This is a genomic window from Bacillus sp. LH1, from assembly GCF_057924895.1.
In genome coordinates, this window is the sequence record NZ_CM175007.1 from 1,552,348 (window position 1) to 1,610,018 (window position 57,671).

At 34.7% G+C, this 57,671-nt stretch carries 64 protein-coding genes, 3 other RNA genes, 1 pseudogene and 2 riboswitches (2 of these 70 only partly in view); of the genes and pseudogenes, 61 read left to right on the top strand and 7 right to left on the bottom strand.

Annotation, left to right across the window (positions count from 1 at the left end; all coding sequences use genetic code 11):
* Positions 1-507: the 3' end of a DUF2515 domain-containing protein gene (locus ACX9TM_RS08195; RefSeq protein WP_000495658.1), read on the top strand. Its footprint begins 519 nt before the window's first position; 507 of the gene's 1,026 nt are visible here — the last part of the coding sequence; its start codon lies beyond the left edge, outside the window; its stop codon occupies positions 505-507.
* A gap of 151 nt (positions 508-658) precedes the next feature.
* On the opposite strand, the gene ACX9TM_RS08200 is transcribed toward ACX9TM_RS08195, so the two are convergent.
* Positions 659-838 (bottom strand): hypothetical protein, encoded by a 180-nt coding sequence (locus tag ACX9TM_RS08200; protein WP_001987054.1) that lies wholly within the window; start codon positions 836-838, stop codon positions 659-661.
* A gap of 85 nt (positions 839-923) precedes the next feature.
* Between ACX9TM_RS08200 and ACX9TM_RS08205 the strand changes: the two genes are divergently transcribed.
* Together ACX9TM_RS08205 and ACX9TM_RS08210 are read left to right on the top strand one after the other, a co-directional pair.
* Positions 924-1,166, top strand: coding sequence for a hypothetical protein (locus ACX9TM_RS08205; protein ID WP_001252036.1), 243 nt, complete (start codon positions 924-926; stop codon positions 1,164-1,166).
* Between the two features lie 15 nt (positions 1,167-1,181).
* Positions 1,182-1,526 (top strand): YppE family protein, encoded by a 345-nt coding sequence (locus ACX9TM_RS08210; protein ID WP_000786939.1) that lies wholly within the window; start codon positions 1,182-1,184, stop codon positions 1,524-1,526.
* A 26-nt stretch (positions 1,527-1,552) separates the two neighbouring features.
* On the opposite strand, the gene ACX9TM_RS08215 is transcribed toward ACX9TM_RS08210, so the two are convergent.
* The gene (locus ACX9TM_RS08215; protein WP_000242652.1) at positions 1,553-1,744 is read right to left on the bottom strand and encodes a YppF family protein; all 192 of its coding nucleotides are present in this window, start codon (positions 1,742-1,744) and stop codon (positions 1,553-1,555) included.
* Between the two features lie 177 nt (positions 1,745-1,921).
* On the opposite strand from ACX9TM_RS08215, the gene ACX9TM_RS08220 reads away from it, so the two are divergent.
* The 13 genes from ACX9TM_RS08220 to pbuX all read left to right on the top strand — a co-directional run bounded on the left by ACX9TM_RS08220 (position 1,922) and on the right by pbuX (position 13,506).
* A complete protein-coding gene (locus ACX9TM_RS08220) occupies positions 1,922-2,488 on the top strand; it encodes a YppG family protein (RefSeq protein WP_000487610.1) in 567 nt (188 codons plus the stop codon).
* A 155-nt stretch (positions 2,489-2,643) separates the two neighbouring features.
* Positions 2,644-3,072, top strand: coding sequence for a CotD family spore coat protein (locus tag ACX9TM_RS08225; protein ID WP_000546270.1), 429 nt, complete (start codon positions 2,644-2,646; stop codon positions 3,070-3,072).
* 56 nt (positions 3,073-3,128) lie between these two features.
* Positions 3,129-3,683 carry an SLOG family protein gene (locus tag ACX9TM_RS08230; RefSeq protein ID WP_000862908.1) on the top strand — a complete coding sequence of 185 codons (555 nt, stop codon included), beginning with the start codon at positions 3,129-3,131 and terminating at the stop codon, positions 3,681-3,683.
* A 97-nt stretch (positions 3,684-3,780) separates the two neighbouring features.
* Positions 3,781-4,116: a cell division regulator GpsB gene (gpsB, locus tag ACX9TM_RS08235; protein WP_000622431.1), complete on the top strand. Its 336-nt coding sequence runs from the start codon at positions 3,781-3,783 to the stop codon at positions 4,114-4,116.
* Positions 4,117-4,202: 86 nt separating this feature from the next.
* An RNA gene (gene rnpB, locus ACX9TM_RS08240) (RNase P RNA component class B) lies at positions 4,203-4,593 on the top strand.
* 180 nt (positions 4,594-4,773) lie between these two features.
* Positions 4,774-5,913 (top strand): THUMP domain-containing class I SAM-dependent RNA methyltransferase, encoded by a 1,140-nt coding sequence (locus tag ACX9TM_RS08245; RefSeq protein ID WP_000521224.1) that lies wholly within the window; start codon positions 4,774-4,776, stop codon positions 5,911-5,913.
* 61 nt (positions 5,914-5,974) lie between these two features.
* Complete coding sequence (locus ACX9TM_RS08250) at positions 5,975-6,157, top strand: DUF3921 domain-containing protein (RefSeq protein WP_000368570.1); 183 nt, start codon at positions 5,975-5,977, stop codon at positions 6,155-6,157.
* Positions 6,158-6,296: 139 nt separating this feature from the next.
* Positions 6,297-8,234 (top strand): ATP-dependent DNA helicase, encoded by a 1,938-nt coding sequence (locus tag ACX9TM_RS08255; protein WP_000493709.1) that lies wholly within the window; start codon positions 6,297-6,299, stop codon positions 8,232-8,234.
* A 101-nt stretch (positions 8,235-8,335) separates the two neighbouring features.
* Positions 8,336-9,853, top strand: coding sequence for a carboxypeptidase (gene ypwA, locus ACX9TM_RS08260; protein WP_000215077.1), 1,518 nt, complete (start codon positions 8,336-8,338; stop codon positions 9,851-9,853).
* 48 nt (positions 9,854-9,901) lie between these two features.
* Positions 9,902-10,375, top strand: a complete 474-nt coding sequence (locus tag ACX9TM_RS08265; RefSeq protein ID WP_000386779.1) for a GNAT family N-acetyltransferase — start codon at positions 9,902-9,904, stop codon at positions 10,373-10,375.
* A 138-nt stretch (positions 10,376-10,513) separates the two neighbouring features.
* A complete protein-coding gene (locus ACX9TM_RS08270) occupies positions 10,514-11,260 on the top strand; it encodes a type I methionyl aminopeptidase (RefSeq protein ID WP_000022487.1) in 747 nt (248 codons plus the stop codon).
* Between the two features lie 116 nt (positions 11,261-11,376).
* Positions 11,377-11,478: riboswitch (purine riboswitch) on the top strand.
* 108 nt (positions 11,479-11,586) lie between these two features.
* Entirely contained in the window at positions 11,587-12,180 is a 594-nt protein-coding gene (locus tag ACX9TM_RS08275) for a xanthine phosphoribosyltransferase (RefSeq protein WP_000866483.1), read from the top strand.
* A 3-nt stretch (positions 12,181-12,183) separates the two neighbouring features.
* Positions 12,184-13,506: a xanthine permease PbuX gene (pbuX, locus tag ACX9TM_RS08280; RefSeq protein ID WP_065212118.1), complete on the top strand. Its 1,323-nt coding sequence runs from the start codon at positions 12,184-12,186 to the stop codon at positions 13,504-13,506.
* A gap of 15 nt (positions 13,507-13,521) precedes the next feature.
* Here pbuX and ACX9TM_RS08285 read toward each other — a convergent pair whose 3' ends face one another.
* Positions 13,522-14,685 carry a DUF418 domain-containing protein gene (locus ACX9TM_RS08285; protein ID WP_000193191.1) on the bottom strand — a complete coding sequence of 388 codons (1,164 nt, stop codon included), beginning with the start codon at positions 14,683-14,685 and terminating at the stop codon, positions 13,522-13,524.
* Between the two features lie 550 nt (positions 14,686-15,235).
* Between ACX9TM_RS08285 and ACX9TM_RS08290 the strand changes: the two genes are divergently transcribed.
* Positions 15,236-18,895 (top strand): dynamin family protein, encoded by a 3,660-nt coding sequence (locus tag ACX9TM_RS08290; RefSeq protein ID WP_048538185.1) that lies wholly within the window; start codon positions 15,236-15,238, stop codon positions 18,893-18,895.
* Positions 18,896-18,898: 3 nt separating this feature from the next.
* On the opposite strand, the gene ACX9TM_RS08295 is transcribed toward ACX9TM_RS08290, so the two are convergent.
* The gene (locus ACX9TM_RS08295; protein WP_000369740.1) at positions 18,899-19,153 is read right to left on the bottom strand and encodes a DUF3931 domain-containing protein; all 255 of its coding nucleotides are present in this window, start codon (positions 19,151-19,153) and stop codon (positions 18,899-18,901) included.
* Positions 19,154-19,225: 72 nt separating this feature from the next.
* Between ACX9TM_RS08295 and ACX9TM_RS08300 the strand changes: the two genes are divergently transcribed.
* From ACX9TM_RS08300 to ssrS (ACX9TM_RS08320), 5 genes are all read left to right on the top strand, one after another.
* Complete coding sequence (locus tag ACX9TM_RS08300) at positions 19,226-19,693, top strand: GNAT family N-acetyltransferase (protein WP_000117689.1); 468 nt, start codon at positions 19,226-19,228, stop codon at positions 19,691-19,693.
* A gap of 20 nt (positions 19,694-19,713) precedes the next feature.
* Positions 19,714-19,986: a YpbS family protein gene (locus ACX9TM_RS08305; protein ID WP_000451818.1), complete on the top strand. Its 273-nt coding sequence runs from the start codon at positions 19,714-19,716 to the stop codon at positions 19,984-19,986.
* A 2-nt stretch (positions 19,987-19,988) separates the two neighbouring features.
* Positions 19,989-20,822, top strand: coding sequence for a sulfurtransferase (locus ACX9TM_RS08310; protein ID WP_000637556.1), 834 nt, complete (start codon positions 19,989-19,991; stop codon positions 20,820-20,822).
* Positions 20,823-20,938: 116 nt separating this feature from the next.
* A non-coding RNA gene (ssrS, locus tag ACX9TM_RS08315) (6S RNA) lies at positions 20,939-21,122 on the top strand.
* Between the two features lie 20 nt (positions 21,123-21,142).
* Positions 21,143-21,326, top strand: a non-coding RNA gene (gene ssrS / locus ACX9TM_RS08320) — 6S RNA.
* Positions 21,327-21,380: 54 nt separating this feature from the next.
* Here the strand turns inward: ssrS (ACX9TM_RS08320) and ACX9TM_RS08325 are convergent.
* Entirely contained in the window at positions 21,381-21,830 is a 450-nt protein-coding gene (locus tag ACX9TM_RS08325) for a hypothetical protein (protein WP_001235523.1), read from the bottom strand.
* A gap of 83 nt (positions 21,831-21,913) precedes the next feature.
* Between ACX9TM_RS08325 and ACX9TM_RS08330 the strand changes: the two genes are divergently transcribed.
* The 15 genes from ACX9TM_RS08330 (at position 21,914) to ACX9TM_RS08400 (ending at position 36,478) form a co-directional block, all read left to right on the top strand.
* Positions 21,914-22,225, top strand: a complete 312-nt coding sequence (locus tag ACX9TM_RS08330) for a hypothetical protein (protein WP_000169030.1) — start codon at positions 21,914-21,916, stop codon at positions 22,223-22,225.
* Between the two features lie 3 nt (positions 22,226-22,228).
* The gene (locus tag ACX9TM_RS08335; protein WP_000084933.1) at positions 22,229-23,467 is read left to right on the top strand and encodes a glutathionylspermidine synthase family protein; all 1,239 of its coding nucleotides are present in this window, start codon (positions 22,229-22,231) and stop codon (positions 23,465-23,467) included.
* Positions 23,460-23,846, top strand: a complete 387-nt coding sequence (locus ACX9TM_RS08340; protein ID WP_000606868.1) for a DUF350 domain-containing protein — start codon at positions 23,460-23,462, stop codon at positions 23,844-23,846. Before ACX9TM_RS08335 ends, ACX9TM_RS08340 begins: the two co-directional genes overlap by 8 nt.
* A gap of 204 nt (positions 23,847-24,050) precedes the next feature.
* Positions 24,051-24,216, top strand: a riboswitch (M-box (ykoK) riboswitch).
* A gap of 335 nt (positions 24,217-24,551) precedes the next feature.
* Positions 24,552-25,277: a P-type ATPase actuator domain-containing protein gene (locus tag ACX9TM_RS08345; protein WP_065212117.1), complete on the top strand. Its 726-nt coding sequence runs from the start codon at positions 24,552-24,554 to the stop codon at positions 25,275-25,277.
* Positions 25,278-25,409: 132 nt separating this feature from the next.
* Positions 25,410-26,276 carry a 5'-3' exonuclease gene (locus ACX9TM_RS08350; RefSeq protein ID WP_000757069.1) on the top strand — a complete coding sequence of 289 codons (867 nt, stop codon included), beginning with the start codon at positions 25,410-25,412 and terminating at the stop codon, positions 26,274-26,276.
* Positions 26,277-26,631: 355 nt separating this feature from the next.
* Positions 26,632-26,772, top strand: coding sequence for an FbpB family small basic protein (locus tag ACX9TM_RS08355; RefSeq protein ID WP_001228048.1), 141 nt, complete (start codon positions 26,632-26,634; stop codon positions 26,770-26,772).
* A gap of 329 nt (positions 26,773-27,101) precedes the next feature.
* Complete coding sequence (locus ACX9TM_RS08360; protein WP_049108366.1) at positions 27,102-28,295, top strand: acyltransferase family protein; 1,194 nt, start codon at positions 27,102-27,104, stop codon at positions 28,293-28,295.
* A complete protein-coding gene (locus tag ACX9TM_RS08365; RefSeq protein WP_065382081.1) occupies positions 28,296-29,039 on the top strand; it encodes a YveK family protein in 744 nt (247 codons plus the stop codon). It begins immediately after the preceding gene.
* A complete protein-coding gene (locus ACX9TM_RS08370; RefSeq protein ID WP_049108365.1) occupies positions 29,026-29,646 on the top strand; it encodes a CpsD/CapB family tyrosine-protein kinase in 621 nt (206 codons plus the stop codon). The genes ACX9TM_RS08365 and ACX9TM_RS08370 overlap by 14 nt, the downstream gene beginning before the upstream one ends.
* Positions 29,647-29,664: 18 nt before the next feature.
* A complete protein-coding gene (locus tag ACX9TM_RS08375) occupies positions 29,665-30,303 on the top strand; it encodes a sugar transferase (RefSeq protein WP_000617645.1) in 639 nt (212 codons plus the stop codon).
* 56 nt (positions 30,304-30,359) lie between these two features.
* Positions 30,360-31,796: an oligosaccharide flippase family protein gene (locus tag ACX9TM_RS08380; RefSeq protein ID WP_049108364.1), complete on the top strand. Its 1,437-nt coding sequence runs from the start codon at positions 30,360-30,362 to the stop codon at positions 31,794-31,796.
* 3 nt (positions 31,797-31,799) lie between these two features.
* The gene (locus tag ACX9TM_RS08385; protein WP_065212116.1) at positions 31,800-33,014 is read left to right on the top strand and encodes an O-antigen ligase family protein; all 1,215 of its coding nucleotides are present in this window, start codon (positions 31,800-31,802) and stop codon (positions 33,012-33,014) included.
* Positions 32,989-33,789, top strand: a complete 801-nt coding sequence (locus ACX9TM_RS08390; RefSeq protein ID WP_030024743.1) for a glycosyltransferase family 2 protein — start codon at positions 32,989-32,991, stop codon at positions 33,787-33,789. Before ACX9TM_RS08385 ends, ACX9TM_RS08390 begins: the two co-directional genes overlap by 26 nt.
* The gene (locus ACX9TM_RS08395) at positions 33,786-34,838 is read left to right on the top strand and encodes a glycosyltransferase family 4 protein (protein WP_065212115.1); all 1,053 of its coding nucleotides are present in this window, start codon (positions 33,786-33,788) and stop codon (positions 34,836-34,838) included. The genes ACX9TM_RS08390 and ACX9TM_RS08395 overlap by 4 nt, the downstream gene beginning before the upstream one ends.
* Positions 34,839-34,930: 92 nt before the next feature.
* Positions 34,931-36,478 carry a glycoside hydrolase family protein gene (locus ACX9TM_RS08400; RefSeq protein ID WP_065212114.1) on the top strand — a complete coding sequence of 516 codons (1,548 nt, stop codon included), beginning with the start codon at positions 34,931-34,933 and terminating at the stop codon, positions 36,476-36,478.
* Positions 36,479-36,590: 112 nt separating this feature from the next.
* On the opposite strand, the pseudogene ACX9TM_RS08405 reads toward ACX9TM_RS08400, so the two are convergent.
* Positions 36,591-46,658 (bottom strand): annotated as a pseudogene (locus ACX9TM_RS08405) (cell surface protein); the annotation flags it as partial.
* Between the two features lie 179 nt (positions 46,659-46,837).
* Between ACX9TM_RS08405 and ACX9TM_RS08410 the strand changes: the two are divergent.
* Both ACX9TM_RS08410 and ACX9TM_RS08415 read left to right on the top strand, forming a co-directional pair.
* The gene (locus ACX9TM_RS08410; protein WP_224742151.1) at positions 46,838-48,097 is read left to right on the top strand and encodes an AimR family lysis-lysogeny pheromone receptor; all 1,260 of its coding nucleotides are present in this window, start codon (positions 46,838-46,840) and stop codon (positions 48,095-48,097) included.
* Positions 48,098-48,278: 181 nt separating this feature from the next.
* On the top strand, positions 48,279-48,410 hold the full coding sequence (locus ACX9TM_RS08415) for a hypothetical protein (protein WP_263479927.1): 132 nt from the start codon (positions 48,279-48,281) through the stop codon (positions 48,408-48,410).
* Positions 48,411-48,420: 10 nt separating this feature from the next.
* Here ACX9TM_RS08415 and ACX9TM_RS08420 read toward each other — a convergent pair whose 3' ends face one another.
* A complete protein-coding gene (locus ACX9TM_RS08420) occupies positions 48,421-48,768 on the bottom strand; it encodes a helix-turn-helix domain-containing protein (RefSeq protein ID WP_023521535.1) in 348 nt (115 codons plus the stop codon).
* 169 nt (positions 48,769-48,937) lie between these two features.
* Between ACX9TM_RS08420 and ACX9TM_RS08425 the strand changes: the two genes are divergently transcribed.
* From ACX9TM_RS08425 to ACX9TM_RS08530, 22 genes are all read left to right on the top strand, one after another.
* Positions 48,938-49,165: a helix-turn-helix domain-containing protein gene (locus ACX9TM_RS08425; RefSeq protein ID WP_150475932.1), complete on the top strand. Its 228-nt coding sequence runs from the start codon at positions 48,938-48,940 to the stop codon at positions 49,163-49,165.
* 38 nt (positions 49,166-49,203) lie between these two features.
* On the top strand, positions 49,204-49,362 hold the full coding sequence (locus ACX9TM_RS08430) for a hypothetical protein (RefSeq protein ID WP_191092987.1): 159 nt from the start codon (positions 49,204-49,206) through the stop codon (positions 49,360-49,362).
* A gap of 72 nt (positions 49,363-49,434) precedes the next feature.
* Complete coding sequence (locus ACX9TM_RS08435) at positions 49,435-49,590, top strand: DUF6906 family protein (protein WP_023521538.1); 156 nt, start codon at positions 49,435-49,437, stop codon at positions 49,588-49,590.
* Positions 49,591-49,645: 55 nt separating this feature from the next.
* Positions 49,646-49,966, top strand: a complete 321-nt coding sequence (locus ACX9TM_RS08440; RefSeq protein ID WP_150475930.1) for an RNA-binding protein — start codon at positions 49,646-49,648, stop codon at positions 49,964-49,966.
* Positions 49,967-50,093: 127 nt separating this feature from the next.
* Positions 50,094-51,065, top strand: a complete 972-nt coding sequence (locus ACX9TM_RS08445) for a DnaD domain-containing protein (RefSeq protein ID WP_150475927.1) — start codon at positions 50,094-50,096, stop codon at positions 51,063-51,065.
* A gap of 3 nt (positions 51,066-51,068) precedes the next feature.
* Positions 51,069-51,347, top strand: a complete 279-nt coding sequence (locus ACX9TM_RS08450) for an AbrB/MazE/SpoVT family DNA-binding domain-containing protein (RefSeq protein WP_150475925.1) — start codon at positions 51,069-51,071, stop codon at positions 51,345-51,347.
* Positions 51,340-51,699, top strand: a complete 360-nt coding sequence (locus ACX9TM_RS08455; protein WP_150475922.1) for a cell division protein SepF — start codon at positions 51,340-51,342, stop codon at positions 51,697-51,699. The genes ACX9TM_RS08450 and ACX9TM_RS08455 overlap by 8 nt, the downstream gene beginning before the upstream one ends.
* 18 nt (positions 51,700-51,717) lie before the next feature.
* Positions 51,718-51,882 (top strand): DUF3954 domain-containing protein, encoded by a 165-nt coding sequence (locus ACX9TM_RS08460; protein WP_150475921.1) that lies wholly within the window; start codon positions 51,718-51,720, stop codon positions 51,880-51,882.
* A 25-nt stretch (positions 51,883-51,907) separates the two neighbouring features.
* Positions 51,908-52,381 (top strand): sugar ABC transporter substrate-binding protein, encoded by a 474-nt coding sequence (locus tag ACX9TM_RS08465; protein WP_150475910.1) that lies wholly within the window; start codon positions 51,908-51,910, stop codon positions 52,379-52,381.
* A gap of 25 nt (positions 52,382-52,406) precedes the next feature.
* Complete coding sequence (locus ACX9TM_RS08470; protein ID WP_150475908.1) at positions 52,407-52,916, top strand: dUTP diphosphatase; 510 nt, start codon at positions 52,407-52,409, stop codon at positions 52,914-52,916.
* Positions 52,917-52,919: 3 nt separating this feature from the next.
* Positions 52,920-53,393, top strand: a complete 474-nt coding sequence (locus tag ACX9TM_RS08475; RefSeq protein WP_150475906.1) for a hypothetical protein — start codon at positions 52,920-52,922, stop codon at positions 53,391-53,393.
* A gap of 79 nt (positions 53,394-53,472) precedes the next feature.
* A complete protein-coding gene (locus ACX9TM_RS08480) occupies positions 53,473-53,658 on the top strand; it encodes a hypothetical protein (protein ID WP_150475904.1) in 186 nt (61 codons plus the stop codon).
* 374 nt (positions 53,659-54,032) lie between these two features.
* Positions 54,033-54,752 carry a hypothetical protein gene (locus ACX9TM_RS08485; RefSeq protein WP_002066828.1) on the top strand — a complete coding sequence of 240 codons (720 nt, stop codon included), beginning with the start codon at positions 54,033-54,035 and terminating at the stop codon, positions 54,750-54,752.
* A gap of 84 nt (positions 54,753-54,836) precedes the next feature.
* Complete coding sequence (locus ACX9TM_RS08490) at positions 54,837-55,013, top strand: hypothetical protein (RefSeq protein WP_191092989.1); 177 nt, start codon at positions 54,837-54,839, stop codon at positions 55,011-55,013.
* A gap of 16 nt (positions 55,014-55,029) precedes the next feature.
* Complete coding sequence (locus ACX9TM_RS08495) at positions 55,030-55,200, top strand: hypothetical protein (RefSeq protein WP_191092986.1); 171 nt, start codon at positions 55,030-55,032, stop codon at positions 55,198-55,200.
* A 190-nt stretch (positions 55,201-55,390) separates the two neighbouring features.
* Positions 55,391-55,600: a hypothetical protein gene (locus ACX9TM_RS08500; RefSeq protein ID WP_345742617.1), complete on the top strand. Its 210-nt coding sequence runs from the start codon at positions 55,391-55,393 to the stop codon at positions 55,598-55,600.
* Between the two features lie 31 nt (positions 55,601-55,631).
* On the top strand, positions 55,632-55,916 hold the full coding sequence (locus ACX9TM_RS08505; protein WP_150475897.1) for a hypothetical protein: 285 nt from the start codon (positions 55,632-55,634) through the stop codon (positions 55,914-55,916).
* A gap of 119 nt (positions 55,917-56,035) precedes the next feature.
* Positions 56,036-56,422: a YopX family protein gene (locus ACX9TM_RS08510; RefSeq protein WP_098782223.1), complete on the top strand. Its 387-nt coding sequence runs from the start codon at positions 56,036-56,038 to the stop codon at positions 56,420-56,422.
* A 29-nt stretch (positions 56,423-56,451) separates the two neighbouring features.
* Positions 56,452-56,733: a PadR family transcriptional regulator gene (locus ACX9TM_RS08515; RefSeq protein ID WP_150475895.1), complete on the top strand. Its 282-nt coding sequence runs from the start codon at positions 56,452-56,454 to the stop codon at positions 56,731-56,733.
* A 115-nt stretch (positions 56,734-56,848) separates the two neighbouring features.
* Positions 56,849-57,019 carry a hypothetical protein gene (locus tag ACX9TM_RS08520; RefSeq protein WP_098949026.1) on the top strand — a complete coding sequence of 57 codons (171 nt, stop codon included), beginning with the start codon at positions 56,849-56,851 and terminating at the stop codon, positions 57,017-57,019.
* 27 nt (positions 57,020-57,046) lie between these two features.
* Positions 57,047-57,529: an ArpU family phage packaging/lysis transcriptional regulator gene (locus ACX9TM_RS08525; protein WP_088065331.1), complete on the top strand. Its 483-nt coding sequence runs from the start codon at positions 57,047-57,049 to the stop codon at positions 57,527-57,529.
* Positions 57,529-57,671: the 5' end (the start) of a site-specific integrase gene (locus tag ACX9TM_RS08530; protein ID WP_098949027.1), read on the top strand. 400 nt of this gene lie beyond the right edge of the window; only the first 143 of its 543 coding nucleotides appear in the window; its start codon is at positions 57,529-57,531; its stop codon lies beyond the right edge, outside the window. Before ACX9TM_RS08525 ends, ACX9TM_RS08530 begins: the two co-directional genes overlap by 1 nt.

Genomic DNA, 57,671 nt, shown 5'->3' on the forward strand with positions numbered 1-57,671 from the left:
GAGAACACATATTTTAAAAAACATGTATTCCATACTGCACTTTTTAAAGTACAAGAAAGACTTCATATTAGTGCAGTTATCTTCCCAACAATTGAAGGGAGAATGTATGGATTTTCGGTTTATCAATTTGAAACGTTACAACAGCGCATAGAACTAGGAAAAAAATTAGCATGGTTATTGTTTCATCCAATTTATAATGGTTCGTTTTATAAGTTTGCATTGCAAACTACACATACTGGGTCTAGAGAAGATTATGAAGTTTACGCAAAGGAAACTCGAAAGTCTTATACGCCAACACTTAGAGATATTTATCCTGTTATTTTACATGAAGAAATAAAAATGAGAGATTGGTTTTGTGCAAATATGAAAATGAATGTGCTATTTGTACCTGAAGAACCTAAAGGGGAAGTTAATATAACAGAATGGTATAGAAGAAAGAGAGAACAAATCTATAGGCTATCTATCGCAAATCGTTTTGCTAAAAGGATGGATGAGTTCATGATATAATAAAAAAGAAGTCCCGTCTTCCATTTTGAAGACGGGACTTCTTAATTTGAAACAATCCTGCTATGTGTGCTACAACTTTAATCTCAAAACGTAATGCTAGTAGGAGATTAAGGGTGACTTGAAATTTAACTGTTCGTAATAAAGTCTCGCTTTATGTAGCAGGGAAGTTTGGACCATCTAGCTTTGGATTGCCAGTCTCGGGTTTATTTTGTTGTTTGTTTTGGTTTTTCTTTTTTTCATTTTTGTTCTTTGCCATTGTAATACACCTCCTTTTTGTATTGTTACCATTTCTATAAATGACATACGAAATGATTTCTTTGACGAATAACAACTAGTTTTGTCATGTGGGCAGGAGTGGTGAATCATTCGGCGAAATTACATGACAAAGGAAAAGCAAAGAAGGAGGCGTTTTGTATATGGCGATGGTTCAGAAGGAAGATGTAATGAAAAAAATGGATCAAATGTTAAGTTCTCTCGATTTGCTGGAAATGAATATAGGGATTAGAATGAATCATGCATTAAAGGATGCGAGTGAAAAAATATGCAATAAGATAGAAATAACAGAAATGCATATTGAACATATGGAAAATAAATTAGTGCATCACGAAGAGAAAGGGAATTGGGTAAAGACATTTCAAAACGTCGTAGTGAGTGCATAATAAGGTGGGAAAGAAATGAAGAATGAAGCATTAATACAGTCTTCAGAAAAACTCATGCAGTATAATAATGAAGCGAATGTAAAAAAGAGAGAACTAACCGAATACGACTTTTATAAGGATATGAAACCGTTTGTAGATATGGTAGATGAGGAATTAAAGAAGTGGAAAGAATTAGCTTATAAGTGGATTAAAGAAGAAAAGCCAAAATATATACATGTACAGCAAATTGATCAAGTATATGATAATTTACAAACGAATGTGTTGCAATGCTTTGTAAATAAAGGTAAAGGTAAACGATTCTTTGAAACACACCAAGCCATTTCGTATACTTTGCAAAATATAGTTGAGCAATGTAAATAACAAGAGGGAGAGCCCTCTTGTTATTTTTATGCTTCTGTCATTGTTGTAGGTTTTGTTGCGCCGTTTATTTCTAATTCTTTTATTAATGTTCGATAATCTGATATGCATATTTTTCCTTCGAGATACCAATGTCTCGCAAAGTCTAATAATTCATTTGCATTCTCTGTGCAATACCCCTTTTTTTGAGAAAACGCTTGTTTTAAATCCCCTAATACCATGTTGATTCCTCCCCCATGAGAATCTTCTTCTTCATTATCATAGCATGGAAGGGTTTTCTTTTTTAATTTTTTAAAAATTTAAACTTCCGACAAAAATAGACAGATACTCCATCACACATATTATTTTATAGGTACATATTATATATGTAGAAACTTATGTGAAGGAGGAGAGAATGCATGTTTCAACAACCTAACTTATATCAGCAAACGAATCCATATGCACAGCAAAATATGTACCAATATAATACGGATACATATTTACGGTATAATATGTATCCTTTCGAGCCTTATTATGGAAATCAAAATTATTATCAACCGTTTGAAGTGTCCTTTATGAATCAAGCTCAACAACCACAACAGCAGCAGCAACCTTATGTGAATCAAGCTCAACAACCACAACAGCAGCAACCTTATGTGAATCAAGCTCAACAATCACAAGCTCAGCAACCATACATGAATCAACCACAGCAGCAGCCTTATATGAATTCGCAATATTATATGCCACCACCATCTCCGTATGCTAATCAACAAGCGATGTTTTATCCACCAAAACAACCGTACCCGACGCAGGGTAAGCAAAAGCAACAACAGCCAAGTCAGTTTTCTAGTTTTGTTTCTCAATTTAAAACATCAGATGGTAACTATGATGTAAATAAAATGATGAATACAGCTGGACAAATGATGAATGCGATGAATCAAGTGACAGGTATTGTAAAGCAAGTTGGAGGCTTTTTTGGTAAGTGATGTTGAAGGATTGTCTATAAAAACAATGTAAATGAAATAAAGGACTAGACAAATTTCCTTGTAATAAATGGGTATATATAACAAACGGCTTTCTCTCTTTTCTCATACTGTAAAGTGTAATCAGATTTTTTTAACGAGAGAGGAGAGAAAAAACTATGCATCATTGTCATCCTTGCTTTGGAGGGCATAAGCCTACAGGACCTATTTGTACGACTGCTCCTGTCATTCATCCGACGAAACAATGCGTAACACACTCTTTTTCAACAACGGTGGTGCCACACATTTTCCCAACACATACAACACATGTACATCATCAACAAATTAAAAACCAAAACTTCTTCCCGCAAACAAATTCAAATGTAAATGTTGTGGACCCAATCGACCCAGGATTCGGTGGCGGATGTGGACCGTGTGGCCATGGTCATCATCATCATCACCACGGTCATCAAATATCTCCATTTGGGCCAGGACCGAATGTATCACCGTTTGGACCAGGACCAAATGTATCACCGTTTTTACCAAACAATGTATCACCAGTAGGTCCAAATATCGGACCAAACGTTGGTGGAATATTTAAAAAGTAAATGATATGTTAGAACTAGCGGAATGCTAGTTCTTTTTTTGTAATTGGAGTGTTGATATGAAAGTTATTGCAGTAACAGGATATAAGCCATTTGAACTTGGAATATTTAAAAATGATCATCCAGGAGTGGAGTGTATAAAGAAAGCATTACACCGTAAATTAATCACTTTTGTAGAAGATGGTTTAGAATGGGTTATAATAAGCGGCCAATTAGGTGTAGAATTATGGGCTGCTGAAGTTGTTTTTGAAATGCAAGTAGAATATCCTGATTTAAAATTAGCGGTATTCACTCCGTTTTTAGAACAAGAAGAAAATTGGAAAGAAGATAATCGTGAATATTACGAATTTATTCTTTCTCAAGCAGACCATGTTGATAGTATCACGAAACGGAAGTATGAAAGCCCAGAGCAATTTAAATTAAAAAATCAATTTTTTATTGAAAAAAGTGATGCGCTTTTAGCGGTATACGATGAAGAAAAACCAGGAAGTCCCAAATATATTGTAGAATCAGCAAAGAAAAAAGGAGAAATAGAAAATTATCACAGTTATTTCATTCTTTTTTCTGATTTACAAGATATAATAGAAGAGGAACAGTGGAATAATGCAGAGTAATATGTAATATAGTACTCGTATATATGATTGACAAAAAGCATTGTTTCTGAAAAAATTTAGTTAATGAAAGTTTTGGTAAAAATTTGAGGTGAAGAAAATGATTTCGGATAAAATTAAATTAACAGCGAAAGATATTTTAGAAAAAGAATTTAAAACAGGTATGAGAGGTTATCAGCAAGAAGAAGTAGACAAGTTTCTTGATATGATCATTAAAGACTATGAAGCTTTCCACAAAGAGTTTGAGCAATTAAAGCAACAAAATGCTCGTTTAAAGCGTGAATTAGAGGAACAAAAACTAGCAGTAACGCAAGTTCCACAACAACCTGTACAAACACCAGTTGCACAACCGGTTTATAACAACACGAATACGGATATTTTAAAACGCTTATCTAACTTAGAAAAAGCTGTATTTGGAAGTAAGTTATACGAATGATGTAAGGTGGGAAAAGGTTTAAGCATTTTACATAGAAAAAAACGTTGCAAAATCTTTTTGTTTCCACTATACTAATGGATGTCATAACGTTTGGGTAATCGCTGCAACGCCAACGTTGTAGAGGAAAGTCCATGCTCGCACGGCCTGAGATGGCTGTAGTGTTCGTGCCTAGCCAATTCATAAGCTAGGGTATTCTGGCTGTAAGGCTGGTTTAACGGCAGGGAAAAAACCTAAGTCCTTTCGGATATGGTTTGACTACCTTTAAAGTGCCACAGTGACGAAGTCCTTGAAGAAATGATAGGAGTGGAACGAGGTAAACCCCACGAGCGAGAAACCCAAATAATGGTAGGGGAATCTTTTCCAAGGAAATGAACGACGGGAAAGGACAGGTTTTATAACCTGTAGATAGATGATTGCCACCGGAGTACGAGGCGTGGGCCGTTTGTAGTACAAAGGAACAGAACATGGCTTACAGAACGTTATGAACCAACTATGAAATAACTCAGCTCTCCTTTGTTAGAGGAGGGCTTTTTATTTGTATGAAGTTATAAAGTATGAGTTAAAATGGTTAATGAGAAAATTTTTCGTAAAATGTAATAATTAATAGGACCAATTGCTATTAATTATTGTTTGAATATACATAAGAGGTGAATGCAAATGGGAAAAGTTACTTTAATTGCAACAGCGGCAATGGGTATTGAAGCGTTAGTTGCCCGAGAAGTTCGCGATCTTGGTTATGAATGTCAAGTAGAAAACAGCAAAGTAACATTTGAAGCAGATGAAAAGGCGATTTGTCGTACGAACTTATGGTTACGTACTGCGGACCGTGTAAAAATTAAAGTTGGCGAATTTAAAGCAACGACATTTGATGAGCTATTTGAAAAAACAAAAGCATTAAACTGGGGAGATTATATTCCAGAGAATGGTGAATTCCCTGTTATCGGTAAATCTTTAAAATCTGAATTATTCAGTGTTTCGGATTGCCAACGTATCGTTAAAAAAGCTGTCGTTGAAAAATTAAAAACAACATATAAACGTACAACTTGGTTTGAAGAAGATGGTCCGTTATTCCGTATCGAGATTGCAATGCTCAAGGATATTGCAACATTAACAATTGATGCGAGCGGTGTTGGGCTTCATAAACGTGGATACCGTATGGATCAAGGGGAAGCTCCGTTAAAAGAAACATTAGCTGCGTCTTTAATTAAATTAACAAACTGGAAGCCAGATCGTCCATTTGTTGATCCATTCTGTGGATCAGGTACAATTCCGATTGAAGCAGCATTAATTGGACAAAACATTGCACCAGGATTTAACCGTGGTTTCGCATCTGACGAGTGGGGCTGGGTAGGGAAACAAAACTGGCGTGAAGCTCGTCAAGAAGCTGAAGATTTAGCGAACTATGATCAACGATTACAAATCATTGGATCAGATATTGATCATCGTATGATTCGAGTTGCTCAAGATAACGCAGAAGAAGTAGGCTTAGGCGATTTAATTACATTTAAACAAATGCAAGTAAAAGATTTCACAACAAAAGAGGATTATGGCTACGTTGTAACGAATCCTCCATACGGAGAACGTTTAAGTGAAAAAGCACTCGTTGAACAACTGTATAAAGAAATGGGACAAGTATTCCGCCCATTAGATACATGGTCAGCGTATGTATTAACAAGCTACGAAGCATTTGAGAAGTGTTACGGAAAAGATGCGTCGAAGAAGCGTAAGCTGTTTAACGGATTTATCCGTACAGATTACTACCAATACTTCGGAAAACGTCCACCTCGTAATTCATAGTATAAAACTCCTCTAGCGCGCATATACTGGCTATTATGTAATGCGTAAAGGAGGAAGTCATATGGATAATTTTCAATTATCAATGATTCAAAAAGCTATTCACCGTACGTATGATGAGCTCGGAAAAGAAGTGGATAGTCAAGGTGCGATTGTAGATGAAATACAAAAAGCACAAGAAGAATATTTGTCAGCTCTTTCACATGAAACAGCGATTGATAAACGGTATTTAAAGTCATTAATATAGAAGAAAATTTTCCTTTTTCGAAAGGAAAATTTTTTTTCGTGAATTTCTATGTATTGCAACAGGGGAAAGTGGCTGCACACATATGCGTAGCAGTTGCTATTATCTTTTTATAGAAAAACTTTTTGGTTGGAGGCTAAGGATGTTTACTGAGAAGAGATTACCATTTGAAGTAGGAAAACAAGATAATTTTTATGATAAGTTGAATGAGTGGATTGGAGATGTGTTTTACGACATCCTTCCGGAAAAAGGCTTTGAAGAGCGTGATGAACAAATTTTTATGGCGTTTCAGTTAGAACGCGCTTTCCAAGAAAAGAAAGTTATGTTCGCAGAAGCTGGTGTAGGAACAGGGAAAACAATTGTATATCTTCTATATGCAATTTGTTACGCGCGTTATACTGGGAAACCAGCTATTATTGCTTGTGCAGATGAAACGTTAATTGAGCAGCTTGTGAAAGAAGAAGGGGACATCGCTAAGTTATCTGAAGCATTAGGGCTATCTGTTGATGTAAGGCTTGCAAAATCAATGGATAATTATTTATGCTTACGTAAACTTGAAGATGTTATGAGTGGACGAGCTCCAGAAGTAATTGAAGACGTATATTACGAGTTACCACAGTTTGTATTCGATCATGGTACGATGCAAAACTTTACTCACTATGGTGACAGAAAAGAATTTCCACTTTTAAATGACGAAGAATGGTCAAAAGTAAATTGGGATTACTTCCAAGATTGCTTTACTTGTGATTCTCGTCATCGTTGTGGACAAACTCTTTCTCGTGAACATTATCGTAAAGCAGCAGATTTAATTATTTGTTCTCAAGATTTCTATATGGATCATATTTGGACGTACGATGCTCGTAAGCGTGAAGGGCAAATTCCATTATTACCAGAAAGTAGCTGCGTTGTATTCGATGAAGGACATCTTGTAGAATATGCAGCTCAAAAAGCTTTAACATACCGTTTAAAGCAAACGATGATGGAGCAACTATTAACGAGATTGCTACAAAACGATATTCGTGAGGAGTTTGCACATTTAGTAGAAGAAACAATTTGGCAAACTGAACGATTCTTTGATGTGTTACAAGAGAATAAAAAGGAAATTGCCGGTTCTGATCGTCTAGAAATTACTGTGACAGAAAAAGTAACAGCTGAAGCGAAACGACTTTATGCAAAAATCGGTGAAGTTGGAGATGCATTAGTATTCGAAAGTGAAATGCATACAGTAAACACGTATGATTTAAATATTGTTGATGAGCATTTAGATGTATTAGAACATTCACTTCGTCTGTTCATGCACGAGAAAAATGTAATTACTTGGGGTGAAGAAGGTGATGGTGCCTTCACGTTAGTTATTATGCCGCGTGCAGTTGAAGAAGTGTTACAAGAGAAAGTATTCTCGAAGAAAATACCGTATATTTTCTCTTCTGCGACATTATCGAACAACGATTCATTCGCTTTCACAGCTAATAGCCTAGGGGTAAAAGATTACTTGTCATTCTCAGTTGCTTCACCGTTTGATTACGAAGAGCAAATGACAGTAAACTTACTATCACATACGAAAGAAAATGAATGGGAAAGAAAGTGTCAATATACACTTGAAAATATACAAAAAACAAATGGACGTACGCTTGTATTATTCCGTACAACGCAAGAGCTTGCAGCGTTCAAAGAGTATGTAAGTAAAGAGCAAATGTCGGTTCCGTTCTTATATGAAGGAGATCAGGAAATTAGCCAGCTCGTTTCTCGTTTCCAAAATGAAGAAGAGACTGTACTTTGTGCGGTTCATTTATGGGAAGGTTTAGATATTCCTGGTTCATCATTATCGCACGTTATTATTTGGTCTTTACCATTCCCTCCAAACGATCCTGTGTTTGAAGCGAAACGTAAGCACGTAAATGATCCATTCTGGGATGTAGATGTACCATATATGATTTTACGACTTCGTCAAGGAATTGGGCGTTTAATTCGTACAAGTGAAGATAAAGGTGCTATATCAATTTTCTTATCTGATTCAGAAGATGAGAAAGTAGTTGCAGCTGTGAAAAATGTACTGCCAGTAGAAGGTAAAGAATTATAAGGAGAAAGCTTGGCGCTTGCCAAGCTTTTTTTCTATTATAAAAGGAATTTATGTTTCTGTGTCGAATTAAATTTGAGGTAGAAAAAGGAGGCTTTTATACGATGACAGTTGCTACATATGAAGTAGAAAAACAATTTTTAACATACGTGAAGAAGATACAAAATTACGGAGAAGCATTAAGTTTAATGTTTTGGGATTTAAGAACAGGTGCACCCAAAAAAGGTGTAGATCAGCGTTCAGAAGTAATTGGTATGCTTTCGTCAGAAGTGTTTGCTATGTCGACTTCAGATGAGATGGGAAACTATTTAACAGAGCTTGAAGCTTTAATACGTGAAGATAAACTTTCTGAAACAACGAAGAAAATGGTTGAAGAGTGTCGGAAAGAATATGATAGAAATAAAAAAATTCCACAAGCTGAATATGAGGCTTATGTGAAATTAGAAGCGAAAGCAGAGAGTGTGTGGGAAGAAGCTCGTGAAAAATCTGATTTCGAAATGTTCCGCCCATACTTAGAAAAAATTGTTGAATTTAAAAAGAAATTTATTACATATTGGGGTTATGAAACATATAAATATAATACATTATTAGACATGTATGAGCCAGGTATTACAGTAGAAGTTTTAGATCACGTATTTGGTCAACTTCGTGAGCGCATCGTGCCGCTTGTAAAAGAAATCTCTGAGTCTAAAAAAGGATTAAAAACAAGTGCTTTATCGGAACAATTTTCAAAAGAAAAACAAAAGAACTTTACATTAGAACTATTAAAGCAATTGAATTATGACTTTGAAGCAGGTCGTCTTGATGAAACAGTGCATCCTTTCGAAATTACATTAAATAGAGGGGATGTTCGTATTACGACACGCTATGATGAAAAAGATTTTCGTATGGCTGTTTTTGGAACGATTCATGAATGTGGTCATGCAGTATATGAACAAAATATTGCAGAACAATTTGAAGGTACACCACTTTGCAGTGGTACATCTATGGGTATTCACGAATCACAATCATTATTCTTTGAGAACTTTATCGGCCGTAATAAATCATTCTGGAAGAAAAATTATGATTTATTAAAAGAGTATAGCAATGGTCAATTTGATGATATGTCAGTCGATGAATTTTATGATGCAATTAACGAATCGAAGCCGTCATTCATTCGTATAGAAGCAGATGAGCTTACATACCCGCTTCATGTTATGGTGCGTTATGAATTAGAGAAAGAATTATTTGATGGTACATTACAAGTGAAGGACTTACCAGCAGCTTGGAATGATAAGATGGAAGCATATTTAGGAATTCGTCCGGAAAATGATGCACAAGGTGTATTGCAAGATGTTCACTGGGCTGGTGGCTCATTTGGATACTTCCCATCTTATGCGCTTGGTTACATGTATGCAGCGCAATTTAAGCAAAGAATGTTAAAAGACATTCCGAACTTTGATGCATTATTAGAAGAAGGAAACGTAACACCGATTCGTGAATGGTTAACAGAACATATTCACCAATATGGTAAAACGAAAAAGCCGCTTGAAATTTTAGAAGATGTAACAGGTGAAGGCTTAAATGCAAACTACTTAGCCGATTATTTAGAAGCGAAATATAAAGAGATTTATGAGTTGTAAAAAAAAGAGCTGCTTAATTGCAGCTCTTTTTTAAAGGGGGATGGGAGAATGGACTATACATATACAGTAATGACGCAAGAAGAAGCAGAAGAAATTGCATACAACTGGCATTATGAAGGGAAATATTCCTTTTACGATATAGAGGCAGATGAAGAAGATTTAGCTGAATTTTTACATGATGAAAGTAGAGGGAATCATACATTTTCTGTGAAGGAAAATGGCACTCTCATTGGTTATTTTACTGTTTGTAAAATAAATGACGGAACGGTTGATATTGGTCTTGGAATGAGACCTAATATAACTGGGAACGGATTTGGTTTACAGTTCTTAAACGCTATACTAGCTTTTAGTAAAGAAAAATATGGATGCAAGTATATAACACTATCAGTAGCTATATTTAATGAGAGAGCGATTAAAGTGTATAAAAGGGCAGGATTTGAAGTAGTTGGAACGTTTATACAGAAAACAAATGGTAGTTGTTTTGAGTTTTTGAAAATGAATTATATATGTAAAAATGATTAAAAAACAGAAGAATCTCCTTCTGTTTTTTTATGCAGAAATAAATCATACTTTTTGTAATTGGAAGTTTTGAAATTTTGGAAGAGGATGTGTATGATTGAAGTTTAATAGTAAATAGCAAGTTTAGTAAGGAGAGACAGCATGAGTATAATTAAAACGAAAAATGAAATAGAGTTAATGCATGAATCGGGAAAATTACTTGCTTCATGTCATAGAGAAATTGCGAAGATGATGAAACCAGGTATTACTACAAAAGAAATTAATACGTTTGTTGAAGCATATTTAGAACAGCATGGTGCAACGTCTGAGCAGAAAGGGTACAACGGATATCCATATGCGATATGTGCATCTGTAAACGATGAAATGTGTCATGCGTTTCCGGCCGATGTTCCTTTAACTGAGGGTGATATTGTAACAATTGACACGGTAGTAAACTTAAATGGGGGTCTTTCAGATTCTGCTTGGACGTATAGAGTTGGAAAAGTTTCTGATGAAGCAGAAAAGTTGTTGTTAGTAGCTGAGAATGCTTTGTATAAAGGAATTGACCAGGCGGTAATTGGTAATCATGTAGGAGATATTGGCTATGCAATTGAAAGTTATGTAACAAATGAAGGTTTTTCTGTTGCAAGAGACTTTACGGGACATGGAATCGGTAAAGAGATTCATGAAGAACCAGCAATTTTTCATTTTGGGAAACAAGGACAAGGACCTCAGTTACAAGAAGGAATGGTAATTACAATTGAACCGATTGTAAATATAGGTATGCGATATTCTAAAGTAGATTTAAATGGGTGGACTGCACGAACGATGGACGGGAAATTATCAGCTCAATATGAGCATACAATTGCGATTACAAAAGATGGGCCAATCATTTTAACGAAGTTGTAATTGGAAATGAAAGAGTTTGCAAAACTCGAACAAAAATAGTAGTTTTTAAAAATTTGTACGTGTTTTTTCGATAAATGCTTTTCAAAGCATAAAAAGTACGTTATAATCCTTCTATAAAATAAATAGTTAGCTACACTCATATAATCGCGGGGATATGGCCTGCAAGTTTCTACCGAAGTACCGTAAATACTTTGACTATGAGTGAGGACGAATATAATTGCTTGTTTAGCATTCTTTTTTTGCGAAACTCCAAAAGCGCGTCTCTCACTTGTAACGAGTGGTGGTGGCTTTTGGAGTTTTTTTATTGCATAAGAGGGGGAACAAACATGAAAGTATTACAAGAAAAGATTTTGAACGAAGGAAAGGTTTTATCTGGTGACGTATTAAAGGTAGATGCTTTTTTAAATCATCAAATTGATCCAGTACTTATGCAAGAAATCGGAAAAGAATTTGCTAAACGTTTTAAAGAAGAGAACATTACAAAAATCGTGACGATTGAATCTTCAGGCATTGCACCAGCAGTTATGGCTGCATTAGAGCTTGGTGTAAAAGTAATTTTTGCACGAAAACGTAAATCGTTAACGTTACAAGATAATATGTACGTTGCAAACGTATATTCATTTACAAAACAAGAAACAAATGAAATTTCATTATCTCGAAATCATATCGATGAAAATGATCGCGTGCTAATCATCGATGACTTTTTAGCAAACGGTCAGGCTGCTTTAGGTTTAATGAGTTTAGTAGAGCAAGCTGGAGCGAGTATTGCAGGGATTGGAATTGTTATTGAAAAAGCATTTCAAGATGGAGGAAAGAAGCTTCGTGAACAAGGCGTTCGTGTTGAATCACTAGCAGAAATTGCATCACTTGATAACGGCACAGTTACATTTGTACAGCAAGAAACTGCGGAGGTGAAATAAACGATGAAGCAGCATCCATTTAAAATTGCATCGCTTGGTATGCAGCATATGCTTGCAATGTATGCTGGAGCAATTATCGTTCCGCTTATTGTGGGCGGTGGACTTGGTTTAAATCAAAAAGAGTTAACATATTTAGTCTCAATTGATTTATTAATGTGCGGCGTTGCGACAATTTTACAAGCATTATCAAATCGCTTTTTCGGTATAGGACTTCCCGTTGTACTTGGTTGTACATTTACAGCCGTTGGACCGATGATTGCGATTGGAAAACAATACGGTGTGTCTTCAATTTATGGAGCAATTATTGCTGCTGGGTTATTCGTTGTTATTTTTGCGAAATTATTTGGAAAACTTGTAAAACTGTTTCCACCTGTTGTAACAGGATCTGTTGTTACTGTAATTGGAGTTACACTTGTTCCAGCAGCAATTAATGACATGGCTGGAGGAGTAGGAAGTAAGGATTTCGGTAGTCTTGAAAATTTAGCATTAGCATTTGGTGTGTTATTATTTATCATCATTATGTATCGTTTCTTTGATGGATTTATTCGTTCAATCTCTATTTTACTAGGTCTATTGTTCGGTACTATCGTTGCAGCGTTTATCGGGAAAGTAAGTTTGCAAGCGGTTGGAGAGGCGGATTGGTTCCACGGTATTCAACCATTTTACTTTGGTACACCAACATTTGAATTAACACCAATTATTACGATGATTCTCGTTGCTTGTGTAGGGATTGTAGAAGCAACGGGTGTATACTTTGCATTATCTGATATTTGCAATAAAAAAATCGGTGAAAAAGAATTAACAAAAGGCTATCGCGCAGAAGGATTAGCGATGGTGTTAGGTGGCATTTTCAACGCGTTCCCATATACAACATACTCTCAAAACGTAGGACTTGTTCAATTAACTGGAGTAAGAAATCGCGTTATTATTTATACTTGCGGTGGTATGTTAATCGCACTTGGTTTCATTCCTAAAATCGCAGCTATTACAACAATTATTCCGAAATCAGTACTGGGCGGTGCGATGTTAGCGATGTTCGGTATGGTTATGGCATATGGTATTAAAATGTTAAGTAGCGTTGACTTCGGAAGACAAGAAAACTTATTAATCGTTGCATGTTCTGTCGGAATTGGGCTTGGCGTAACAGTCGTTCCTACATTATTTTCACAACTCCCAGAAAGCATTCGTATTTTAACAGATAACGGAATTGTACTTGGAAGTGCGTCAGCAGTACTTTTAAATATCGTATTTAATATGGTGCCGCAGCGCAAAGTGAAAGTAGAAGAAGAGCCAGTATCTATGCAAAGTGCAGTAAGAGAAGCGTAAAAAAGCAAGGTCTCGTTATGAGACCTTGCTTTTCTTTTTAAGTGGCATCATTTTCCCGTAAGTACCAAGACGCCAAATGTACTCAAGTGGTCCGTATTGGTAATGTGAAAGCCACCAGCGGCTAATAAAGATTTGTAACGTGTAGAAACTAATGCAGAATAGTGGTCCAACCCATAGTGGAGCCAGATAATCATTTTTAAACAATAGCCCGAATACAAGTAATGTAACAATTGTATGCGAGATGTAATTTGTTAATGCCATTCGTCCAACGTATTGGAATGGACGTAATAACGTTTGCCATTTTTCTTTTTGTAATAAACGCATTAGTGTGAAAATGTAGAATATGAATAACGTTTTTCCGCTAAACATTGTAAAGACCTGCATATAAATTGGTTCATAAAATGGTTTTGATAAGAAGTAACGAACCATGAAGAACCACATTGGTAATGTAAAAAGGAACATAATAATTTGCCATTTTTTAAGCTTTGGATCTAACTCTTTCGCGCGGCGGAAAATATCCTTTTTGCCGGCGTATAAACCAAGTAAAAACAGCCCAACTGTTTCTGGGAGCATAAGTAAATTTAAGCCAATTCCATCAGCGTAAAATGCATGGAAACGATTTTGTATTTGTGACAGCCAGTCTTCTAATGGCATGATAGGTAAGGAAAAACCTAGCTCTTCCTTTGGTACCAATGCAACCGTAATACCAGCCATTAGCATAATGAATTGAAAAATACTCAATAAAACGATAGCCCATATTAAAATAGTACGAGGTTCTCTCTTATAAAATAAAAATAAGAAAAATCCAGCAATCGCATAAGTATGTAAAATGTCTCCGTCCCATAAAAGAACGTAATGTAAGAAACCGAATAATAATAAAATAAGTAAGCGGCGAACAAATAAAATTTTTGGATGATCTGTTTTCGCTTCAGCACGACTCATAAAAATATAAAAACCTAATCCGAATAAAAACGAAAAAATTGTATAAAATTTCGTTTGAATAAACATATCGTAAAATAGGCGAATGTAGCTGTCTATCCCTTCGTAAATTCCTGAAAGATCACGTGAGTCAACCCCGGCGATAACAGGCCAATTCACAAGAAAAATACCTAGTACAGCTATTCCTCTAATAATATCAATGGAGTGTATCCTCTCGCCTTGTGTGAGATTTTGTGTCATTTTTTTCCTCCTTGTTAAGTAATTCCCTTTTATTATACGAAATGTAAGGTGGAGGGGATAGGGGATATTTCCATTTTTTTAAACTGTTAAGTTATGTAGGATGAGATATAATAAGAGTGCACAACAAGTTTTAACCTTTTTCAAAACAGGCAGTAAAGCTCCTTCTTATAAGGAGCTTTCTTTATGAAAAGTGTTGATAATGATTCTCTTTAATGATAAACTGTATTCAAAAGTGATAATCATTATCAAAAAAAGGTTGGTGCGTAAGTATGGTATATGCATTAGTAGCAGGTACAGTCGCTGTATATGCAGTTATTGCGAAGTATGTTTTAAATGGAGTAGGAACAGCAAAATGAGTGATATGACATAAAATCCCTTTCATTTGTAAAAAGAATGAAAGGGATTTTTTATTTTTAATGAGAATATGCTGAAAATTTAGTATGATAGTAAAGTGAAACTGTAATCAATGGGTAGGTGTAACTCTCACTGGTTATGAGCTCGCAAATAGCGGGGAAAAGTATATACATCTTGGATAAAGGGGAACAAGGGGATGACAAACATAGTACAGACAAACGGTATGAAAAAACTTGTTTGTTTTTATGAAGAGTGGCAAAAACACGGCGATGCAGAGAATAGTTTAAAGTTGTTTGAGGTAATTCAAAAATATAAACAAGAACAGCTTATGATAGCGTTCTGCGGTCACTTCTCTGCAGGGAAATCAACGATGATGAATCATCTATATAAAGCGCAGTTGTTACCGACAAGTCCAATTCCGACAAGCGCTAACGTTGTCAAAATTGAAAAAGGAATGGATCGTGTTGTTGTAACGGTTAAATCTGGAGAGCAGTACGAATATGACGGTGCATATTCAGCAGAAGAATTAAAACAAATTTGTAAAGACGGCGATGAAGTAATTGGTGTTCATATTTATCGAAACGACGCGCCGATTCCTGAAGGGGTTATGTTAGTTGATACACCAGGGATTGATTCAACAGATGATGCCCATCAATTAGCGACAGAGTCGACACTTCATCTGGCAGATGTCATTTTTTATATGATGGATTATAATCACGTCCAATCGGAAGTGAATTTACAATTTGTTAAAGAATTGAAACAACGTAATAAAACGGTTTATCTCGTTGTAAATCAAATAGATAAACATAAAGAAAATGAATTATCGTTTGAGAATTATAAAGATAGTGTAAAACAATCATTCTCTAACTGGGATATTGAAGTAGATGGTGTTTATTATACGTCATTACGAATGATGAACCATCCACATAATGAAATTAGAAGCTTAGAAGCGTTAATTACTTCTATTATGAAAGAAAAAGAGCAGTATGTAAGGACTGGAATGGAGCGAGAAACAGAATATTTAATGGGAGAACATTTCTCGTTTATTGTTTCTGAAAATGAAAAAGCTCTCTTGAAATATGAGGAAGAGTTAGCATCACCACTTTCTATTTCAGAGGTAGTTGAAAAGAAGGAAGAGTTAACGGAAGCGAAAAATCGTGAGGCAAGTAAAGAATCTTATGTGAGAAATGAATTTATAAAAGGTTTACAAGCTATATTAGATAACGCATATTTAATGCCGTTTGAAATGAGAGAATTGGCAAATGCATATTTAGAAACGAAATTAACAAAATTTAAGGTCGGTTTGCTATTTGCGAAAGGAAAGACGGAGCAAGAAAAACAAAGACGTGTAGAGGCGTTTTATTCTGCCCTTCAAAAGACTGTTGAAACGCAGCTTGATTTTCATGTGAAGGAATTTATTGTAGCCTTCTTAAAAGAAGAAGGATTGTTCACGGAGGAAATTGGGAAAGACATATATGGGTTAGAAATTGCTTTCGGACCAGAAATGTTGGCCGAAGTAATTAAACAAGGTGCAGGTTTCACAGGTGATTACTTACTTCTTTATACAGCGGATGTAGCGAATGAACTGAAGAAACGTTATTTTATAAAAGCACAGCAAATTTTTGATAAAAGTGCGGTCGTTTTAAAGCAAAAGGTGAGGGAAGCAGTTGCTCGTATTGAAGAAGAGATTGAAACATATACGATGTTGCAAACGGCGAAAGAAACACAATTACAATACAGTAACAATTTGGAGGCATATGAAGACTATTTACGAAATGTTTGGCACGATCATGTTGCTACGCCTGAAGGGCTGCAAATAGATGAGATATTGCAAAGGGAAAAGCAAATTGTTAGTGAGAAATTTACACTACAAGAGCAGGAAATCGTAAGCGATAACGTAGCGGTTCATGAAGAAGAGCTGAAAGGAACGGCGGCTTTAAATATTCAGCGGATATTAGAGAAAGTGAAAAAAGCTGAAACGATATTAGAGCCATTGCCAGCGCTGAAACATGTACAGCAAGAGGTAATAGAGAAAAGAAGACGTGTGGAAACAAAACAATTTACAGTAGCGTTATTCGGGGCATTTAGTGCTGGAAAATCATCATTTGCCAATGCCTTACTCGGTGAGAAAGTACTTCCTGTATCACCAAACCCGACGACGGCAACGATTAATCAAATTTTGCCGGTTACAGAGGAAAAACCACACGGAACAGTAATTGTTCAGTTTAAATCAAAGCAAGCGTTATTAGAAGATATGAAAGCTGTTTATAAGCTGTTTCATTATGAGATTGCTACGTTAGATGAAGCGTTAGCACAAATTGATAAAGTTATGAAATATCCTTCACCAACTGGGAAGCAAAAAACAACATTTAGCTTTTTACGAGCGGTACAAAAAGGATATGATGCAGTTTCTACTTATTTAGGAGAACAAGTACAAGTTACATTAGAAGAGTTCTCTGATTATGTAGCGAATGAAGAGAAATCATGCTTCGTTGAGTATATGGAACTTTATTATGATTGTGCTTTAACAAGGCAGGGAGTAGCGCTTGTAGACACACCTGGAGCGGATTCTATTAATGCTCGCCATACGGATGTTGCATTCCAGTATATTAAAAACGCAGATGCTATTTTATTTGTAACATATTATAATCATGTATTCTCTCGTGCTGACCGTGAATTTTTAATTCAGCTTGGTCGTGTAAAGGATACTTTTGCCCTTGATAAAATGTTCTTCTTAATTAATGCGGCGGATTTAGCAGAGTCTGAAGAAGAACTTGAAATGGTAAAAGGTTATATCGCAGATCAGCTGCTGCAATACGGTATTAGAAATCCGCGTTTATTTGCAATTTCAAGTTTATGTGCGCTTGAAGAGAAACAAGGAAAGAATGTTGAAAAAGAGAAGTATGGTATTTTACAAAACTCTGGGATTACGAAGTTTGAGGAATCATTTACGTCCTTTATGATGAGAGATTTAATGCTTGTTTCTGTGCATGCTCTATATGGTGCTTTGCAAGGGGCAGATCAGCTTTTAGTAAACATGATAAAGGGTGCAAAACAGGGGAATGAAGAGAAAGAGAAGCAAACGAAAAAATATGAAGCAGAGCGTGATCAACTACTTCATATCATTTCATCATATAGTGTACTTGCTGAAGAACAGGCGATGCAAAATGAAGTGAAAGAGTTGCTTTATTACGTGCAACAGCGTCTATTCCTGCGCTATAACGATGTGTTTACTGAATTTATTAATCCGGCGTCACTTCGAACGGATGGAAATGTGAAAACACAATTGCAACAGTGTGTTATGGAATTAGTAGCATTTATTCAGCATGATTTATTGCAAGAAATGCGTGCGACATCATTACGCCTTGAAAAATGGATAGACGAAGCGATGAAGCGTGCAAAGGACGAAATTGTAGTGAACTGTAAAGTAGAAAATGAATCAATTTCTATGAATGGAATAGTGGAGTATGAATATAAAGATATTACACATAAAGAACCGTTCCCTTCAGTTGAAATAAAAGATTTCAAAAAAGCACTGGCACATTTTAAAAATGAGAAAAGCTTTTTTGAAAAGAATGACAAAGCTTTTATGCAAGAAGACGCTAAATCTGTATTAGAACCGTTCGTATCAAACTATGTAGCTGATGAAAAAGATTTATTTGTTCATCATTATAAGCAAGAGTGGGATATGAAGTGGAACTTATTCCAAAAAGTGATGCAGCAAGATGTGATGAACTATTATGAAAGTATATTGTTTGCATTGGCTGAAACGATCGATGTATCTCTATATGAACAAAGTAAAGAACAATTGCAAAAGCAGTTAGTAGAGATTGAAAAAGAAATTTATGTTATATAGTCGTTATGAGAAAAAGATTCGTTCAATTTTCTTTTGCAGTACAGTATCTAAAGATTTTACAAATCCAGCAAATTCATCGGTAGAAATCATATGAGTAAGAACGAGTCGTCTGCCATCTGGTGTTTCACCGCATAAGACGAATGAAGAAAATTCATATGTTTTGTTTTCAACTACTAATTTTGGATAGGAATACGTGTCGCTTTTCTTCTTCTTTCCATCAATAGAGATGACGTTGCATTTTTTCTCATTGTTGTCCATGGTGAATCCCTCCTTTCTATTACTTATGGTAGACAAGGAGGGTTTAGAACAATAGAGAAGGGGGAATTTTTTATGTCTGTTGTAATAGAACGTATTCCAAAAGAGGCTATACCGAAGTCTTTATTGCTACTTGCTGATCCAAGTGAACGGCAAATAGCTACATATGTACAAAGAGGATTAACATACGTAGCTAAGCAGGGGGGGAGCGTTATCGGTGTATATGTTCTTTTGGAAACAAGGCCAAAGACGATGGAAATCATGAATATTGCGGTTGCAGAGCATTTACAAGGAAAAGGGATTGGGAAGAAGCTATTAAGGCATGCTGTAGAAACTGCTAAAGGATATGGTATGTCAAAACTTGAAGTTGGTACAGGCAATTCTAGTGTTTCACAACTTGCTTTATATCAAAAATGTGGATTTCGTATTTTTTCTATTGATTTTGATTACTTTTCGAAGCATTATGAAGAAGAGATTATTGAAAATGGGATTGTATGTCGTGATATGATCCGGCTTGCAATGGAATTGAATAAAAACGTATAACTATTTAGGGGGAAGAGAAGATGGAAGTACATAAAGCAATTACAGCACATTCTCGTAAACAAAATGAAAGTGTAAAAGCATGTTTACAATTAGATGCACAGCGTGAAGCGGCTATTGAAGCTGCCGTATCTCTTGCGTCAAATGGGAAAGAATTTTCGGTTGATGTCATTAATGTTGTAACGAAGCAAATTAATGATCTTGCAAAAAATGGTGTTACCTTGCAGCGTAAATATGTTACAGAAGAAATGGTTATGGAGTATGTAAGTCGTTTGAAAGAGAAAGAAGGTCGTTAAAGATGATAGTTACAGTCGAATGGTTACGTGAGCATATAGAAGATGAGAATGTCCGTATAATCGATTGTCGTTTTGATTTAGCGAATCCTAATTGGGGTAGAGAAAAGTATGAAGAAGGACATATTCCTCATGCGTTATATTTTGATTTGAATTTAGATTTATCAAGTCCTATAGCAGAACATGGTGGCCGCCATCCTTTACCAAATATTGAGGAGTTTGCAGACAAGCTTTCGGAGGCTGGTATTGATGAGCATACGACAGTAATTGCGTATGACAGTCAAGCCGGTGCAAATGCTGCTCGTTTATGGTGGTTATGTAACTATGTAGGACATGAGAAAGTATATATATTAGATGGTGGTTTCCCCGCTTGGAAAGAGAATGGACTACCGACAACAGCGGAAATTCCTGTTGCTATACGAAAAACATTCAAAGCTAATATACAAGATCATATGCTTGTAACGATGGAAACGGTCAGAGAGAATATCCGTGCAGGTGCGGATGTTACATTAATTGATTCAAGAGAGCCGAAACGTTATGCTGGTGTAGAGGAACTTGTCGATCATAAAGCAGGACATATTCCAACAGCGGTAAACCATTTCTGGAAGGATGGAATGTTGCAATCAGGACAATTTAAGAATGAAGCTGGGCAACAAGAACGATTCCAAAATCTGTCGAAAGATAAGGAAACAATTGTATATTGTGGTTCTGGTGTTACGGCATGTCCAAATATCGTTGCATTAAAATTGGCTGGATTCCAAAATGTAAAATTGTATGCAGGTAGCTGGAGTGATTGGATTTCTTATCCAGAAAATCAAATTGCAAAAGAAGAAGATTAATCACTTGCATGCAAAAATAATTTGTATTAAAATAAGGTCACAAGCAAGAGATTGCTCGAAAAACTTTGTATTTTACACATTAGAAACAATGTGATAATATAACGACAAGTAAATAATGCATCCTGCGGTGTGCGTAACTTATTTATGTCTAAAACCGATGTTAGTTATACGGAAGCTCAATATTTAGCGACCATCATCAAGCCTTCCTTGTGGAGGAAGATGTACGGTAACTGTGAGGGCATCCACCTGCGAGTAGCGGGTTTTTGGACATTTACGAGGAGCGGCACGTGCGGGGGTCTTATTTCAACTAACCTTATATAAAATTCCTACGGTGTACGTAGCTTATGCATGTCTTAAACCAATAAGTTTAATATGGAAGTTCAATATTTAAATGTAGCTAACATGCCATCTTTTTAAGAAGGAAGTTACAAACATTTGTGAGAGCATCCACCTGTGAGAGCAGGTTTATGGACATCTAGAGAGAACGGCATATGTGGGGCTATATAAAAACCTTACGTTTTATACGTAAGGTTTTTTTGTTGCATAGATATATCAATATTATCTTGATTCACCTGTGAAGTTTCCGTAATAAATGTAGCACTTTCTGTCTTCATCAATCTCTCTTGAATCTAAGGAGAACTCCATAGACATGCCGTCTCGCTGAATATATATAATATCTGAATGAAGAGATGGTAAAATTTCTTCATAGTTCCATACATCTTGACTATCTACTATGTTTGAACTCGTTTCACTTAGTTCTCTAATTTCAAAACCGATGTAGGAGTATGTAGGGTCTGAAGGGTCATTTGCGAAAACTTCTTTTTGAATATAAATAACTGCTGTTCCGTCTGGATCAACCGAAGTTGCAGTAACAACATAAGTATTTTTCTCTTTAATAAAATATTCACAAGTCATGCGTGCGATAATTTCAGAATTAGAAATATTGGCGTAGTTCCATAAAGCAGGATACCCTTTCGTTTCATCATTAAGTCGATATTCTAAGCGCATTTAATCCCTCTTCTTCCTTTTTCTTCTACTTTATCATGCCATCCTATATAATAGGAATAGAATTTAAAAAGGGGAGTGCGAAGGTGACAAAAACGAAATGGCTAGTAGGTGGTGTCGTAACGTCTTTAATGACTGGCACTTTATTTGGTTGCGCACAAGATCTTCCCCCAAAACCAAATGATAATAGTTGTTCTGATTGGGATTGGGATGATGAACTTGGGGTATGGCAGTGTGATGATAGTAGTTCAGGTTATCGTGGGCATTATTTCTATGGTGGGCGATACTATCAAAATAAATCCACTTTTAAAAATTCATCGGCGTTTAAATCGTATCAATCGTCTGCTGAATTTAAAGGTGGAATTGGAAGCGGTTCAAAGGGAGGATTTGGGGGCTAAAATATGTCGCAATACATAAGGGATCGAAAAGAATTTTATTTGAAATATCCGGATTTTTGGTCGGATTTATATGAATGTGAGTATAGTTTGTTTCATGTTTTTTCTATAACAAATCAGACTTTGGACCAATTACACTTAGCGACTGAACGAATGGGGAAAATATTTTTTAAGACTGCTAGACTGCTGCGTAATTTAAGTGACGAACAGCTTCTAGATCTTGGCTTTCCATCCGCGAGTTTATCTTTCATTAGAATGAAAGGGCTCTATCCTGAATCTGTAATTTCGCGATTTGATTTTGCTGTAACAGAGGATAACAAAATCAAAATGCTTGAGTTTAATAGTGATACACCAACTTTTATTGTGGAATGTTTTCAAATGAATGGGAAAGTATGTGGAAATCTAGGCTATGATGATCCAAACTCGGATCAAGAACGATTGCTATCTTCTGGTGTAACGAAAGCAGTAATGGAAGCGACAAAGGGATTAGATAATCCAAATGTTGTTTTTACAGCACATCATGAACATATCGAGGATTGGAATACCACTATGTATTTAAGTCAGCTATGCCATGTTGAAAATAAAGTAGTGCCAATGTCAGAACTTAGAATTACAAAGGATGCTCTAGTCGATAAAGATGGGGCGAAGATTGATGTTTTATATCGCCAAACATATCCGATAGAAGATTTAATTGAGGATCAAGATCCTGAAACAGGAGATTTGGTAGGTGTGGAACTGTTACAACTTGTAAAAGCCGGAAAGCTTTTTATAATAAATCCTTTGTCAGCATTTTTACTTCAGCCAAAATCAATTCAGTGTCTTATTTGGGGGTTAGCAGAAGAAGAGGCCTTTTATACAAATGAGGAACAACAGTGGATTAAAGAATATATGTTACCTACATATTTAGAACCAGATTTATTTTTAGGAAAAGGTTCTTTCGTTCAAAAACCTTCATTTGGGAGAGAAGGAGATACAATTACGATTCGCGATAAAGACGAAAATATTATGCTTCAAAATGCACACCAAACATATAAAGCGTCACTGCCGATATTTCAAAAGTATATCGAACTGCCAGTCGTATCCTTGGAAACAGAAAAAGGGATCGAGAAACTGTCATATGTGTTTGGTTCGTTTTTAATTGCTGGAAAAGCGAGTAGTATCGGTATTCGTGCGGGAGAAAAGATTACAGGAAATGAATCGTACTATTTACCGGTAGGTATAAAAAGGAGGGGAAAAAATGATTAATTTTTTATTATATTTAGTAGTAACACTCGGCCTTTTATGTATAGGTCTGTTCTTGATGGAAGTGACAACGAAAGTAAAGGAATTTAAGTTAATGGCTCAAGGAAATAAGGCGGTAAGCTATGTGCTTGGAGGACGATTACTTGGGTTAGCTGTTGTTTTATATTCGACAGCAGCTAATTCAATTTCACTTCTTGATATGATTTCGTGGGGAGCAGTTGGGATTTTGGCTCAAATTATCGTCTTTTATTTAGCTGAGTGGCTTACACCACGCTTTAATATAAACAAAAGTCTCGAAGAAGATAATCAAGCAGTCGGTCTTTTTCTTATGTTTTTATCAATTTCAATTGGGATTGTAATTGCTGGTTGTATAACTTATTAAAAACTTTACGTTTAAACGTAAAGTTTTTTATTTTATTCCGTAAAAGCCCGATTGGTGAGGGCTAATAATCAGTGGGGGATGAACAAAACCCCCACTGATTAAAGTTACACTTTATATACGTTAGTTTGCCATACCTTTTGAAAAAATTGTAGGCTACGGTTGACATCTATTTTAAATAAGAGTAACATTTTCAATGTAATGAAAATAAGTCTCTGTTAGGTGAGGCTCCTGTATAGAGAAATGCTACTGCCCAAAAATGTCGAGAGACGCCAATGGGTCAACAGGAATGATCGAATTAAGGTTTTTCTTAACGTAGCTGGTAATGTACCTATGCTATACAGTGCTAAAACTCGGTGAGGGAGAGGTCCGTAGATTTCTAATTATATTAGAAATCGTTTATTTGTGTATGTAATGGCCGCTACTCTCTTAAGGGTAGGGGTCTTTTTTGTTACCAAGCTATGAGTAATTTCATAGTATAAACTATAAAATTAAACGAGGAGGTGAGGAGCATGTCAAATTCTGACTCGGTTCCGTTACCCATATACTTCAAATCAAAAATATATGATGTAGGCAGGAAACGATTTGTTCCTCCCTCTATATTTATCACAATGTAGCGTTTATAAAACGCGAGAAACTTTCACAGTAAAGTGGATAAATTGAGAAACAAAGCGTTTCTTCCTATGTTGTAAAGGAGGAGACGATAATATGTTATATGCAAACAAAACTGTGGGTAACACGTCATATAAACTAAGTAAAAAATCAATAAAAGAACAAACAATGCTCCAAAAAAATAAAGATTTATTAATTGAAATTGCAACAAGAGATGTCAAATCTGTATTTGCATATTTTAAAACAACAAGAGACGGACTATCAATGAAAGAGGCACAAAAACGTATTCAAGTATATGGCCGAAATGAACTAACTTCAAAAAGAGCACTTCTCGCAGAAGTCATGATGAAGCTTGGTGGCATGATTCCAGGTTTTTCAAAACAACGTGTGTGTGATGAATTACAACGTGAAACGATTACTGTATCTAGAGTAGAATGTTCTAGTAGTACAGGGCTAAATAGTGAACTGAAAATGATGGAGATACCAGTGCAAGAACTTGTACCTGGAGATATGATTTTTCTTTCGGCTGGAGATGCTGTGCCAGCTGATGTACGTATTATTTATGCAGATGATTTATTAGTGAATGAGTCTGTGTTAACGGGAAACGAAGCGAGTATAGAGAAGTTTGAAAGCTGCTATCACCTTGAACGTAAACGATTTATTCCATTAAAACGGATGAAAGATTATAATCCACTTGAGCTTGAAAATGTATGTTTTAAAGGTTCACATATCGTTAGTGGAAGTGCAAAGGCTGTCGTTGTTTCTACTGGAAAAAATACGTATTCAGGCATATTGCATACTTGTTGTAGTAGAACGTCTTAATGTGTTAATGGTGCTAAATATACAAAAACAATGTATAATAGACAAAGTTGAGCAAAAACGTAGAATGGTAATCTATTTATATAACCTTACGTGATAACGTGAGGTTATTATTTTTTTAATAGGAGAGGAATTATGAAAAAAGTATTATTAGTTGATGGTATGGCACTATTATTTCGTGCTTTTTACGCAACAAGTGTCTACGGACAATTTATGAAACGACAAGATGGAACCCCTACGAATGGGATTCATGGTTATATGAAACACTTGTTAACAGCTACGCAAGCGATTGAACCAACACATATCGTTACATGCTGGGATATGGGAAGTACGACATTTAGAACAGAATCGTTCTCGAATTATAAAGCAAATCGTGCAGCGCCACCAGAAGAATTAATTCCTCAATTTGATTTAGTGCAAGAAATGACTGCGAAATTATCCATTCCAGTTATCGGTATGAAAGGCTACGAAGCGGACGATTGTATCGGTACGCTTGCAAAACAATACTGCAATGAAGCTGAAGTTTATATTTTAACTGGTGATACAGATTTACTTCAACTTGTTGATAAGAACGTTACGGTTATGCTTCTGCGTAAAGGAATTGGAAATTACGAATATTACACACCGGAGAAAATCATGGAAGAAAAAGGTGTAGAGCCGTGGCAAATCGTCCATGCAAAAGCTTTCATGGGAGATACAAGTGATAATTATCCAGGTGTAAAAGGTATCGGTGAAAAAACAGCGTATAAGCTTATTCAAGAGCACGGAACAGTATCAGCTGTACTAGAAAATGTAGAATCATTAACAAAAGCGCAGCGTACGAAGATTGAAAGTGATTTAGAGAACTTAAATATTTCGTTGCAATTAGCACAAATTCACTGTGAAGTTCCAATTTCATGTTTACTAGAAGAGGGATTACACACAATGGATGAAGAAAAACTTAGATTTGTTTGTGAAGAAATGAATTGGGGAAGACCTGAAATATTAATAAATATGCTATAAATAGTTTGGAAAGAGGGATGTTGCATAAGTCGAAATTTGACTTGGTGACACCTTCTTTTTGTTTTTGTAAACAGTATGATAGTAAATAAAATTATGTCGAACTCAATTTTAAATATATAAATGTTTCGACAAGATATAATGATAAAAGTTGATGGGAATAGTAATTTTTATAATGAAGTGAATTAATTTCAACATAGTTTTAGAGAGTCTTTTTTTCGTGTTCACAAAGTTGTCAGAAAATAAACGGAATTTTCATATGAAGTTCAAATAGAATTCACAACAATCAATTATTATAAGGACACACAGATAATTCTTTATCTTTTATATAAACCATCCCCCAAGGAGGACAATGAAAATGAGAAAAAAAGTGAGAAAATCTTTTAAACAATTATTAATTGAAAATAAACAATCACTATTAAATAATAAAGAAAATATGAAAGAAATTGAAGAGAGAATTGAGAAACGACATGTAGCATATAGTGGTGCCAGTAATTAAATAAAATAAAAAAAGATAGCCTATGTAGGCTATCTTTTTTATTTTATATTGAAAAAACGCTATTCATCTCTTTAATTTTGTAAATATGCAAGAAATTTTTATAGTGTTTTTCTATCAATATTACTCATTTTTCGAGGTTGAAATTGGTATATACCAATTTTTGAGATTCGCTATTCATAATATTACAAAAAATGTTACAATACACTCAAATTTATACTATAAAATCATTTTAATATGAAAAATTGGAATGAAAAGAAAGGAGAGGAATATGAATAAAGATGTCGCTTTGAAATGATTATTATCATTTCATTAGGAGTTGATGTAAAAAGATGAAGAGATACGAGGAATTGGATTCTATAAGAGGGATTTCTTCATTAATAGTAATGATCGGTCATCATTTAATGATTTTTTCAGCATTTCAAAATTACAGCTATGAAGATAATAAACCATTTGTTGTGTATCTATTAAAAGAAACGCCTGCTCGTCTTATTTTTAGTAGTGGTAACGAATCTGTTATTATCTTTTTTGTTTTGAGCGGATTTGTTTTGTATGAATCTATTCAAAAAACCTATAGTAGCTATGGGTCATACCTTTTAAAACGTATATGCAGAATATATATTCCCTATATTGTGGCAATAATTATAGCTATTATATGCCAGGCTACAATTAGTGAATATGGTATTTCTTATTTAAGTGAATGGTTTAATCGCTCATGGACGATTGAAAGTTCTCCAAGCTTAATAGCGCAACATATTTTATTGGTTGGGAAATATAATACAGATGCATATAACGGTGTGATTTGGTCACTTGTCCATGAAATGCGAATATCAATAATTTTTCCGTTAATTTTGATGATTTGTTTACGAAAAACGTTAAGGTGTTCATTACTATTATTGTTTAGTTTTAGTATATGTTCTGTCGTAATATTATTTTTGTTTCGCTCGGGCTTAACATTAACAAGCTATGCATTAACGTTGCATTATACGGTGCTGTTTTTATTGGGGGCACTAGTTGCGAAGTATAAAAATAATTTAATAGTTTTTTATAGTAATTGTACTAAAAACACGAAAATTGCATGGTTTTTATTTGCGATTTTACTTTTTATGTATGAAGGACTTATTGGAGAAATTAAAGTACTCAATAATTTTATATTTCGAGACTACGTAGTGGCGATAAGTGCAAGTCTATTTGTCATATTAAGTTTGTCAATATCAACTTTGTCATCCTTGCTACGCAATAAATACTTGTTATATTTGGGGAAGATTTCTTACAGTCTTTATTTATACCATATTATATCGTTGTTTTCCCTTATATACATGTTCCATGAAATATTACCGTTGCCTATTATTTTAATTTTTTCACTTATATTTTCGTTTATACTTGCAATACTTTCGTATATATATGTAGAAAAATTTGCATTCAGAGTCGGAAAGTATGTAACAAAACAAGTGGATAGAAAGAAGAGAGGGGTATCTGTAAAGAGTGACTTGCAGGATGTTATTCAGAAAAGGGCGGTGAAATAATTGAAGCAAGAAATGAGTATAAAAGATTTTCAACAATTATTGAAAAGAAGATTCGTAACGATTATTTTAACGATGTGTTGTTTAACCGCTTCTTTAGTTCTTATCTCTATGTATGTTTTAAAGCCGTCATATCAATATTCAATGCAAATTCTTGTTGGGAATTTAGATGAGTTTAATAAGGAAAATTCAACAAATAAAACACAAGAAAATAAGCAGCTAGTAACATCGTATGTTGATATTTTAAAAAGCCCATTAATTATTTCAACAGTCAAAAAAACTTTGGGATTAGAGCAATCAAGTTATGAATTAGCACAAAAAATTTCGGTGGTGAATATGGACAACTCACAAATTGTAACTGTTACAGTAAAAGATTCCAATCCGAAAGTCGTGAAAGACATTGTAAAGACATTGGCAGAGCAATCACAACAAAGTTTTCAACAGTACACAAATGTACAAGGTGTGAAAGTGTTGACGGATCCTGAGTTACAGGAACAGGCTGAAAAATTGTTTCCAAAATTTCAACTGATCATTCCTATTTCCTTAATTGTTAGTTTTTTTGTTGGGATAGGTTTAGCTGTATTTCGAGATTATTTTGATGAACGTATATACACGGAACAAGATTTAGAGAAAATAACAACAGTCTCTGTTATTGGTCACATAAATATGAAATCGAATAGAAAAAAGAAACCTACAGAGGTTGATAAACAATCATCTATATATCGAGGTGAACATGTCGATGTTTAGGACAAAGAAACAGCTGCCATTCGATTTGCATGATGATCTGATGAAAGAGCAGTTTTATACGGTGTATCACGAGCTGAGAAAATCTGGAAAACAACTATTCACGGTTAGTTCAACGAAGGACAGAGGGGTTGTTGCCTCACTTATAGTAAATATGGGTCTAGTGTTTGCAGAAATGAAGAAAAAGGTGTTACTTATTGATGTGAATTTTTCTGACCCTAAATTACATGTATTATTACAAAGTGATCACATGATAACCGTAAACGATATAATAAGCTCTTTCCCCTGCAATTATGAATCTTTTTCTAGTAATTTGTCTAAATACTTATATTGTATTCCTGCAAAAAAAACAGTACACACAGGGACGCCCTTAGTTGCTATGGATGAATTTGATAATGCGATTGCTAAGTGGAAAGAAGATTTTGATTACATTTTCTTTTATTCTTCTGAAGTATTTGATCTTCCTGCTACGCACATTATTGCAGAGAAATGCGATGGAATGGTCTTAGCAGTTAAAAAGCGAAAAGATTCACTACGTACAGTGCAAAAAGTAATAGCGGATATAAATAGGAAAGAATGTGAATTAATAGGTATAATTTTATATTCTTGAATGTGGGGGTAACGATCCATGATTCGTGAAACAAATCAAGCCAAGTTGTATACGATTCCGGCTCAAGAAAAGCCTAGCATATTGAATCGAAGTGTAAAACGCTTGTTTGATATTATATTTTCAATCATATTGTTACTATTAACGATACCAATTATGTTGTTCTTTTGTATTATGATTACTTTAGAAACATCAGGGGCTCCAATTTACTTTCAAGAACGTTTAGGTATAAACGGGAAGAAGTTTAATGTATTTAAATTAAGATCAATGGTAAAGGATGCTGAAATAAATGGCCCACAATGGGCAAAAGAACATGATTCAAGAATTACAAAAGTTGGATTGTTTATAAGAAAAACGAGAATTGATGAATTACCACAACTTTTAAATATTTTAAGAGGAGATATGTCTTTTGTAGGCCCTAGACCAGAGAGAGAGTTTTTTTATAATGAGTTTGATACGTTTATTCCAGAATTTAAGGATCGTTTAATGGTAAAACCAGGATTAACAGGATGGGCACAAATAAATGGAGGATATAATCTTGATCCAAAGGAAAAGTTGAGGCTGGACATGGAGTATATTGAAATGAAAACATTTCGGCTGGACATCCGTATTTTATGTAAAACCGTTTTAATTGTATTGAACGGTAATGGTGCAAGATAAATATATATGTAAACAAACAACATATGTAAGTAGGTTACTTGCAAAGGAGAACTTGTATGGGTAGATCTATTCTAAACAATATTATCCATCTATTTTATAGTACGATTTTAGCTAACCTTCTTCAGGCCGTCAGTTTAATTGTTTTAGCAAACTTTTTTAACGCACAACATTATGGGATGTTTAGTGTTGCCATAGCAGTGACGTTTGTTATGTTATTTTTTACAGACTTAGGACTTAGTAATACGTTTCTTCGAGAAGGGGCAAAGGATGGAGCAGATTTAGAGAAGATTTTATCATCGTATATAAAAATAAGGATGATTCTACTTATTCTTATTTCTATAATCGGTTATATTGTTATTCATTATATGTATGCGGATAAAAATTTAATTTATATGATGATAAACGTAATGTTTTTCATGTTAATAGGATTAACTTGGCAAAACATAGGAATTGCCTATTTTCAACTGACGGAACGTATGAAGTATATAGCGCTCATAAAAGTTGTATCAGCATCAGTTGTCATTATAATTACATGTTTTTGTATTTTCGGAGAGTTACCGGTGTATGTAACGGCTCGCTTATATGCTTTTGGGTATATGATTGGTGGTTTATTCAGTATATATACCATGAGAAGAAAGACGAAAATGAATATGAAAGTCGTAATTCATAAAGCGTTATTTTGGCAAGTAACTCCCTTTATTATTAGCGGTTTTTTAATAATGAGTACGCCACAATTAGCGCCTATCTTGCTTAACTATACATTACCATTAAGTATGGTAGGTGTTTTTGCAGTGGCGTACCGGATGCCGGCAGCTTTATATCAAGTACCAGGGGTAATTGCAGGTGCATTTTTTCCAGTGCTCTTTAAGCATTATAACCAGAATAATATAGAAGAGCATACGAAATTAAATTTACTTCAAATTAAATCAATGGCGATTGTAGGAATATGTATGACAATCGGTTTATATCATTTAGCACCATACTTTATTTCTATATTTTTTCATGAAGAATGGAGCAATGCAGTAGAACCACTCCAAATATTATCATTTCTTATTGTGCTACAAAGTTTAAATATTGCCATTGCTGACGGTTTAACGACGAGTGGATGTCAAAATAAGAGGACTGTTGTGCAGTGTGTAGCATTGGTGATAGGTGGGGTTATGCTTTATAGCTTTAGTAGTATTGGTGGAGTGATAGGAGCGGCATATGCTATGGTTTTATTTGAAATCGTCGCTTTAGTGGGATACATAGCGGTAAGTGTAGTGAAGAAAAAAATTGTATTCCAAATTGTAATACCGTATACAATTTATTTTGGTGTAACCTTTATTGGAGTGCAATATATATTGCATACATATCATTTAATTGCGCTTGTTCTTAATATACTAATCGTAGTAGCTGCCATATTCCTATATGATTATGAGCTGAAAAAACTTCTTCTTTCTTTTATAAGAAAAATACGCAAAAAGGATTATATTACGAAACAGGGGATATAGCCTATGGAAAATAATATGAAAGTATCGATGGGATGGATTATTCTTCTAATATTATTTGTTATGTTAAGTAAATACAATTTATATATTGGATTTTCATTGAAGATATATATGATTTTTTTAGTCATATATTTTTGTTTAACAATTAAAAACTTTCATATTCAAAAGTTATATTTTCATGAAGTTGTATTTTTACTGTTTTATTTCATTTATTGTTTAAGTGGAATTCTTTCTATGTATTTAAATGCTAGTATTCGTATGATTTTTGGCGTGCTACTCGTTTTAGGATGCTATTTTATAATGAGGAATTTATTGGGGAATACTGAAATAGTGGTACTTGAATCATCTATTGCTTATGTAGGAGTAGTATTTAATGTTGTAAGTCTAATACTCTATATAATCGGTTTACAATATTTTAGTTTATACGGTGGAGAAGAGAGAGAAATTTTTGCTGGGTTATTAGTGGATAGAGGATATCCACGGTTAATTGGATTGCTAGATGATCCTAACATTTTTATTTTCTATAATACAATATTTTTTATGTACTATATGACGAATTTACAAAATATCACTAACATCCTAGGGTTAATTTTATGTGTTACGACGAGTCTATTAACCTTTTCAAGGGGGGGTATATTAGCGCTTGTGCTTGTCGTTTTTGTATATATATGTATGTCTAGTTTCGCTAAAAAAATAAAAATAATTATAAGTTTAGTATTGTTTAGTGTAGTTATTTTTAGTTTATCGAACAGTGTAATGGGGGGCCAATTAGATGACATATTAAATAAACGAATTTCTGATTTTTCCCATGATAATGGAAGTGGTAGATTTACATTATGGGAAGCTGCTTTTAAATATTATTTATCTAATCCATATATTGGAATTGGTGCTTTTAACTTTTCGAATTATTATGAGTATCAATTTAATGAAAAATTATATGTACACAATACATTTTTAGAAATTTTGTCTGAATCGGGTACAATTGGTTTTCTTCTATATAGCGCGTTTTTATTCATATTAATGTTCAAGTTAGCGCAGCATACTTTGTTTCGTGAAAAACCATATCTTCTATTGACTATGATTGCATTTTTATTTCAGATGATGTCATTGTCACTCATTATTAACGAAGCGTTCTTTTTATTTTTAGCAGTTGTTGTGAAGTATATTTCAATATATGAAGGAAGGGGAAAGATAGATGGTAAAATGTCTATCAGCACATAACGAGCCGCCTTATGTTTCTGTAATAACACCTTCTTATAATAGTATACGATTTATAGGTGAGACAATTTCATCTGTACAGAATCAATCGTATGAAAACTGGGAAATGATTATCGTTGATGACTGTTCAACCGACCAATCTGCCGCAAAAATTAAAGAGATAATAGAAGGAGACTCACGAATTAGGTTATTATCATTAAAAGAAAATGTCGGTGCTGCTAAAGCTCGGAATTTAGCGATCAAAGAGGCAAGAGGAAGGTACATTGCCTTTTTAGATAGTGATGATATATGGTTGCCACATAAATTGAAGACACAATTGTTATTTATGGAAGAAATGAATATTGCTTTTTCATATGCGTCGTATAGTTTAATTGATGAAAATGGTAATGAATTAAATCGCGAAGTGAGTGTACCAAAATCTGTTGACTATCATTATTTAGTAGGAAATACAATTATCGGGTGTTTAACAGTGATGATAGATCGTGAAAAAATTCCGTATGTCGAAATGCCTAGTATACAGCCGGAAGATACAGCGTTATGGTTGAACTTATTACATGAAGGGTATGAAGCAAAAGGGATACAGCAAGTGTTAGCAAAATATAGAATTGTTACAAATTCTGTTTCTAGAAATAAAATTAGAGCAGCTTTCCGGTATTGGAAATTGTTAAGGGAACAAGAACGATTGAATTCGGTGCAAATTTTTTACTATTTTAGTAAGTATGCTTATCATGCTTATAAAAAAAATAAAATTAATGTAGTTGGGAAGACGCAATTATGAATATACTGTTGATGACAGATAAATTGATAACTGGCGGAGCCGAGAGCTATTTCTGTAAATTGGAAAGTAATTTGCGTTATGATGATTTTAAGATTTATACAGCTGCAGGTGATGGAGAACTATATGAATCTCTTACTAGAAAAGAAAATTTCATATTAATTAGTCGATGGAATCATTTGAGAAATATTTATTATTTACGAAACGAAATTTGTAAACGAAAGATAGAACTTATTCATGCAAATAGTTTGCGAATGGTATTATATGCTTTTCTACTTCAAAAGTTTATTAAAAAAAAGATAAAAATTGTTTATACGAAACATAATGTAACGATATTAGAAAAGAAAATGCCAACTCTTTTTCGTTATTTCATGAATAAATATGTGAATAATATTATTACAGTAAGTGAGTTTGAAAAGAATAATTTAATTTCAATTCATGTAGCAGAAGAAAAAATAAATACAATTTATAACGGCGTCGATATTGAAAAGTTTTTATTCCAGCAGAAAAAGAAAGAATCTACATATAAAATAGGGATATTAGCTAGATTATCCAAAGAGAAAAACCATCAACTATTTGTCAAAATTGCAAATGTGTTGAAAAAGAGAAATGATTTTATGTTTTATATTGCTGGTGATGGACCAGAGAAAGAATCGATTATGAAAGAAATAGAAAAATATGGATTACAACAGAGTGTAAAGATGTTAGGAAATATTTCAGAACCACATGAGTTTATAGGGAATATGGATGCCTTGCTTTTATTATCTTTTCGTGAAGTGTTTCCAATGGTAGTAATTGAAGCGATGGCTACAGGGACACCAATTGTTTCAATAGATGTTGGTGGAATACATGAAGCAGTAATAGATGGAGAATCAGGTGTTTTGATATCTGAATATTGCGAATCGGAATTTGCAAATGCACTTGAAGAACTACAAGGGAATGAAGAAAAGGTAAATGATATTAGATTGAAAGCACGAGAGAAAGCAGTGAGGTATTTCTCGTTAACTAAAATGATAGAAGAAACGAAAAATATATATGAATTAAACAAATGACCGGGTAGGTCGTTTGTTTTTTTTATTATAGAAACTTTTAAGAGAGAACTCACATATTATATGAAAAAGGTAATATGAGGAGTGAATTTATTTTGTCAGAATATATTTCTTCCCAAGAAGATTGTGCACCAAAAGGTAGCGTTCACATTGATTGTTTTGGCGCAGTTCCAAACTCGGGAAATGATAGCTCATTAGCAATTCAGCAAGCTATTGATTATTGTGTAGCGAATCGAATTTCGACGGTTAGAATTACAGGGGTAAATACGTACAAAATTGTAAAGCCGATTGTTATTAAATCAAACGTAAGATTAGAGTTAGATCCTACCGTAACGCTACAAATTGATGGGGATTTTAATGCGTTTGAGCTACAAAGTAACGCTTCGATTGTTGGTGGTACTATTCAAGTTATAAATTCATTGTTTCAATCTGCTGTCATTTATGTTTCTGGTTCACAACAAATCGAAGTACCTAATCAATCTGTTATATCAAATATAAATATAATAAATACAACTCCATCGTATAAAGGAAAAGCTATACATTTTTATTGTCAAAAGGCATGGGATTATATTAGTTTCTTTCAAGTTAAATTTATTCAAATTAAAAACTTTCAAACTGCAATATATTTGAAAACAGAGTATATAGATGATATCAATACACCTTGCTGGATTAACGCCAATGTATTTCAATCAATATTTATTGATGGATGTGTGTATGGGATTGAAGTAGATGGAAATAGTGATTTGCCAAATGAAAGTTCAGGAAATACGTTTCATGATATTCAAGTGCAATGTAGACAACAAACGAAAAAAGCAATTCGTTGCTCAGGTGCGTATAATACATTTGATTGTATGATTTGGGATACGTACCGGATGAGTAGTGAACAGATTGTCATTGAATTTTCTTCTAATTCGCATCGTAACTACCTTTTTTCAAATTTACTTTCTACAACTATTGTAGATAAAGGACAGTACAATGTTTGTAAGTCTACCTATGAAGAATCTCTTCGAATTCAGTTACCGATTACGTTAAATAAACCACATTTAATAGGGAATCAAGATGATATTTTAGTAAATGCTCAGCAGAAGTATACGATTAAGCAAGTAAGTGGGAAAGTGCCTTACGGGGGGAATCTCGCAAATTGCTTTAATTTAATAGATGAACAAAGTGTAAACTATATTGACGTTCCAGATAGTAATCCAGTTGTAATTGAACTGGATTTTATGAAAAAACCAATACAAATGTTAAATTGTTTTGGAATGTATTTTGGGTGGGGAGAGAGCCCAAAGAAAATTAAAATTGAATATGCATTAAGCGCAACTGGAAGTTGGGTTATCGCGTTGGATGTTCCATTAAATGTTGGCGATACAATTATATCGAATATGAAGGCGAGTCAGTTATATAAAGTTAGAATTACATTAAGTGGTTATTCTCAAGATCATAAGCGTTTTCGAATTAATCGTATTTTTGCAAGGTCTTCTATGGAAAACGGGAACGCTTGGTTAGCGACAACTGGTGGAAGAATGTTTGGAGATATTGAAATAGAGGCAAGTAAAGGTATAATCATGAAGACTGCTAGTGGAGTGAAATGGAAAGTTACTATTAATGAAGCTGGCCAACTTATTACGACTAAGATAACTTGAGATGTTGTTTAATTGTATATCCTTGGACGAGTTACAACGTAGTGGGATATAGGTAATGAAAAAGAGATTGTAATTTGGTTTCAACCAAACTACAATCTCTTTTTTGTTTCAATTACTTCCACCAAATCCAAGTCCAAAGGTAATTTCGTACATTTCGAGGAGTAATGCGAATGAAGCGTTCACCGTCAAAGAAGCAATTTAAATTTGGAAGTGTTTCATCTGGATTTTCTGGAACAAAGGTGACGATATTTTCGTTACTTGTAACGGTTACTGTAATTGGTGGATCGGTAGGCGAGACTTGAAGTTGTAACGAAATATTGGCCGTATTTTTAAATTGATTATTAACAGGTGGACTTATTACTTGTACTGTGAATAACACGATAATTGTTTCGTTTGGCTCTAAATTAGTGGCAACTAGGAAACCGATATTCGGATTCGCTAGTGGAGAGCGTTCACCGTTAATAAAGACAGTGCCGTTTATAAATTGTAAACCTGCTGGAATGGTATCTTGTAAAGAAATATTTGAGAGTGAAATTTCGGAAGTATTTGTAATACGCACCGTGTAATCAAAATATTGATTTAAATAAGCTGAGCTGACGGAAGCATTTTTCGTGACTGTTGTAGTTATAAATTGAACTGGTATACGAACGATATTTGAATTAACAATGAAAGTAATAATTGGATCCTGTGGTGTCAATTGAAAGGCAGCGGTAACTGTTGCAGAATTTATAATTGTACTATTTGAAGGAATAGAAGTTACGAGAACTTGGAATGTTATAGTTGCTACTGAATCTGCAGGTAAAGAGCCGATATTAATACCAGTGTCTGGACGAACATTTGGAACGGGAGTACCGTTAATTGTTACGCTGTTTTCTATAAATGTTGTACCAACTGGAATTGTGTCTATAACAGAAGTACTGATTGTCGGAATTGGGGAGTGATTAAATACCGCTAATGTGAATGTAATGATATCTCCTATAACGACAATAGATTTGTCAGTTGTTTTTTCAATACGAACCATCGGATCAATGACTGTCGTTGTAACGGTATTTGTTTGCTTTGTAATTTTAATAGGTGGTTTTGTTGGATCAATGATAACGGTATAGGAAACAGAAGCATCGTTATTAATTGTAGGTTGAAGAGTAGAAGAAGATATTGTCACTTGGAACGTAATAATAACAGAGTCATTAGGAGCAAGATTTCCTAACGTAATACCATTTTCAGGATTCTCATTAGGCTGATTGATTCCGTTAATCGTAACACTACCAGCAACAAAAGTCGTATCTATTGGTACGGTGTCTATAGCAAGAAGGTCTTCAATCGTTACATTACCGCTATTCATAATCGTAATTGTATACGTTAAAGTTTGAGCAGGTAAGGCATTCGTTACATCAACAGATTTTATGGCAATGACATTATCATTTTGGACAGTAGTTGTGACGGTATTTGTTGTAGTCGTATTTGTAACGGGTACGTTATTTGGGTTGACTATATAGTTAAAAGTAGTAATTGCGTTGTTGTTTAGTTCATTTGGTGTTGGAATAGAAGTCACAGTTACTTGGAATGAAACGATAGCATCTCCACCAATAGTTATAGTACCAATTGGTATGCCGCTTACTGGATTCGCTCCTGGAAGAGTTTCTCCGTTTACAATGACGCTATTTTCTATAAACGTAGTACCTTGAGGAATAATATCTTGAATGATTACATCATTTACTGCAACATTACCGGTTTGATTTAGTGTAATCGTATACGTTAACGTATCACCAACCGTTGCAAATGCAAGATCAACAGCTTTATTACTATTCAAATTCGCGTGATTAATTTCTGTTAAAGCAGCTGATGAAATAATAGTTTCGGTAATAGGTGGTCGATCTGGTACCGTGTATTGGTATTCAACTGTACTCGTGTTAGAGATTGGATTTGTTTGTGGAATCGAAGTAACCCGTACTTGGAATAGAATAGTTGCTGTCGTATTAGGCGGAATGTTATCAATTTGTATACCGTTAAGAGGGTTGTCATTTGGCCGAGCATTGCCGTTCACGATAACACTATTCTCTATAAAGCTCGTATTTGCTGGGATGATATCTGTAACAATAATGTTTTCGACTTGTATATTTCCGTTATTTATGATGGAAATTGTATAAGGGAGGATAGTTTGTAAGTCAGCATATTGGATAGGTGTTGTTTTTGTCGCAATTACATTAGCGGAAATAACTTCAGTGAAGGTAATATTGCTAGTCGATATTTGTTCTTCCACGTTAATTGTATAACGAGAAGTTGATTGATTTTGAACATGACCGCTAGTAGGAAGAGCTACGACGGTAACAGAAAATGTGACTGGGATAGAAATGTTAGGAGCAATCGTTCCTACAAGTATACCTACACTTGGATTGGCGTTAAGCTGAGGAATGTTATTTACTAAAACGCTACCGTCAATAAAGGTTGTTCCATCAGGTATATTGTCTGTAAATACAACAGCAGTGGCATCCGTATTCCCTGTATTCGTTAAAGTTGTTGTATAAGTTAAAATGTCACCAATCGTTACAGAGGTTAAATCAACAGTTTTAAGTGAAACGATATCAGCATCATTAATTTGAACGAAAGTAGTATTGGAAGTAGTAGATTTTTGAATTGGTGCAAAGTCAGGATTGAAAATAAAGTCGTAGACAATGTTTGCAGTATTAGGTGTTGGATTTACAGTAGGTAAATTCGTAACGGAAACTTGGAATGTTATTGTAGTCATTTGACCTGCTGCGACATTAGGAATGGAAAAGCCGATATTCGGATCTGCTGCAGGAAGTACAGTATTATTAACTATTACACTTCCTGGAATAAATACTGTTCCATCTGCTATAGTATCTGTAAAAAAGATGGAATTAGTTGTAGCCGATCCATTATTTTGAATGAATACTGTATATTCAATGGTTTCATCAATAGTAGCTAATACAGTATTAGCAGATTTTGTAGCAATAAGAATAGCATCAATAAATTGTATGTTTGTAGCATTGGAAGAGGTCGTTTCTGAAATTGGTGGTGTGCTTGGTTCTGGTCGATACTCATAGTGAATGACGGCAATATTATTAATGTTATTTTGTGGCGGTATAGAAACTACGCTTACTTGGAACGTAACAATAATCGTATTATTTGGAAGAATTATATCAAGATTGATACCGGTAATTGGATTTTCGTTAGGTCTTGGTACGCCATCTACAAGAATGCTATTTGGAACGAATGTGGTGCCAGAAGCAATTGCGTCAAGTAGGAGAGTATTTGTAATAGGTATTGTACCGGCGTTTGTAACTGCGACTGTATATGTGATGATTTGACCGATACGTGTAATGGATCTGTTAGCGGATTTAATTGCACTAACATTTGCCGTTCGCACTTCAGTATTTACTGCATTTGATAACGATCTACGCTGAATAATTGGAGAACTAGGGTCAATTTGGTATTCGTACGAAGTGTCTGAAATATTAATGACTGTATTGCCCTCTGGTATATTTGTAAGTTGTACTTGGAATGAAATAGTGACTGTTTCATTTGGTTGTATCGTGCCGAGAGTTACTCCGTTTTCAGGATTCACGCCAGGCTGAATTACATTATTTATTGCTAAGCTATCTTCAATGAATATAGTACCTTCTGGAATGTTATCAATGAACACGATATTGTTAGCCGGAACGGTTCCTATATTTTGAAGTGTATTTGTGTAGGTAATCATTTGCCCGATTGATACGAAATTTACATCCGCACTTTTAACAGAAATAATATTTGCATTTTGAAGTGATGTTGTAACAATGTTAGAATTTGCAGAGCGATTTACTGGTGGGGCTGTAGGAATACTTACATATTGGTAAGTTGCTGAAGATTGATTTACAATTTCAGTTTCATTCGGTGGATTATTTGTTTGCACTTGAAATAGTATCGTTTTGGAACTGTTTGCTGGAATTGTTCCAATTGGTATTCCGTTTTCAGGATTTACACCTGGCTGAAGGACACCGTTAATTGTGACACTATCGGGAACGAATGTAGTCCCAGTTGGAATAGAATCTGTGAAATTAATATTTATTGCGTCAACATTACCGATATTTTTCACTTCAGAAATATAAAGTATAGTTCCACCGATATCTACAGTTGTTGGATTGGATGTTTTTGTAATTGTCAATTGAGCTTGCACGAAATTTGTAATGACGATATTACTAGTAGATGTTTCACTAATAGGCGGTTGCCCTGGGTCTGGTTGGATTGTATATGTTGTATTGGATTGATTTGTAATCGATTCTTGCGAGAATGAATCGTTAATAAGAATTTGGAACGAAATAAGATGAGTAGCGTTTGCTACTAGGGTAGGCAAAGTAACACCTACATTTGGATTGGCACCAAGTATAGTTGTTCCATTAAGTGTAAAACTATTTTCTACGAATGTAGTATTTTGGGGAATAGTATCTGAAAATATGAGATTAGTAGCTGGAATATTTCCGGTATTTTCTAGTGTTATCGTATAAGTCAAAATATCACCTGTTGTTGCTTGTTGTGCATTGACTCCTTTTAAAGAAAGGATAGTCGCATCTGAAATTTGTGTGAAAGCGGGATTAGACGTAATTGTTCGAGAGATGATAGGAGCAGTTGGATCGGCGATAAAAGTGTAGTCAATACGGGCTGTATTAGAAATTGGGTTCACGCTTGGAATAGATTGAACGATAACCTGGAATGTTACAGTGACGATTTCTGACGGTGTGATGGAGTTTAATGGTATTCCTACGTTAGGATCAGCATCTGGAACGGAAACGCTATTAATAGTTACGCTATTCGGAATAAATGCAGTTCCTTCTGGGACCAAATCTGTTAAAGTAACTGTATTTGCAGTAGTATTTCCGTTATTTTGAACGACTACTGTGTAAGTGATTGTACCGTCAGTAGATTGTACGAGAGAATCTGTACTTTTAATTGCGGATAATGATGCATCAACAACAGCTGTATTAACTGTATTAGATGAGGATGTTGCTGTAACTGGAGGTTGACTTGGATCGACAATATACGTGTAACTTGTAAGTGCTTGATTTATAATTGCTCCTTGCGGCGAGATAGAACTTGCAAGAAATTGGAACGTAATAGTAGCGGAATCACCTGGTGCGATAATACCAACGGGAATACCGAGAGTTGGACTTGCATCTGGAAGTGAAATCCCGTTGAGCGTAACACTATTTGGAACAAATAATGCTCCTTCAGGAACTCCGTTAATGAGTAATACAGAGTTTGCAGGGAAGTTTCCAGTATTCGTTAATGTTGCTGTATACGTAATTACATCCCCGATAGACACAATTGAACGATTTGCTTGTAAAACAGTTGTAACAGTCGCGTTATTAATTTGTGTTGAAGCGCTATTAGAATTTATCGTGCCTGTAACAGGAGGAGAGGCCGGATCAACGATGAATGTGTATTGAATAGATGCTACGTTTGTAATCGGATTTGAAGGTGGAGTTGATGTAACTATGACTTGGAAAGTAACGGTTAAGGAACTATCCGAGCTAATTGTTCCGATATTCACTCCGTTATTTGGATTTGCACCTGGAATGGTACTTCCATTTACAGCAAAACTATTTTCAACAAAGGTTGTTCCTGCTGGAACTGGGTCTGAGAAATTTACATTCGTAGCGTTTGTATTGCCGCTATTTTGAATCAAAACTGTATAAGTGATCGTATCTCCAATATTTGCAAAGGCTGTATTAGCAGTTTTTACAGCTGAAAGTATTGCTGTATTAATAGAAGTAACGAAGACATTCGTTTCCACATTGCCAGGTTGAGCCAGTAATGCATTGCCTACGTTATATTGGAAGTTAACAAATCCTAAGTTTTGGAGTTCAGGTGTGAACGTTGTTGGATTACTTACGATTTGTACTTGGAATATGATTGTAACAGTTTGATTTGGATTGATTGTATTTATGCCAACACCGTTAATAATCGAAGCGGATGGTAATGGAGTGCCATCAACAATAACTGATCCTGCAACAAATTGTGTCCACGATGGTAAAGGGTCTGAGAATATAGCGTTGTTAGCAGGAATATTGCCTGTGTTCGTAATAGTCGTTGTATACGTAATCGTATCACCAATCGTTGCAAAAGTTTTATCTCCTATTTTAATAGTATTTAAAATAGCACTTTCAATTTTTGTTGTAACGTTGTTAGAAATAATATTTTTTGAAACTGGGGGATTAGCTGGATTAACGATATGTTGAAAGCTAACGCTAGCTTGATTAGTAATTGGATTTATAGGCGGAATTTCATTGGCGATAATGTTAAATGCTACGATGACAGATTCGTTTGGCGCGATACCACCGATTGGAACGCCTGTAATGATATCTGCATTTTGGATGCTAGTTCCGTTCAGTGTAAAGCTATTCGGTTCAAAGGAAGTTCCGTCTGGAATAAGGTCGGTAAAAATAACATTTGTTGCACTTACATTTCCGCTATTTGTAATTGTAACGGTGTAGGTAATATCCTGCCCGATATCTACCGTAGATACATTTGAATTTTTTTGTGCAGTAAGGATAGCGCTATTAATTTGTGTGGTCGTTGTATTAGATTGATTGGAAGTTGTAATAAGTGGCTGGCTAGGATCAACGACATAATGATATGTGGTAGAAGCAGAGTTAGAGATAGGATTAAGTGTTGGAAGTGTAATAACAGTTGCTTGGAATGTAACGATTGCCGTATTACCACCATTAATGGAACCAATATTTACACCAGTTGATAAATCGGCGTTTGGAATGGTTTGCCCATTAGCTGTGAAACTATTTGGAACGAAACTTAAATTGCTATCAAGAATATCGATAATAGTTACATCAGTTGCGGTCACATTTCCGGTATTAGGAAGGTTAAGTGTAAATGTTATTGTATTACCAACATCCGCAAAAGTAAGATCTGCTGTTTTGGTGCTAATAATAGTTGCGTTGTTTATTTGAAGGAGTGTAGTGTTGGAAGTAGCTGCACTTGAAACGGGAGGATTAACAGGATCAACAGTAAATTCATACGTCGTTGATGCTGTATTTGGTGCTGGGTTACTAGGGGGAATATTGTTTACTGTAACTTGAAAGACGATACTATATATTTCATTTGGTGGAAGTGTTGCAAGTAATACGCCTGTATTTGGATCCGCGTTAGATTGTAAAACGCCATCGATAGTTAATGTGTTAGGAACAAATGTAAGTCCACTTGGTAATGCATCTGTGAATACAATATTAGTTGCATCGGTATTGCCTACATTGGTAATAGAAGTAGTATAAAAAGCAGTTTGCCCGATATCTGCAAAGGATACACTTTCATTTTTCGTCATAGACAATATTGCTTCGTTAATTTGGGTTGAAACAGGATTACTAATTGAAGTTTCTGCATCAGGCGGTGAGACTAATTGATACGATGTTGATGAGAAATTTACAATTGGGTTTTGGGTTGGTAATGATGTTACAGTAACTTGGAACGAAACTGTTACTGTAGTCCCGGCTGTTATTGTCCCAATATTCACACCGTTCGATGGATCCGCCCCACTTTGAGGAACTCCATTAATAGAAAATGTGTTTGCAATAAATGTAGTGACGCTTGGCACTGTATCTGTAAATATAACATTTTGTGCAGATGAGTTTCCATTGTTTGTTAAAACGACAGTATAAGTGAGTATGTCTCCAATACGACTAAAGGATTTATCGACTTGTTTTAATGAAAGAATGTTAGCTGTATTAATCGTAGTAAACACTGTGTTTGAAGTAACGTTTCTTGAAACAATCGGTGCATTTGGATCAGCGATAAATGTGTAAGAAGCAGTAGCGGAATTGGCTACAGGATTTTGGTTTGGTGTAGAAGTAGCAGTAACTTGAAATGCGATAGATATTGAGTTGTTAGGAGCAATTGATCCGATTGTTATACCTGTATTAGGATCGAGTTCGATGTGTGTACTGCCATTGATTGTGACACTATTCGGAATGAACGTTGTGCCGTCTGGAATAAGATCAGTGAAAGTAATATTCGTTGCATTTGTATTGCCATTATTCGTTAAAATGGTTGTATAGGTAATGGTATCACCTAGTGTTACAATTGTTTGATCGACCGATTTTACCATCGTTATCATAGCATCTAGTACCGGGTTTGTAACAATATTCGTTGAAGTAGAAGTTGTAATAGGAGTTCCGTTTGGATCGACAGTATAAGAATATAAAATGGTGTCATTACCCATAATCGAACTTGAAGGGGGAACAGAAAGAACATTTGCTTGGAAAGTAACGGTTACTGTTTCACCAGGAGCGATATTTGGTATAGTTACTCCAAGTGCTGGTTGCGCACCAGATTGCTGAACCCCGTTTATTTTGACTGAGTTTGGTATAAAGGTAGTGTTAGCTGGAATTGCGCTCGTGAACGTTATATTCGTTGCAGTCGTATTTCCTGTATTTGTAATAGTTGTTGTATACGTAATCGTATCTCCAACAGAAATGATAGATTTATCAACGCTTTTTTGGGTCGTTAATATTGCACTATTAATTGTTGTCGAAACAGCATTAGATACGTTCGTTTGTGTTACGGCAGGTTGGCTAGGATCAACTACATGTGCAAATTGTACAGAACTAAAATTAGAAATTGGATTTATACTTGGAATGTTTGTAGCAAGTACGTTGAGAGTAATCACGGCCGTTCCATTTGGGTTTATATTTCCAATCTGAATCCCGTTAGATGGATTTCCGATTTGCTGTGTACCAGAATCGTTTGTAAGAGTGCCAGATATGAATGTCGTCCCATCAGGTAAAGTATCCGTGAAAATTATATTTTGTGAAGTGACATTTCCAGGGTTACTTAATGTAATTGTATAAGAAATTGTATCACCAATCGTTGCGAAAGTTTTATCTACAGATTTGATTGCCACAATTTCCCCAGAATTTATTTGTGTCGAAACAGAATTAGATGTCGTATTTCGTGAAACAAGTGGTAAATTAGGTCCTGTCATAAATTTATAATCAATAGAAGCGCCGTTTACAACCGGTGAGTTTGGTCCGCCTGGTCCAATTGTGAAAATTGGATTTGGAATGCTAACTACTTGCACACGGAAGGTAACATTTATAAAATCTCCTGCAATAATATCTCCAATTGGTATCCCGTTAGCTGGATTTACTCCAGGTAATAAAACTCCGCCTACTCGAACGCTATCTTCTATAAATACTGTGTTATTTGGAATCGGATCTGTAAAAATGATATTCGTAGCAGTTGTGTTTCCTACATTTTCTAATAAAACTGTATACGTTAAAAATGAATTTCCAGGTGCTATGTCAGAAAATAGCCGATCCACACTTTTCGTTGCTTGAATAATCGCTTCGTTAATTTGAACTAAAGTTGGATTACTTGTAGCTGTTTCTGTCACCGGCGGCTGGGTAGGATCAACAATGATCGAGTATGTCGTGCTAGACTGGTTCAAAGTTGGATTTGTAACTGGTATTGAGCCAACGATAGCTTGAAAGCTAATTGTTGTCGTTCCTCCAACTGGAATTGAGTCTAAAGAAATCCCGCTATCTGGTCTAAATCCAAGTTGTGGGATGGTATTAATTTGTACGCTATCAGGAACGAATGAAAGTTCAGGTGGTAATATATCGATAAAAACAGGTGTGTTTGCGGCAGTATTTCCGCTATTGGTGAGGGTAGTTGTATACGTAATTGTATCTCCAACAGCAGCAAAAGCACTGCTTGCAGTTTTTGTTGCGATAACAGAAGCAGTATTTACTTGTGTAAAGGTTTTATTAGATTGAACTGTTCGTGAAACTGGCGGTTCATTTATATCTACAATAAAGCTATATTGAAGCGATGATTTATTCAGGATTGGATTAGGGTTTGGAAGTGTTGTAATGTTTACTTGAAAACTGAGTGTAGCAGATGCATTTGAATTTAAGTTACCAATATTGATACCGTTTTGTGGATTTGCATTCGGAACGGTTACACCATTTATCTTAAAGCTATTTGGGATAAAGGTAGTACCGTTTGGAATTGTATCAGTAAAAATAATGTTGTTCGCAGTAGTATTTCCGTTGTTTGTAACAGCTGAAGTGAATGTAATTGTATCACCAATTGTAGCGAAAGTTGTACTAGCGCTTTTATTTATTACTAAAGTAGCGTCAATAATTGGTGTAACTGTTGTATTTGTTACGGTAACTAATAACCAACAATTTATAACAGTTGTTTTATTGCTAATTGTTGAATCTTAGACTACAAAATTTTCTCAACATGGTATTTGAAGTTAATAGAATACACGTTCTTATTAATGTGATAAAATATTCTGTAAATATAATGGAAACTGTGATGCTTATTGAAATGAAGGGGGATAGTCACTTGAAATTCCATGAAAAAATTATGAGTATAATTGAGGACAGAGATGATTTGACTTCAACTAGTGTAGCGATAAAAATAGGGGTGTCCAAACAATACATGTCCAAATTTAAAAAAAGAGGAACAATTGGATTTTGTCAATTGGTCAAGTTATCACATGTACTAAATGATGAAAATAAAACTTCCAAAGAGACAATGGCTAAATGGTGCTTAGATCTTGATGGGACAGAAGCGATAAAACAGAGTTTTGAATATGCATGTGTAACAAGGAATATAGAGTTGCTACATAAGCTGATTCTAAAAAATAAAGATGAAGCAGGAACAATTGGAGAATATGTTTCTGTATATGGGATTTTATATCAATATATAGTCGGTGAAATACATGGTACAGACATTATTGATAAACTAAAAAAAATCGGACAACCGAAGGATAAGGTTTTAAATATTTTAGTGGATATAATGAAATGTTATAATTATTTCCATCTAAAGAAATATAATCTGATGTTAGAATTAATTCAGGAAATCGAACAACAAGTTAAGGCTATAGATAGTGATAGAAAATCTTATATTAAAGAGTGCTACATTTACAGAGTAGCAGAGATATTCGCACCTGTTTATTTACATTACAATCATCTAGACTTGGCTAGAAAATTTGCTAATGTAATAATCGAAGCTAATATCAGCGAAAAAACAATATCTGATGCATTATACATACTGGGAATGTCATACTTAGGTGAAGATAAGGAAAAGAGCTTGAAGTATTTTGAAGATAGTTATACTTTATTTAAACAAGTCGGAGATAAAACTTATGAAAAAGAGGTGCGTTATAACCTAGACTTTGCTAAGATATATTTAGGTGAAATATTACCTGAAGATTCAGAGGGTTCGTTAAAGCAATTTCAAACGTTTCCAGATACTTCTAGGTTGCAACTACTTCAAGCTTCGCTATACGATGGTGAGGAAGAAGATTTTCTCGTATATTTTAAAGGGATTGTTTCTACATCCCCAAATGGAATTTACGAATGTTTTCAAAAGTTTCTTTTACAGTCAAATTATTTCTTTACAAGTTTGGTTGCAAAAGAAATCCTCAAAAGAGGAGATAACTCAGAATTAATCAAGTCAATGGTGGGTTTTAAAGGGAATATAGGAGAAGGAGCGTTTGCTGATGAAAAAAATAATTTCTACAATCTTAGTTGCATTAACAGTATTCACTGTGTCGAGCGGATTTACAGGGCAGACCCAAGACAACTACAAGAAAAATGAACAAATATCATATATGCAGGAAACCATCAAACCGGGTGGTTGATGAAAGAAAAGGATTGAGACGTTCTCAATCCTTTTTTTGTTTAGTAAACTAAAAATTAAAAGCGAAAAATAATTTACTTTTCTGAAATTTCCCTAGAGGAAAGGTATAATTGGAATACAGCAGATGAGGGGGATAGAAATGAGAAAAGAAGATATTCTACAGTCATTCTTAAAATACATAGATTCATGTTCAAATGGAGAGGGAGAGTTTGATCGATTTATTGAAGAAGCATTTAATATTGAAGAAGCATTAAAAAATAGCGATGAGTAGCATCACATCACTATTTTGAAGTGTTTTTCAGTTTTTCTAAGCTTTCCATCATTGTTAGCATGTTTTGTAGGACTATGTCCTGATGTTCCTCAGGTAGTTGTTCCAGACGGTTTTTTAAGCTCAAGTATTTTTGGCCCATCCCTTCATCTAATTCACGAGAGTCAGATCTTCCTAGAAGATAATCAACAGGAACATTAAGAAAGTCAGCAGCGCGCTCAACAGTTTCTCTGGATGCAGGTTTAAAACCAGTTTCAAATTTAGAAACGCTACCTGCAGTAACACCAATAGCTTGTCCTAAATCATGTTGTGTTAAATTACGTTCTTTTCGTAATAGACGTAACCGATCTTTAAATTCCACAGTAATCACCTCGATAAGTGGTTTGTTAGGATTATTATAATATTTCCTAAGGGGAAAATCAATCGGAGGAATTTTCTATAAATTTATAATTTCAAAGGGAAAAAATACCTTGAAATTTCCCTGAGGGAATGTTAAGTTAGTGTAAACAGGTATAGAAAGGAGTTATTACATGAAAGGGAGTATCAATGAAACGAAATTAAAAATGGCATTTCAAGCATCGGGATATAAGTATCAAGAATTAGCAGATGCATTAGATATATCTTGCAGTTATTGTTACAAGCTAATTAATAATCATAATTACAAAAAGAAAATATCATATAATTTGGCATCTAGAATGGCGCATGTATTAAAAGAGAATGTAGTTGATTTGTTTGAAGAACAAGTCGATTTTTTTTAATAACAATATTCCCTAGGGGAACATAAGGCGGGGTGGCCATGTCAGAAATTAATTATAAAGGGTTCACAATCAAAGAAACTTATGGCGAAAAAAATATCGAGGAAGTATTTAAGGAAGTATACGAGTCATTTTATGGCGTTGAAGTTAAGGTCATAAAAAAAGGATTGGAAATCACAAGGAAAAGTGCAGCTAGTTAATTTCCTAAACTTCATTGAGAGTATTCAATGAAGTCGCATCAAAAATGGACAAGCTTGAATGGCGGTGATTTGATGAAAAACGGAAAAAAATTAACCAAACGTGAAAAGATCCATGTGAAATCTTATAGTTTAAACCCTGAGAATTGGCTGGTTTCTAAGAAAGAGAATGGACAAATGTGTTTGGTACATCGTTATACAAATACAAAACGTATAATTCCAAGTTTATAAGTTTAGGAGTAATCAAATATTGGTCAAATGAATAGTTACGAAAGGAGATAGAATCATGAGGATTACACCACCAGTTTTACAAAAGGATATACAAAATAAACAAACTTTAGATTCATTTTTACAATACTGTGAACAAAAACAAATTGCAGCATTAAAGAAACATGATGAAGAGTCCTTACATAAGTGGATAAAGGAAGCTCGCCTTGCAAGGAGGGAACTTGCCGCAATGTATCGAGCGAAAGAAAAGCACGATGCGGAGCACGAAAGGGATCGTAAAAGAATCTTAGGGATTGTTCAGCGATTGAAGAGTCAAGGTGTTAATGCGGAAGTTGTGGAAAGAACTCATTTCCTAACTCTTTCAGAGGAGGTGAGTTAGTTGGAAATAAAACAAACCGCCCTACGCCTAGAACGGTTTGTAAAAAAATGACTCAGCACTATTATAACATATTACTTACTTTTCATGAAACAAGCATATATGGATGTTTGTACTAGGAGGTAAAAAGATGGCGATATTTAGACAAGTACACACTTCGTTTTGGAATGATGTGAAAGTTCAAGAGGAATTTACACCAGAAGATAAGTTCTTTTTCTTATATTTATTAACTAATCCACAAACGAAACAAGTTGGTGTATATCAAATAACCAAAAAACAAATAGCTTTTGAAACAGGGTATTCACATGAGGCTGTAAAGGCTTTGATGCAACGTTTTGAAGATTACCACAAGCTAATAGAATATGATAACGAAACCAGAGAATTAGTTATTTTAAATTGGGGGAAATACAACCTGAAAAAAGCTGGAAAACCAGTTGAGGATTTACTAAAGAAAGAATTAAAAGAAGTGAAGAATATAACTTTACTAATTCCAATCTGCAAACATATAGAGCAAAAATCTATAAAGAAGCTTATTGAAACGTTCATCCACGACTCGTATAACGATACGTCCCCGAACCGTGGGACGATTCGGGGACAAGAAGAAGAAGAAGAAGAAGAAAAAGAAGAAGAAGAAAAAGAAGAAGAAGAAAAAGAAGGACCTCTAGTAGTAGAAAATCTTGCAATCGATTTTTATATGAAGAATTTCGGACATATATCTCCATTCATGGGAGAAGAAATTAATCAATGGATAGATGATCTTAATCAGTCGCTAGTAGTTGAAGCGATGAAAATCACTTTAGAAAATAATAAACGTAATTGGTCATATACAAAAGGAATTCTAAAAGATTGGCATCAACAAGGATTTAAGACAATTCAAGATGTAGAAGCAGCACAAGTGGAATTCCGAAGACAACAACAAAATAATAAACGTACTGGTAAAGGTTATGCCAAACGAACAGAAGCTGTACCAGAATGGTTACATCATCGAGAAGAATCTGAACCAATACAACAACCACAGCAAGCATTAATTGATGAGCACGAAGATAGTAAGAAACGTTTTGATGAGATATTAAACAAATATAAAAATACTAAAGGGGAGTAAGGTATGAAAAACACAAGTGTAGCAAGAAAAGTAGATGATTTAGGGCGTGTAGTAATTCCGATTGAGTTACGCAGAACTTTGGGAATTGCTGAAGGGACGTCATTAGGTTTTCATGTTGATGGGGAAAACATTATTTTGAAGAAACAAGAAACGTCATGCTTTGTAACGGGTAAAGTTTCTGAATCCAACATCAAATTGCTGGAAGGTCGAATGTTTTTGAGTAAGGAAGGCGCAAGTGAATTGCTGGACATTCTTCAAAAGAGTGGGATGGCAAATGCCTAAGCAATTAAATATTTTCGATGTAGAACCATCGATTTGCGAGTTTGATGTAATGAAGGCCAATGTGAAGAAAGGAACTGGACGTGTTACATACGCTGATGTACGCGTACAAGTTCCGAAGAATGCAAAGGGAACGGATGAATTACCACGCACTACTAAACAAGATGATCGTTACGACATCTTTGAACAATATGTAATGGCAATTTGGAGATTCCAACGAGCTGTAGATAAGTTTTTTAATTGGGATACAGCTGAAGAATTGTGTAAGGCGGCTAGGGATAAAAAAGAAGTAATTCCGATAAGGATTTATTTAGGAAGTGGCTTTAAACCTGATGTTGTCGAGTACATGCGTTAGTAAAAGGGAGAGGGACATATGAAGAAAGAAATCGATGTTACAAATAATAAACTTCTTGTGGTGAAAGATGGTGAAGTCCTTTCATTCAACCCGCCAGAAAGCGGTTTTGGTGAGCAAGTTGTAATTTGGGTTAACGGTAAGGGTGTCCATGTCAAAACTACTTCTAATGAAAAGATAAATTAATTAATTTTTTAAGGGAGTGTTTGAAATGTCGGCTTTTAAAGTTCAAATTGCTTTAGAAGAAGTGGATTTCTTATGGGATCAAAGAGAGGTTATCCAATTCCGGGAACTTTGGAATAGTAACTACACACTGTTAGAGATTTCGAAAAGATTTAAAAGAAAGCAAATAGAAGTAGCAGCACTTATTTTAGATCAAGTGGATAAGTTTAAAATCCACAAACGAAAAATAGGTTTAGGGGAAATTGGCGAAAAGAGTATTCGAAATAAAAGGAAAAAAGAAATACCACCATACGTCTACATTGCTTTAGAAGAAGTAAATTTTATTTGGAATGAGGACGATATAGAACTATTTAAGGATTTGTGGATGCAGCAGCTCAGCATTGAAGAAATAGCGAACAAACTAAGAAGGCATCAGATTGAAATAGCAACATTAATACTCGATCGGTTCGGTTTAGAATACATGATTAATTGTTTAATAGATACGAAAAAAAGGGTTGCTTAATTAAATTATTGAGGGAGTGGAAGAGATGAACTTAATTAGAATATTTGGATTGCAAAAGGTATTAGATACAAGAATCATCAAGAAGCACGGGTTGGAAGGCCAAAACTTATTTTACAATATGATTCTTGCTTTACAAGTTGAAGTTGGAGAACTTGCAAATGAAACAAGATGTTTTAAGCATTGGAGCCATAAAGGGCCAAGTGGAAAAGAAGTTATTTTAATGGAATATGTAGATGGATTCCATTTTATAGCTTCGTTAGGAAATGGTATTGGTTTTAATCCTAATGAATATAGTAAGGAATTTTTAGAGCATAAAGCAAATGTCTTTGCTGCAAGTTCCTTAGTGGATCAATTTAATAATGTATATGAAGCTGTATCAGAATTTCGCGCAACTCAGGATATGGAATTGTACGAAGAGTTACTATATTCCTTCTTAGGATTAGGTAGAAAGTTAGGATTCACATTTGAAGAAATCGAACAAGGCTATTACAAGAAGAATGAAGTAAATCATCAACGCCAGAATAACGGGTACTGAGCAATGAAAGGTGTATGCATAGATGTAGATCATTCAGCACTATTGGGAATAAATGAAGAATATTTTTTATTCCCAGCTAAACCTAATCATTACTACGTCAGCAAATTTAATCGGAAAGAAGCACATTTTGGCTGTTATCCAGCAGAGAGATTTCAAGTGGTGGAAAAAGAAAATTGGACATCAGAACCGCAAGTTAATACGCCTAATTTAGATAAAGGTTTACTGTATAGAGCGCAACTGATTTGGCGAACAAAAGGTTATAAAAATAAACAGCTTAAGGATTACATTATAAGACCTAAAGGTAATCATTGTTTCTTCTGGCATGATCGTGAACTTAAAAAATTATGTGGATGTTTCCCAATACATTGGTTTGCTAATTTTGAGGAACTATCAGAAGCAGAAGAAGTTAAAAGAACACCTGAACCGGAACCTGTTTCATTGCTAGAAAGACCTGATGGGCAACTGGCATTCTTTTAAAACTAGAATGGAATATAGAAACTTCGGGCATTAGTAAGTCAAAAATTTATGAATTTAATGCATAGGGAGGAGTAATTTTATGTTTTGGTTAGGATGTTTTTTAGGATATATGGCGGGTTCTGTTATTACATGCGCACTACTTTACTTTGGTTTTAGAGCTGATGAAAACAAGAAAGCAGATAAAAAAAGAAGAATGTTAGATGAATCGGCAAGGAAGGAAATGGAGCAACTGAAGGCCATAAAGAACGATGGGAAGGAAATCTAATACAATTTGAATTTTGTAGAAAAGTGAGGTGGATAAAGATGTTGAGAGAGTGGAGTGAGCAAGAACGATTAGAAATTGAGGCAGAGCAAGAAATAATTGCACAAGTAGAACGTGAAAACTGGATGGAAGCAAATAATATTAGTGACGAATATTAATGTTCGGAATTTGGTTTGAAATGTCAGCTGTGGTTTAAGTTGAATGTTCGGTTTTTAATAAAAGCGTTATTTTAATCGGAATGGCAGATGATTGACCAAATCACCTGCCAAGTGCCTAAACAGTCCGGAGGGGTAAAGCTCCGTTTTGAAAGAGTGTAGCTGACTCGTAGATATTGTGTGTAATACAAAAAAAGATTATTCGTAAAGGGGAATAAAAAAATGGAAAACCAAGAAAAATTAGTTGTTTTAAACGCAGATCAAAAGGCGGTAGCGCTAAAAGGATTAAAGGATTTATTCTTTGCAGCAAAACAAATGCATGAATGGTTATCAGAAGATACATTAACCGAAGAAATGAAAGGGACATTAATTTCTTTATCAGAGTGCCATATTTCGGATGTAGCAAAAGCTACAAACTATGAATCTAATTTAGCTAAGGAAAGAGCAGAGCGTCACGTAGATATTCGTAATGCCAATATACGTATTCGCGAATTGGAACAACAGATGGCAAATATGAAGCCGATTGATGGATTAAAAGAGCAATTAGCAGGCTTAACTCGCAAAGTTGATGAGTGGTGGGATGAACTTGGATTCAATTACATTTCGGAAATGAGTTTTAGCAAATGGGGCGGATTAGATATAAAGTTTGGATTTCAATTAGGTAGGCTTTCAAGATCATTTAGCAGTACACCTGTATCGGATAAGGAAGAAGATGAAGACAAAATACAACAACTGCGCAATAAAGGATTTATTTTCACAGAGGAAGATAGAGAAGCGCATTTAGCTGACAATGATACAAACAAGCAACTACTGGTACAACTTTTAGAAGAGAGATTTCCAAGCATACAAATTACGGGGATGGAAACTTGGAGTGGGAGAAGAAACAGAGAAGCGCACATTCGATATGTCACAGCCTATCTTGGCGAATTACATGAAATTTAAACAAAATAGTTATTTTGGAGAGGAATGAAGCGGATGAGGCATACAAGAAATAGACAAATGACAAAAATAGGTGAAGAAAATTTTATGAGAATGAAGAATATCAAAATCTCAACGATACGAAAGCCTGATGGGAAGTTTCCTAATAGATTAGACCCAACTTTCAAATGGAATAGGAACGGATGTAAAAATCAGTACGTTTCTTGGGTGCTACCGATTGATATTTTTATCGAAGAAATAGCATTTATTAAAGAAAATAGATAGAAAGGGAGAATGAGAGATGATTACATTCGATGGAAAACATGTAAAAGTTGATAAGGAACTTCAGGAAAAGAACGGTATAAAAAAGTTAGAGATAGAGCTAACAGAGGAAGGTCTTCTTAAGTCAGTGCATATAGAACGATATCTATTCGCATGTTCGTGGAGCGATGAAGAAAACGAAGAAAACTAAACAAAAACGCTATTTTATTAGAAAAGGAGAATGAATGATGAAAACATTTACTGTAACGTATACGGAAACTAAGGTGTATGAGGGAATTGTAGAAGCAGAAACATTAGAACAAGCAGCCGATCGTGTTCGTGATGGATATGTCGAAGAAGAGGTGCTAGTTGAAAAAGACATAACTATCGATGAGTTAAAACTGGAACAAACGGAAGAACCGGATAACGTTCGAAGTTTGGTTATAAATTACGGAGAACTTAGTTTTACGAATTTTGAACATGCTGTAAATGTTCTCGCAGAAGAGTATGGATATGAAGGTGAAGCTTGGGAAATGGTTGTGGCGAGTGGAGACTTAGAAATATTATGTGAGTTTCTAAGCGAAGATGGCATAAACGCAGAAATTGAATAAAAACTTCATTTTGTAGAAAAGAGGAATGGATATGAAATACTTCGAGTTTGATAAACATGAATATTGGGCATTAGTAGCGGCGGAAACAAAAGGTAGAGCTTACACAGTATATGCGAAAGAAGTTGCAGGTAATGGAACACAAAGTGTTATAAGTGAAGGTGATATTACAGAGGTTACAAAAGAAATTGCATTCGGGAAATTTTTAAATGCAGTCGCTCATTTAGAAGAAAATAAAGGTAAAAAATTACAAGATTATTTGAATGATTTTAATGGTCATAAAAACCAAACAGTTTTAATTACTTCAGAATTAGCATAAAAAAGCAGCTAGCAAAAGCTAACTGCTCATCTCCAAGGGGGAACAAGGAGAAAGTAACTTAATGGGTTATCTACAGTATTGACGGAATATTGAGTTTTATTCAGGGGAGGAATAAGAAAATGAGAAAAATTAAATGTCGTGGAAGAGATGAAAGAGGGAAGTGGCATTATGGTTATTATGTTGATGGTTATATGTTTGATGACATGCTAGGTCTTTGGGAGTCAGTTCCATTTATAGTCCAAAGGCAATTAGAGGGAGATGTTCGAGTTGAAGCTGAAACAGTTGGGCAATATACAGGCGTAGAAGATAAGAACGGCAAGGCAATTTACGAAGGTGATATTGTCAAATGTCATAACGATTTAGTCTACAGAGTTGATTGGCACGAAAAGGACGCTATGTTTTACTACAAAGATCCATCTGGAGATGAGGATGAAGATTTGAGAATGAGTGCAGTGTCATTCGAAGTAATAGGAAATGTATATGACAATCAAAACTTAATAAAATAATCCTTTGAATAGAAAGTGAGGTTAGGAAAATGGGAATGAGTGTAGAAGGTGTGAAATTCTTTTTAGAAACACCCGATGGAGAAAGAGTGGAAATCAAGGGTGGTGTTGATTGGGCTGATACTTCTTCTGGTGAAACAGGTAATTATGATTTTGACTTCACTAAAGAAATAAGTGTGCCGTGCACTTTTGAAAAACCGCAAAATATAAAAGAGCTGCAAGAGATAGGTTTTACACCACAACAAGCATGGAATATTCATTTGCACAAAGGTGAGAGTTGGAAAGAAAACTCAAAAGCAAGTTTTTTAAAGTAAATTAAAAATCAATATTGTCCGGCTAGAAAACTAGAGGACACCAATTCATTAAAGCAGCAATAAAAGCTGTTTTAGGAATAGGTGTCCTTTTTATTTTGAAAAGGGAGATGGGGAAATGAAGGGGTTAAAGGATCAGTTACGTGAATGGAAAAAGCAATCGAATCAAGCAAAAAAGAAAAAGAAGAAAAAACGAAAAGAGAAATTTAGCACTCGTGATATTGAAGATTTAATGGGGATGCATAGACCTTGTTATGAACGAAGACGTGGAGCAATAAGACAAAAGTAATCTAAAAATAAAAAGGAGTGGTCTTACATGACTAAACAATTATCTTTCTTACCAAAAATCGATAGAATAGCGACACAAGAGAAATTAGAAGGTGTGTTGGAAAGCGTACGTATACATAGACAATTCGGGATGATGCGTAAAGAAATGAAAGTCACTCCTTCTTATGAAATACGCGAGCACGGTCCTACACATACAGTTGGTAAGCCATTAGAAGATGTTGCTATAGCAAATATTCAACAAAGTAAACGAGAAGAATGGCTAGCAATAATGTCATTACGTATCAATCAATTTCTAAATCGATTAGGAAATGGGCGTGCAGGAATCATCCAAAGGGATATCATTTATAAACGTTATTTAGAAGAAGAGGATGTATGTGATTACATGGTTTATAACGAAATTGGAATGTCAGAGCGTACTTATCGACGTTGGAAGTCTAAAGCGTTTTATAAGCTTGCTTTTGCACTTGGATTAGAAGTTTACGAGACAGAAGAGACTGGAGGTAATGAATAATGAATTTTGTTCAGCCAATACGTGATCCAGAAGAAATACAGCAGCTAAAAGATTATTTTAAAGAAAAGAGCTTACGTAATTACATTCTCTTCATTATGGGAATCAATACAGGTCTGAGAATCTCGGACATTTTGAAATTGAA

Coding starts and splice junctions, on each gene's coding strand:
- ACX9TM_RS08515 (WP_150475895.1), top strand. CDS start 56,452: ATGGGAATGAGTGTAGAAGGTGTGAAATTCTTTTTAGAAACACCCGAT.
- ACX9TM_RS08265 (WP_000386779.1), top strand. CDS start 9,902: ATGGACTATACATATACAGTAATGACGCAAGAAGAAGCAGAAGAAATT.
- ACX9TM_RS08440 (WP_150475930.1), top strand. CDS start 49,646: ATGAGGATTACACCACCAGTTTTACAAAAGGATATACAAAATAAACAA.
- ACX9TM_RS08495 (WP_191092986.1), top strand. CDS start 55,030: ATGATTACATTCGATGGAAAACATGTAAAAGTTGATAAGGAACTTCAG.
- ACX9TM_RS08430 (WP_191092987.1), top strand. CDS start 49,204: ATGTCAGAAATTAATTATAAAGGGTTCACAATCAAAGAAACTTATGGC.
- ACX9TM_RS08220 (WP_000487610.1), top strand. CDS start 1,922: ATGTTTCAACAACCTAACTTATATCAGCAAACGAATCCATATGCACAG.
- gpsB (WP_000622431.1), top strand. CDS start 3,781: ATGATTTCGGATAAAATTAAATTAACAGCGAAAGATATTTTAGAAAAA.
- ACX9TM_RS08445 (WP_150475927.1), top strand. CDS start 50,094: ATGGCGATATTTAGACAAGTACACACTTCGTTTTGGAATGATGTGAAA.
- ACX9TM_RS08510 (WP_098782223.1), top strand. CDS start 56,036: ATGAGAAAAATTAAATGTCGTGGAAGAGATGAAAGAGGGAAGTGGCAT.
- pbuX (WP_065212118.1), top strand. CDS start 12,184: ATGAAGCAGCATCCATTTAAAATTGCATCGCTTGGTATGCAGCATATG.
- ACX9TM_RS08395 (WP_065212115.1), top strand. CDS start 33,786: ATGAATATACTGTTGATGACAGATAAATTGATAACTGGCGGAGCCGAG.
- ACX9TM_RS08305 (WP_000451818.1), top strand. CDS start 19,714: ATGGAAGTACATAAAGCAATTACAGCACATTCTCGTAAACAAAATGAA.
- ACX9TM_RS08270 (WP_000022487.1), top strand. CDS start 10,514: ATGAGTATAATTAAAACGAAAAATGAAATAGAGTTAATGCATGAATCG.
- ACX9TM_RS08360 (WP_049108366.1), top strand. CDS start 27,102: ATGAAGAGATACGAGGAATTGGATTCTATAAGAGGGATTTCTTCATTA.
- ACX9TM_RS08210 (WP_000786939.1), top strand. CDS start 1,182: ATGAAGAATGAAGCATTAATACAGTCTTCAGAAAAACTCATGCAGTAT.
- ACX9TM_RS08205 (WP_001252036.1), top strand. CDS start 924: ATGGCGATGGTTCAGAAGGAAGATGTAATGAAAAAAATGGATCAAATG.
- ACX9TM_RS08225 (WP_000546270.1), top strand. CDS start 2,644: ATGCATCATTGTCATCCTTGCTTTGGAGGGCATAAGCCTACAGGACCT.
- ACX9TM_RS08325 (WP_001235523.1), bottom strand. CDS start 21,830: ATGCGCTTAGAATATCGACTTAATGATGAAACGAAAGGGTATCCTGCT.
- ACX9TM_RS08480 (WP_150475904.1), top strand. CDS start 53,473: ATGTTTTGGTTAGGATGTTTTTTAGGATATATGGCGGGTTCTGTTATT.
- ACX9TM_RS08375 (WP_000617645.1), top strand. CDS start 29,665: ATGATTCGTGAAACAAATCAAGCCAAGTTGTATACGATTCCGGCTCAA.
- ACX9TM_RS08290 (WP_048538185.1), top strand. CDS start 15,236: ATGACAAACATAGTACAGACAAACGGTATGAAAAAACTTGTTTGTTTT.
- ypwA (WP_000215077.1), top strand. CDS start 8,336: ATGACAGTTGCTACATATGAAGTAGAAAAACAATTTTTAACATACGTG.
- ACX9TM_RS08470 (WP_150475908.1), top strand. CDS start 52,407: ATGAACTTAATTAGAATATTTGGATTGCAAAAGGTATTAGATACAAGA.
- ACX9TM_RS08370 (WP_049108365.1), top strand. CDS start 29,026: ATGTCGATGTTTAGGACAAAGAAACAGCTGCCATTCGATTTGCATGAT.
- ACX9TM_RS08310 (WP_000637556.1), top strand. CDS start 19,989: ATGATAGTTACAGTCGAATGGTTACGTGAGCATATAGAAGATGAGAAT.
- ACX9TM_RS08335 (WP_000084933.1), top strand. CDS start 22,229: ATGTCGCAATACATAAGGGATCGAAAAGAATTTTATTTGAAATATCCG.
- ACX9TM_RS08350 (WP_000757069.1), top strand. CDS start 25,410: ATGAAAAAAGTATTATTAGTTGATGGTATGGCACTATTATTTCGTGCT.
- ACX9TM_RS08525 (WP_088065331.1), top strand. CDS start 57,047: ATGACTAAACAATTATCTTTCTTACCAAAAATCGATAGAATAGCGACA.
- ACX9TM_RS08355 (WP_001228048.1), top strand. CDS start 26,632: ATGAGAAAAAAAGTGAGAAAATCTTTTAAACAATTATTAATTGAAAAT.
- ACX9TM_RS08475 (WP_150475906.1), top strand. CDS start 52,920: ATGAAAGGTGTATGCATAGATGTAGATCATTCAGCACTATTGGGAATA.
- ACX9TM_RS08450 (WP_150475925.1), top strand. CDS start 51,069: ATGAAAAACACAAGTGTAGCAAGAAAAGTAGATGATTTAGGGCGTGTA.
- ACX9TM_RS08460 (WP_150475921.1), top strand. CDS start 51,718: ATGAAGAAAGAAATCGATGTTACAAATAATAAACTTCTTGTGGTGAAA.
- ACX9TM_RS08345 (WP_065212117.1), top strand. CDS start 24,552: ATGTTATATGCAAACAAAACTGTGGGTAACACGTCATATAAACTAAGT.
- ACX9TM_RS08275 (WP_000866483.1), top strand. CDS start 11,587: ATGAAAGTATTACAAGAAAAGATTTTGAACGAAGGAAAGGTTTTATCT.
- ACX9TM_RS08485 (WP_002066828.1), top strand. CDS start 54,033: ATGGAAAACCAAGAAAAATTAGTTGTTTTAAACGCAGATCAAAAGGCG.
- ACX9TM_RS08435 (WP_023521538.1), top strand. CDS start 49,435: ATGAAAAACGGAAAAAAATTAACCAAACGTGAAAAGATCCATGTGAAA.
- ACX9TM_RS08455 (WP_150475922.1), top strand. CDS start 51,340: ATGCCTAAGCAATTAAATATTTTCGATGTAGAACCATCGATTTGCGAG.
- ACX9TM_RS08255 (WP_000493709.1), top strand. CDS start 6,297: ATGTTTACTGAGAAGAGATTACCATTTGAAGTAGGAAAACAAGATAAT.
- ACX9TM_RS08250 (WP_000368570.1), top strand. CDS start 5,975: ATGGATAATTTTCAATTATCAATGATTCAAAAAGCTATTCACCGTACG.
- ACX9TM_RS08230 (WP_000862908.1), top strand. CDS start 3,129: ATGAAAGTTATTGCAGTAACAGGATATAAGCCATTTGAACTTGGAATA.
- ACX9TM_RS08490 (WP_191092989.1), top strand. CDS start 54,837: ATGAGAATGAAGAATATCAAAATCTCAACGATACGAAAGCCTGATGGG.
- ACX9TM_RS08505 (WP_150475897.1), top strand. CDS start 55,632: ATGAAATACTTCGAGTTTGATAAACATGAATATTGGGCATTAGTAGCG.
- ACX9TM_RS08245 (WP_000521224.1), top strand. CDS start 4,774: ATGGGAAAAGTTACTTTAATTGCAACAGCGGCAATGGGTATTGAAGCG.
- ACX9TM_RS08520 (WP_098949026.1), top strand. CDS start 56,849: ATGAAGGGGTTAAAGGATCAGTTACGTGAATGGAAAAAGCAATCGAAT.
- ACX9TM_RS08415 (WP_263479927.1), top strand. CDS start 48,279: ATGAGAAAAGAAGATATTCTACAGTCATTCTTAAAATACATAGATTCA.
- ACX9TM_RS08465 (WP_150475910.1), top strand. CDS start 51,908: ATGTCGGCTTTTAAAGTTCAAATTGCTTTAGAAGAAGTGGATTTCTTA.
- ACX9TM_RS08295 (WP_000369740.1), bottom strand. CDS start 19,153: ATGGACAACAATGAGAAAAAATGCAACGTCATCTCTATTGATGGAAAG.
- ACX9TM_RS08340 (WP_000606868.1), top strand. CDS start 23,460: ATGATTAATTTTTTATTATATTTAGTAGTAACACTCGGCCTTTTATGT.
- ACX9TM_RS08380 (WP_049108364.1), top strand. CDS start 30,360: ATGGGTAGATCTATTCTAAACAATATTATCCATCTATTTTATAGTACG.
- ACX9TM_RS08285 (WP_000193191.1), bottom strand. CDS start 14,685: ATGACACAAAATCTCACACAAGGCGAGAGGATACACTCCATTGATATT.
- ACX9TM_RS08300 (WP_000117689.1), top strand. CDS start 19,226: ATGTCTGTTGTAATAGAACGTATTCCAAAAGAGGCTATACCGAAGTCT.
- ACX9TM_RS08425 (WP_150475932.1), top strand. CDS start 48,938: ATGAAAGGGAGTATCAATGAAACGAAATTAAAAATGGCATTTCAAGCA.
- ACX9TM_RS08390 (WP_030024743.1), top strand. CDS start 32,989: ATGGTAAAATGTCTATCAGCACATAACGAGCCGCCTTATGTTTCTGTA.
- ACX9TM_RS08385 (WP_065212116.1), top strand. CDS start 31,800: ATGGAAAATAATATGAAAGTATCGATGGGATGGATTATTCTTCTAATA.
- ACX9TM_RS08215 (WP_000242652.1), bottom strand. CDS start 1,744: ATGGTATTAGGGGATTTAAAACAAGCGTTTTCTCAAAAAAAGGGGTAT.